This is a genomic window from Paraburkholderia elongata, from assembly GCF_013177735.1.
In the GTDB taxonomy this organism is placed as follows: domain Bacteria; phylum Pseudomonadota; class Gammaproteobacteria; order Burkholderiales; family Burkholderiaceae; genus Paraburkholderia; species Paraburkholderia elongata.
In genome coordinates this window covers 1-41619 of record NZ_WOEZ01000087.1, presented here as the reverse complement: position 1 = coordinate 41619, position 41619 = coordinate 1, and the positions used below count along the sequence as shown (strand labels likewise).

Below are 41619 nucleotides of genomic sequence, written 5' to 3'. Positions count from 1 at the left end.
CAATCAGACGTTGCTGGCGTGGGCGATGCGCAAGTTCAAGCGCTTCAAGGCTCACAAGATCCGGGCGAGCCAGTTTCTTCAGCAGCTTGCTGCTACGCGTCCGGACCTCTTCGTGCACTGGCGACGCGGTATGGTCGGTACGTTTGCCTGATAGGAGCGGTGTGAGTCGAGAGGCTCACGCACCGTTCTACGAGAGCCTGGGGGTGCGACTCCTCCGGGCTACTCTCCCCTTCTCGAACCGGGCACAGACCAAACGGCGCATCGCGCCCAAGGCTCTGGACCGTTTCAAGGATCGAATCCGGGAACTGACCCAACGCACACGAGGGATCAGCATCGAACAGTTAATGGAGCGGCTGAAACGCTACCTCACAGGGTGGCGCGGCTACTTCGGTTTCTGCGAGACGCCCAGCACACTACAGCGGCTGGATGAGTGGGTACGACGCCGTGTTCGCTGTGTCTTCTGGAAACAGTGGAAGAACAGCTCCACACGGTTCAGGGAGTTGGCAGCCCGCGGTGTTGCTCGGGATCTGGCCGCCCAAACGGTCGGGTCCCCGCATGATGCATGGCGTCTGAGTAACAGTCCCGCCCTGCAACGTGCGCTCACCATTCGCTATCTTGGCTCCCTCGGACTTCCATCGTTACGCAGCTAGCCGGTTAACCGATCCGAACCGCCGTGTACGGACCCGTACGCACGGTGGTGTGGGAGGGGTCGGGCCGTGAGGCCTGCCCCTATCCCGATTCTTCGGAGTGGGTATGCGCGGGCGTACAGTTTGTGCTTCAGGATTGACTTCTGGGGCCCTCAAGTCCGTTGAGGGATGAGGCGGCGACCGAGGCTGCGGTATAGTCGCGCGAACCGATTGCAGCCACGCCTTGGACCTTTGCAGCAGGCTCGGCAGGCTGAGGCTTTGATCATCCGGAGAACGTCGTGCAGGAAATCATCGAAGGATTCATCCGCTTTCAACGCGAAGTCTTCCCGCAGCAGAGCGCATTGTTCAAACGTTTGTCGATTGCGCAAAGTCCAAGCACGCTGTTCGTGACCTGCTCGGACAGCCGTGTCGTTCCCGAATTACTGACACAGGTGGAGCCCGGCGCGCTGTTCGTCATCCGCAACGCGGGCAACATCGTGCCGTCTTACGGCCCGGAGCCGGGTGGGGTGTCGGCCACCGTCGAATACGCGGTGGCGGTACTGGGCGTGCGGGATATCGTGATTTGCGGTCACTCCAATTGCGGGGCGATGACGGCGATCTGCACGTGCAAGAACCTCGACCATCTGCCGGCAGTGGCGGGTTGGCTCCGTCACGCTGACGCGGCGAAAGCGATCAACGCGTCGCGAACTTACGCATCGGATGCCGAGCGTCTCGACGCCCTCGTCAAAGATAACGTGATGGCTCAACTCGCGAACATTCGCACTCATCCATCGGTGGCCGTGGGTCTCGCGAACAAAACACTGCGACTGCACGGCTGGATTTTCAATATCGAAAGTGGCGCGATGCTTGCTCTTGATGGACGCACAGGGCAGTTTTTGCCATTGGTAGACAACCCTGAAATTTATGTTGTCTGAAGCGGCGTTTTGATGTGACCGGTGCGGCCGTCCGCCGAATCGTGTCGGTCGCGCACCTTTGCTAGTCGCGCGACGCGCTGCGGTGGCGGTAGGCTGCACGCCGCGAAAGGCGTGCGCAGCAAAACCGGAAAACCTCTTCTGCGTTCCGGATAGCCGCCTATACTGCCAGAACGCCTGAAGCCGGCGACGCCGCTCGACGGCTTGGCGCAACGCGAATTGAACTTGCTCGCGAGGTTTCCATGAAGATACTGGTGGTGCTGACTTCACATGACCAGCTCGGCAATACAGGCCGGAAAACCGGTTTCTGGCTCGAAGAGTTTGCCGCGCCCTATTACGTGTTCAAGGATGCCGGCGTCGAGATGACGCTCGCTTCGCCCAAAGGCGGCCAACCGCCGCTCGACCCGAAGAGCGACGATCCGGATGCGCAGACCGACGCGACCCGCCGATTCAGGAAGGACACCGACGCGCAAGCCGCGTTGGCGAATACCGTGAAGCTTTCCAACGTGTCGGCTGCGGACTATGACGCCGTGTTCTATCCTGGCGGTCACGGACCGCTGTGGGATCTCGCCGAAGACCCGCATTCAATTGCCCTTATCGAAGCGATCTACGCTGCAGGAAAGCCTGTTGCCGCGGTATGCCACGCGCCCGGTGTGCTACGCCATACGAAGGCGCCGGATAAAGCGCCGCTCGTGCGCGATAAACCGGTTACCGGCTTTGCCAATTCCGAGGAAGCAGCAGTCGGTCTTACCGAGGTGGTGCCTTTCCTCGTCGAAGATATGTTGAAGAAGAACGGCGGCAGGTATTCGAAGGGGCCGGATTGGCAGTCGCATGTCGTGATCGCGGGCAATCTGATTACGGGGCAGAATCCCGCTTCGTCGGAAGCAGCGGCCAAAGCGCTGCTCGCGAAACTCGGCGTTACGTGAGAGTTCAGTGAAGTAGATGGGCGATGTGAAAGTGAAATGACGTGAAGGTGACATAGGCGTGATCTGACCAACCCGGAGGACGACAATGGCAACCAGGATTCAGGTGGTGTTCTACAGCATGTACGGGCACATTTATCGAATGGCCGAGGCTGTGGTGGAGGGTGCGCGCGAGGTGGCCGATACGGACGTCTCGCTGTATCAGGTGGCGGAACTGACGCCCGACGAGGTACTGGAGAAGAGCGGCGCCAAAGCGGCGCGCGCGGCGTTTGCGCACGTGCCGGTGGCAACGGTCGAGCAACTGGGCAATGCGGACGCCATTATTTTCGGCACGCCCACACGCTTTGGCAACATGTGCGCGCAGATGCGCAATTTCCTCGATCAGACCGGCGGTTTGTGGATGAGCGGCGGGCTGATCGGCAAGGTTGGCAGCGTGTTCTCCAGCACCGCGAGCCAGCATGGCGGGCAGGAGACCACGATCACGAGCTTTCATAGCACGCTGCTGCATCAGGGCATGGTGATCGTCGGTGTGCCGTATTCCGAGCCGCGTTTGCTCAACATGGACGAAATCTCGGGCGGCACGCCGTATGGCGCGACCACGATCACCAAGGGAGACGGCTCACGCCTGCCAAGCGAGAACGAACTGGCCATTGCTCGCTTCCAGGGCCGGCACGTTGCCCAGATCGCCGCGAAACTCGCGGCAAAATAATCTGTTTGGTATCGGCGCTACCGCGCACACGCCACCCCCGGTGACGTGTGCGCCTCCTTGCATTGCTTTGCCCTGCGGATCACTCGCCCGGACTATACAGATCGAGTAGCTTGAGCGTCACTCCATTGGTCCATCCAAAGCCGTCCTGCAACGGATACTCGCCACCGCCACCACCACCGGTGCCCGCACCTTCCACCACGTACTTTTCGACCAGCTTCTTCTCCGTTGCATAAACGCCTTTCACGTCAGCCAGAAAGCGCGTGCCGATCTGCTGCGCCAGCGCGTCCTGGCCATAGCGTTTCAGGCCTTCGATCGCGACCCAGTGCAAGGGCGCCCAGCCGTTCGGTGCATCCCATTGCTGCGTGGTGGTGTAGGTGGTCGTCGCAAGGCCGCCGGGTTGCAGCAGGATGGACTGCACCTGCTGGGCCGTCTTTTGCGCGCGTTCCGGCCACGCCGCGCCGACCCACAACGGAAACACCATCGCCGCGGTCTTGTTGTCGCGCGGTTTCGCGAGCGTCCAGTCGTAATCGCCGTAGTAGCCTTTGGTATTCCACAAGTACCGGTTGATACCGAGCGCCCGTTTCGCGGCGCGCTCAGCGAACTCGCCGACACAGCGGAAATCGCGCGTCTCGCCGCAGCCTTTCGCGATAGTGATTTCCAGGTGAAACATGAGGCTGTTCAGATCAACCGGGATAATCGACGTGGTGCGCACCGTCGCTAGTGTCATGTTGTCGCCGAACCAGCGGGAGCTGAAATCCCAGCCGCTCTCGGCGGTCGCCCGCAATTCGCGGTAGACCTCATTCGGATCGCGGCCCGTCGCCTGTTTGGCGGTCTGGATGTCCTCCAGATACGACTCGTCACGCGGCGTATCGAGTTCGTCCCAGTAGCGGTTGAGCACCGTACGATCCGGCATCACGACGACGTTGCGCGTCGCCTGGCCCGGCTGCGTCGAGGCTTCCCCCTGCATCCAGTACGCATACTCCTTGCGCAGGGCCGGCAAATACTTCTGATAGACGCCGCGGCCTTCGACCTTCGCTGCCAGCGCCACCATGTACGAGAAGAACGGCGGTTGGGAACGGTCCAGATAGTAGGTGCGATTGCCGTTTGGGATGTGGCCGAACGTATCGATCTCGTACGCGAAGTTGTCGAGCATGTTGTTGACGAGATCTTCATGGCCCGATTCCTGCAAACCCAGCATCGTGAAGTACGTATCCCAGTAGTAGCCCTCACGGAAACGGCCCCCCGGCACCACATACGGCTTCGGTAACGGAATCAGCGAACTGTTCGCCGGCGCGCTCGTCGTGGTGCGGGTGAGGGCAGGCCACAGCCAGTTGATGTGCTCGCGCAGCGTCTGATTCGCGGGCGGCGTGATGACAGGCTCACTCGGCGGGGTGAAGTACTGGTTGACGAAATTCGCTAGCGAAAAGCCGGGATTGTTCTTCTGCTGTTCGTACAGTTGCACGATCGCGGCAGGATCGGCGTTCGGCGTAGCGTCGACGAAAGTCTTTTGATCCGGATAGATCTGCGCGGTTTGCACGGCCACGAATAGATCGCCATATAGCTTGTCGGGAGCGGGAGGAAGCGTGCCGCCGACCTGGGTGTCGGCGTGGCACACGCCGGCGAGACTAGTGAGGAAGACGAAGCTGGAAACGGTGGCTGCTTTTCTTAAACTGGAAGCGCTGACTGACGGGGGAAATGTCATACGACGGGCGATGCCGATGCTGCGTAGTTGCGATGACACAATCATGTCTCCTCCTGAGAAATGGACAACAGGATTGGTCTGCCTCACACCCTTGTTCTTCTCATGCTTGCTGGGGCGCGGGTAGCATCGCATAAAACGGAGGGCGGTTCAAACTATGCGCGGGGAATACGCCGAGGTGCGCGGCGCAAGCCGATGGGATGCGCCGCACCAGCCGGTCGACAGCATCCACGCTGCCAACCGGCTGACTAAGCACGCCTGCCGGCACGGTGCGCAATGGGTAAGCCCGGTTTTTCCAATCGATCGAGCGAGGAGCAGCAGGCATAATCCGTTTTCCGATTACGCCACCCTTTCACCGTGGCGCAACCAAAGCGACGCGCGGCTTCGCGCGTTCCCGGGAAAACTCATGCCGCCCATTACTGCAGTCCGGAATGCAGCCGTGCCGCTGCGCAGCGTTGCGCTGATTCTTGTTTCGATGTTCTGCTTCGCACTCGTCGATGCCTTGGCGAAATCCGTGACGCTCGCTTATCCGTCCAATGAAGTGACGTTCTTCCGGATGGTGTTCGGCTTGTTGCCTGCGATAGCGGTTTGCCTGCGCGGCAAACCGCTTGTCGAGCGTCTCAGGCATATGGATGTGCGTGGGCAGACTTTGCGCGCGCTGACGTTGCTCGGCGCCTCGGGGCTATTCTTTGCAGGGCTGCCCTATGTGCCGCTCAGCGAAGCGGTGGCGATCGTTTACTCGGAGACCTTGCTGGTCATCGTTCTTGCACCGCTGCTTCTGAAGGAAACGCTCAAGCCGCGCGATGCGCTTGCCGCCGCGATCGGTTTTGTCGGCGTACTTTTCGTGGTTCGACCGGACGGTTCGCATTCGAGTTGGCTCGGTCCGGTCCTGCTGATTTCGAGCGCACTTTTCGGCGCGTTATCGATCATTCAGATCAAGCGGATTCGCGCCACCGACGATTCGGGCACCACGGTGTTGTATTTCACGGTGATCGGCACGATCGTCGCCGGGGCATCGTTATTTTTCGCGTGGCGCACGCCTTCGATCCAGGCACTCGCGGTGATGGCGTTGCTCGGCGGATTCGCCACGGCAGGGCAGTTGCTGATGACGATGGCATTTCGACAGGCCGATGCCGGTGCGCTCGCGCCGTATAACTACACCAGCATCGTATGGGCTGCGTTATTCGGCTATATCGTGTGGGGCGAGACGATCGGCAGCATGTCGCTGTTCGGCATTGCGTTGATTGTCGGAAGCTCGATTGCGGTTGCCGTGCGCGGCAAGCAGACTGAGGGGCCGCTCGTGTAGACGTGCGCTGTATTCGCTGAATTCAAACGCCAGATTCAAACTCAATTTTCATTGCTTCGCAGTTCAAACAATCGTTCTAGGAAAGCAAGGTCAGTAAGCTGGCTCTTTCGGACAACACGCCCCACGCAAGCGGACAAATCGACGTTTGGCGACTATAAATAGTAGATAGCAGGCATCCAGCTTGCACTCTTATTCGTACATGACTGTACCGGCCCGAACTCGCGGTCGTTGCGGCGGCATCGATTGATTCGCTGCGAACCCTCTGATGAATTCGAGCACGTTTGCGATACCGCAAACGCGCATGTTCACGATTTGAGAGGGAGACGTCATGGTTAACGAACCCAGGAAGATCGTTCTCACGAGCCTATTTGTCGGCGCGGTTGCGATCGCAGCTTATATTTCGCAGTCGGACAAAAGCTGGTTGTCGACGGACGATTTTGGCCTGGAGCGCGACAATGCGTCGGCTCATTACACACGCGGCGACATGGTGACCGGTTCGGTGACTTCAGGACCGGTCGTTGCAGGTAGCGATTCAGCTGCGGCCATTGCCGGGAACCTCCAGGCGGTGCGCAATAGTCTGCAGCGCAACGATCTGATCGCCGCGCAAGCGCAACTGGACGCGGTACGGTCAGCACACCGGGACGACGATCAGGTTCTTGCGCTACAACGAGAAGTCGAGGCGCGCGCGAAGCAGGCGCAGCACACGCTGGCCGCTGTGCATGTGGAGAAGCCGACGCAGCAAGGGGCGAAATCGGCACGACCTTCGGCGCAGTTTTCCGGGAAAACCGGCCGCTCTCATGAAAGCCACTTCGCGACGCGCGCACACTCGAACCGTACGTCCTCCAGTGACGCGAAGACCCGCAGGGATCCCGAAACCGGAGTAGCTGCTGTTAGCGCGGGTAGCATGTCGAGCGGGACAGCGAATGGCGTTGGCGCACCCGCCGTTGCGAACTCGTCATCCTCTGTTTCGGCTGAGGTAAAGGGAGTCTCTGACGTAACCAGCGCGCCTGCTGTGTCATTGTCACCACGGCTGACATCAGCAGTGCCGCCAGGCCCGCAAGCCGAGCCAACCGCGCAAGCGGTACCGGTGCAACCGGCACAATCGGCACCTCAGCCTGCGCCCGCCGCCGCCACGGTGTTGAATTTGGAGGGCGGGCCGACAACACGCGCACAGGTGCGCGCGGAAATCGCCCGCGCCCGCGCCGATGGCAGTCTTCCCGCGTTCGGCAATCCGGACCCGGCCGGACCCGGCGGCGCACCGAGCATGAGTGGCGCGCCGCGCCCCTGAAGCTGCGCAGACCGCCGCTTAGCGCAACGCCTCAGCGAGCCGCGCAAAAGTGGGTTCGTCCGTGCGATCGAACGCAAGCGGCGTAACCGACACGCGTCCCGACGCCACCACGGCTGTTTCGCTATCGGGCTCGTTCGCACGCGTGCCGCGTTGAAACCGCAACCAGTGATACTCGATGCCGCGTGGATCGACTTGCGGCAGCACCTCGATATCTTCGACTAGTCCGACGCCTTGTTTGCTCGGCGTGAGCGGACCGGCGGACGCCGCATCGACGTCGGGGAAATTGATGTTCAGGCAGGTGGGGGTATCGTGCTCGATCGCGAGCAACTGGCGGATCACGCCTGGCGCGAGTGCGCGCGCGGTATCCCAGCGTACCTTGTTGCGGTCGCTGAACGTCTGGCTCAACGCGAAGGATGGCAGCCCAAGCAACAAGCCCGTCATCGCGGCGCCGACCGTGCCCGAGAACATCGTTTCCACACCGAGATTGCCGCCGCGATTGACGCCGGAAAGAATCAGCGTAGGCGGCGCGTCGCGCATCAGATGGCGCACGCCCATCACGACACAATCGCCCGGCGTGCCCACCACGCCAAAACGCCGCTCGCCCTGGCGGCTGACTCGCAGCGGCGAATGCAGGCTGATCGAATGCGATGTGCCGCTCTGATCGTGCTCAGGCGCGACCACCCAGACTTCGTGTGCGAGCTCGGCGGCAACCGCTTCGAGCACGGCGAGGCCGGGCGCGTCGATACCGTCGTCGTTCGTCAGCAGTACCCGCGGCACTTTGGATTCATAGACAGACATCGCAGCAAGCTCCTCTCGATGAGTAAGGTAAGGGAGGTCCCATTATCCGGCTATTGAGCATGAGGGTCTCCGGTACGCAAAACGGGAAATCTGCTCATTGTGTACCATGCAGATTGCTTCGTGCGCTCCGTGCCCGCTTTGTGCCTTCGCTCCCGCTGAATTGCCGTCGCCAGCGCTGCCGAATCCGAAGCGCCCATTATCCCCACACCCTGTGCCGGATGAACTGACATGCAGATAGAGCCGTTTCAGATTGCCGTGCCTGACGCAGACATAGACGATCTTCGCCGGCGTATTCGCGCGACACGTTGGGCACCGGCGACGCCGTCGCCCGCCTGGCAGCAAGGCATCGATTCCGCCTGGCTGCGCGAACTCGCGCAGTATTGGGTCGAGCATTTCGATTGGCGCGAGGCCGAGCGCAAGTTGAATCTGCAACCCCAATTTCTCGCCGAGGTCGAGGGTCAGCGCGTGCACTTCGTGCATCGGCGTGGTGTCGGCCCGACGCCTTATCCACTCATGATCACGCATGGCTGGCCGGGATCGTTTTTCGAGTTCCACGCACTGCTCGACCGGTTGTGCAATCCGGCTGCATTCGGCTGCGATCCAGCCGATGCGTTCGACGTCGTCGTTCCATCGCTGCCCGGCTTCGCGTTCTCGCAGGCTCCCGTGGAGCCTGGCACTTCCGCATTTCAGGTAGCGGATGTGTGGGCTTCGCTGATGCGCGGCCTCGGTTATGAGCGCTTTGGTGCCCAAGGCGGCGATCTAGGCGCGGGTGTCTCGATCGCGCTCGCGGCACGGCATCATGAGGTTGTCGACGGTATTCATCTCAACTTCTTGCCGAGCTCATACGAGCCCGCAAGCGGCGCCGCGCAGACACCGCTCACGCCCGCAGAGGAAGCCTATCTGCGGGAGAAGAACGAATGGGCCGCTCTCGAAGGCGGCTATGCCCATATGCACACCACGAAACCGCAGACCGTGGCGGCGTCGCTGAACGATTCGCCGGTGGGGCTCGCTGCGTGGATCGGCGAGAAGTTTCGCGCATGGAGCGATTGCGACGGCGACATCGAGCGGGTGTTTTCGAAAGACGAGTTGCTCACCAACATGTCGCTCTACTGGTACACGCAGAGTATTGGAACGGCGATGCAGATGTATTGGGAAAACCGGCTGCAGCCGATGCGCTTCGCCGAGGGGCAACGCGTCGTGCCGCCAGTGGGATTCGCCCATTTTCCCAACGAAATCAATCATCCGCCGCGCACGTGGCTCGAACGGACCTTCAACGTCGTGCAATGGACCGACATGCCGAGCGGCGGGCATTTCGCTGCGATGGAAAAGCCTGATTTGCTCGCTGCCGAGATTCGCAAGTTCTTCAGGAAGCTGAGGCACTAGGCGCGCCGACTCAATGGCCTGATCGGCTCGGCGGTAAATGTGTCTAGCCAACATGGCCGGCAGGGCTATTCCGAACTTAATCATCAAATATCGTCAGGGACAATCGCCGCGGTCCTTCAGCCACGTATGATCGAGGGGCATTACCGCATCCGAACAGCAACAACGCAGCGGCAAGAGACCTGAACGCAATGCGTCTCAGAGCAGGCTCTGCGGGAAAACAAAAACCAATGCAAAAAATGAAGGCCATTACGCGACGTGTCATCTACTTCACGCGCGATCCCTCGCCGGATCTATTGGCGAGCTTCGAGGAGCGCGACTGGGAGGTTGAAGTCATCGGCTCGGTTCGTGACGTACGGCAAGCCGTGGATGACGGCGCGCTGGCGGCCGGGCTGGCCGATCTGTCGAGCGTATTCGACTCCCGTGACATTGCCGCGCTGGAAGCTTGCCTCGCGATGCCGAACGTCGGCTGGGTGGCGATGACCGCCGCGCCGGAGCTCGATGACGCCGCGGTACGCCGGCTGGTGCGCGACTATTGCTTCGATTACGTAACGCTCCCCGTTGCGAACGCCAGGATTGTCGATACGGTAGGCCATGCCTGCGGCATGATCTCGCTCGGCGAGCCGGTATTCCTCGATGCGTCCACGGCAGAGGGCGAGATGATCGGCACCTGCGATGCCATGCTCGCGCTATTCCACTCGATCCGCAAAGTCGCGACAAACGACGCGCCCGTCTTCGTCTACGGTGAATCCGGTACGGGCAAGGAACTGACTGCGGCGGCGATTCACGCGCACTCGCCGCGCCGTGACGCGCCGTTTGTCGCCATCAACTGTGGTGCGATTCCGCCGCACCTGTTGCAGTCCGAATTGTTCGGCTATGAGCGCGGTGCGTTCACGGGCGCGAGTCAACGCAGAATAGGGCGCGTCGAAGCCGCTCACGGCGGCACAGTGTTTCTCGATGAAATCGGCGACCTGCCGTTCGAAAGTCAGGCGAGCCTGCTGCGTTTCCTGCAGGAACGCGCCATCAACCGCCTGGGCGGCAACAGTTCGATCGATGTCGACGTGCGCATCATCTCCGCCACCCACGTCGACATGGAAGCCGCGGTCGAAGACGGGCGCTTCCGCGCGGACCTGTACCACCGCTTGTGCGTACTGAGAATCGACGAGCCGCCGCTTCGCGCGCGCGGCAAGGACGTCGAACTGCTCGCGCTGTACACGCTGGATCGCTACAGGAAGGATGCGAGCCGCCGGCTGCACGGTTTTTCTCCGGACGCGATCGCAGCGATGCATCTATACGACTGGCCCGGCAACGTGCGGGAACTGATCAACCGGGTTCGTCGCGCCATTGTGATGTCGCAAGGGCGAACGATTAGCGCGGACGACCTCGAACTCTCCGGTTACGTCGCGGCAGCGTCCGTGAACCTCGCTCAGGCGCGCGAGACAGCGGAGCGGCAGGCCATCGAACTCGCGCTGCTGCGCCATCGCGGGCGGCTCGGCGACGCCGCGCGCGAGCTCAGCATTTCACGCACGACGCTGTACCGTTTGCTCAGCTCGCACGGCATGCGATACGGCGAAGACAGCGCTGCTGAGAGTTGATGCGCGTGGACAGTGCCGCAACATGACACGCGGCTCGTGCGCGGCGGCATCGTTCGCGCCATACCGCGTGCTAAACCACGCCAAGCAGTTCCTTCAACTGCGCGGTTTTCGATCGGCTCACGGGTACAGGAGTCTGTTCCGCGTCGTCCATCACGAGATTGACGCTTTCGTCTGACTTGACCAGTTCCACCGCGTACGGAAGGCTCACGATATGGCTGCGATGCACCCGTAGATAAATGCTGTTGTCGAGTCGCAGTTCCAGATCCGCTAAAGAGAGATTGGAGAGGTAGTGATCGTCTTTCGTGACGATCGTCGTGTAGTGACCGTCGCCCTGGAAGCGCACGATGTCCTTGAGGTCGATCAGGATCACGCGGTTCCTCCTGTAAACGGGAATCTTGAAGAGGCGGCGCGGTTGGGCGGCATGTTCGCCTGCATGCTGTTCAGAGGGCTCGGTGGTGAGGTCGGTCACGTCGTAGAAAATCATGCAGGTTCCACACGTCCCCGCCGCTCCGGTCATTCTCGAAACCTTCAGCATCAGGATCCGGTCGGGAATATTGATCATCATGGCGACCGGCGGCGGCGACTTGACAGGACAGCCGCCCGAATCTCGCGATTGCAGCAGAAAGCGCAGCTTGTCGCGGCTCTTTTCCGGGTGCAACTGCACCACGTCGATACCGAACAGTTTGTCCTGCGTGACGCCGAGGGATTGTTCGCCGGCCGGTCCGAGGATTTGCAGGGCAACGTCGTTGAATGCCGTCACACGGCCTTGTGCATCGAGCCACACCATGCCCGGATTGAACTGTTCCAGCTTGTGCTGAAACGTTTCATTACGAAGGCGCTCCGACGCCGAGGGTGGGGCGTGCTCAAGCGGTTTCATGCCGGGTCTCCTGGCCTCATGGGCCGTTTGCGCTCTCAGGCGCTTGTCTCCGTTGTGCTTTGTCTCCGTTGTATGTCGTTTGCCGATTTCACGCAAGTTATCGGAAGTTCACGCAGGTAAACCCGCCGTTCAGGAAGCGAAACCGCAATGCTGCGCCGCGTCGCGAAGGGCGCGTGATTGGCCCGCGGACGCCTCGCGATGTCCACTCATCCTGGCGCGCAAACATGCACGTTTGGCTTTCGCGGGCCTACTCGGCGCCGTACCGCTTTCATGTACGTTTTCCGCTAGTTGACGCTCTTGCGCCACCGTTCGGGAAATTGCATTGAAATGCTGCGTTGCATTGTGAAATGCTCGATCACATACCGGCGACGCCGCCCGACGTTACCTGACGTTACCCATTGGCAGCCGGATGACAATAAAGGAGGCCCATGTGATCCCTCGTCCATTCGAATATCACCTTCCACGCACCTTGCCCGAAGCCATCGCGTTGCTCAACCAGCACGGCGAGACAGCGAAGCTCCTGGCGGGCGGTCACAGCCTGTTGCCGATGATGAAGCTGCGTTTTGCCGAGCCGGACCATCTGATCGATCTGGGCAAGCTGACTGAGCTCAAGGGTATCCGCGAAGCGGGCAACGAGATTCGCATCGGCGCGATGACCACCGAAAGCGAATTGATCCGCTCCGACTTGCTGCAAAGCCGCTGTCCGTTAATTGTCGAAGGCGCACGGCAGATATCCGATCCGCAGGTGCGCTATCGCGGCACGCTAGGCGGCGATATCTCGCACGGCGACCCGGGCAACGATCATCCGGCGCTGATGATCGCGCTGGACGCCGCCTTCGTTTTGTTGAGCGATCACGGTGAACGCGTGGTGCCTGCTGACGGGTTTTTTCTCGGAACCTATATGACCTTGCTTGAACCCGGCGAGATCATGACGGAGATCCGCATTCCGATGCCTGAAGCCGGCACCGGTTGGTGCTACGCGAAACTGAAGCGCAAAACCGGCGACTTCGCGACAGCCGCGGCAGCCGTGACGTTGCGCATGAGCGGCGCGGTAGTTGCCGACGTGCGCATTGCACTGACGAACGTTGCGCAGACGGCTGTGCGCGCCGTCGACGCCGAACAGGCGCTACGTGGCAAGCCGTTCGGCGAGGCCGCCATCGCCGAGGCGGCACGTCTTGCGATGACGGTCTGCGAGCCGGTCGCCGATCTGCGCGGCGACGTGGAATACAAGACTGCGATGGCCGGCGAAATGACGCGACGGGCATTGGTTATTGCGTACTCGCGGGCAATACATTAAAGGCTGACTTCCGGAGACAAGGCATGAACAAAAAGATCATGGTGTCGTTCAAGCTGAACGGCAAGGAAACGGATGTGGTGGTCGAAGCGCGCGAATTGCTGATTCATACCTTGCGCGAAAAATGCCTGCACACCGGGCCGCATATCGGCTGTGAGACGTCGCACTGCGGCGCCTGCACGGTCGACTTCGACGGCATGTCGGTCAAGTCCTGCACGATATTGACGGTCCAGGCCGAAGGCGCCGAAGTACTGACAGTGGAAGGTCTCGCGCAAGGTGGCGAATTGCACGCGTTGCAGGAGGGCTTCATGCAGGAGCACGGCTTGCAGTGCGGCTTCTGTACGCCCGGCATGCTGATGCGTGCCTACCGTTTACTGCAGGAAAATCCGGATCCGAACGAGGAGGAAATCCGCTACTGGATGGCGGGCAACCTGTGCCGCTGCACGGGCTATCAGAACATCGTGAAGGCAGTGCAATACGCGGCACGCAAGCTGCGCGGCGAGACTGTGGAAACATCGCATCCGCTGATGACCGCGGACTCGCACTGACGAACGGGAGAAACGTGATGGGAAATCTCGACACCAATCTCGATCGTCTCGCCGCGCTGGAGGGCATGGGTTGCTCGCGCAAACGCCGCGAAGACCCGCGCTTCATTCAGGGCAAGGGCACTTATGTCGACGACATCAAGATGCCTGGCATGCTGTTCGGCGTGATGGTGCGCAGTCCGTATGCACACGCCCGCGTGAAGAAGATCGACAAGTCGCGCGCACTCGCGTATCCAGGCGTGCATGCCGTCTTGACCGCGGACGACCTGAAGCCGCTCAAGTTGCACTGGATGCCGACGCTCGCCGGCGACGTGCAAGCGGTGCTGGCCGACGAAAAAGTCTGCTTCCAGAATCAGGAAGTGGCGTTCGTGGTTGCCGACGATCGCTACGTGGCGGCGGATGCGGCCGAGCTCGTCGAAGTGGAATACGAGGAACTGCCGGCGGTGATCGATCCGCATGCGGCCCTCGCGGCCGATGCGCCGGTGGTGCGCGAAGACATTCAGGACAAGCAGGCAGGCGCACATGGCGCCCGCAGGCATCCTAATCATATCTTCACGTGGAATATCGGCGACAAGGACAAGACCGATCGCGTCTTCGACAATGCGGACGTCACGGTCAGGCAGGACATGCTGTATCAGCGTGTGCATCCGTGTCCGCTCGAAACCTGCGGCTGTGTCGCGTCGTTCGACAAGGCGCGTGGTGATCTGACGGTCTATATCACGTCGCAGGCGCCGCACGTGGTGCGTACCGTGGTCGGTATGCTGTCGGCGATACCCGAATCGAAAATTCGCATCATTTCGCCGGACATCGGCGGCGGCTTCGGAAACAAGGTCGGCGTGTACCCCGGCTACGTGACGGCGATCGTCGCATCGATCGTGCTGGGCAGACCCGTTAAATGGATCGAATCGCGCGCCGAGAATCTCAGCACCACGGCCTTTGCGCGCGACTATCACATGACTGGCGAACTGGCCGCCGATAGCGACGGCCGCATCAAGGCGCTGCGCGTACACGTCACCGCTGATCACGGCGCGTTCGATGCGTGCGCGGATCCGACCAAATGGCCCGCAGGCATGTTCCACGTCTGCACCGGATCCTATGCGATACCGAACGCGTTCGTCTCGGTCGACGGTGTGTACACCAACAAGTTTCCGGGCGGTGTCGCCTATCGTTGCTCGTTCAGGGTGACCGAAGCGGTGTATCTGATCGAGCGAATGGTCGACGTGCTCGCGCAGAAGCTCGGTATCGACAAGGCCGAGATACGTCTGCGCAATTTCATCCACAAGGATCAGTTTCCGTACACGACCCCGCTGGGCCTCGAATACGATTCGGGCGACTACGAGCCCGCGCTGAAGAAGGTGCTGGCCGCCGTCGACTATCCAGCGTTGCGCGCCGAGCAGGCAGCGCGGCGAGCGGACCCGGACGCCGAGTGGCTGATGGGCATCGGCGTGGTGAACTTCACGGAGATCGTCGGCGCGGGGCCGTCGAAGATGTGCGACATCCTCGGCATCGGCATGTTCGATTCGTGCGAAATCCGCGTCCACCCCGACGGTTCGGCGATTGCGCGGATGGGCACCATCACGCAAGGCCAGGGCCACCAGACCACCTACGCCCAGATCATCGCGTCGGAGGCGGGGATCCCGGCTTCGGCCATCACGGTTGAAGAGGGCGACACGTCCACTGCGCCGTATGGGCTCGGTACGTACGGCTCGCGTTCCACGCCGGTGGCGGGCGCAGCGGTCGCGCGCGCCGCGCGCAAGATCCGCGAGAAAGCCCGCCAGATCGCAGCACATTTGCTGGAGGCCAGCCCGAACGACGTCGAATTCGATCTCGACCGTTTCGTGCTGAAGGGCTCGCCCGAACAGTTCAAGACCATCAAGCAGGTCGCTTGGGCTGCCTATAACAATGTGCCCGAAGGCATGGAGATGGGACTCGAAGCAGTCGATTACTACGATCCGCCGAATTTCACTTTTCCGTTCGGCGCGTACGTCTGTGTACTCGAAGTGAACCGGTATACCGGCGAAACGCGCGTGCGCCGCTTTTACGCGCTCGACGATTGCGGCACGCGGATCAATCCGATGATTATCGAAGGGCAGATTCACGGCGGCTTGACGGAAGGCTTTGCTGTCGCCATGGGACAGGAAATGCCCTATGACGAAGCCGGCAATCTGCTGGGCGCGACGCTACTGGATTACTTCGTGCCAACGTCGGCTGAAACGCCTCATTGGGAGACCGACTTCACCGTCACACCCTCGCCGCATCATCCGATCGGCGCGAAAGGCGTGGCGGAATCGCCGCACGTCGGCTCGATTCCGTGTTTCACCGCGGCCATGGTCGATGCGTTCGCGCATCTGGGCGTGACGCATATGAACATGCCGCATAGCGCGTTTCGCGTGTGGCAGCAATGCCGCGCGCTTGGGTTGACGAGGCAATGAGCGAGGCGAACGCGGCGCGCTATCGAGCGTAGCTTGCACTCAGCCACACCGTATACGCTAAGGATGATTCAATGAAAGTCGTACTCGATAAAGTCTTTCCCCTCGCCGCTATGGTGGATAGCGCGTGGCAACTCATGCAGGACATCGAAGCCGTGGCGGGCTGCATGCCGGGCGCGAAAATCACCGAGCGCATCGACGCGACGCACTACAAGGGGACGATCACCGTACGGCTCGGCCCCGCCACGATGTCGTTCAAGGGCGATATCGAGGTGATCGATCTCGACGCCGCGACGCGCAGCTTGCATCTGGTGGGTAAAGGTGCGGATCAGACCGGGACCTCAGCTGCGTCGATGGATCTGACCGCTGCTGTGCGGGCCACCGGCGACACCTGCGAACTCGCCGGCAAAAGCGAAGTGACAATGAGCGGCAAGGCGGCCGCGCTTGGCGGCCGCTTGATGGGGCCGGTGGCGGATCAGATGCTCAAGCAATTCGTGGCGAACTTTGCCGCGCGCCTCGCGAGCGCTCAGAGCGCGCAGGCCGTGCAAGCGCAACAGACGGCGGCAATGCCATTCGCCAACCAAGCGGCGAACACGCCTCAGGCACCATCCGAGCTGAACGGCCTTGCGCTGGCATGGGCCGTGTTGCGCGACTGGGTGCGGGGCATTTTCTCCCGCAAGACAGTCTGAGCGTCAGGACACCGCTATGGCGACCGGTCGCATGAACGATGTCATTGGCTTGCAACAGCGATTGGAGCAGCACGGCTTCGTCGCCGAGCGCAGCTTTGCCGCGACGTTGCTGCTGACGATGGAAATGCGCCGCCCGCTATTGCTGGAAGGCGAGGCCGGGGTCGGCAAGACCGAAGTGGCCAAAGCACTGGCGCGGCTCCTGAATACGCGTCTGATCCGTCTGCAATGTTATGAAGGTCTCGATGCGCATTCGGCGCTGTACGAGTGGAATTACCAGCATCAACTGCTGGCGATCAAATTGCTGGAACAGGACGAACGTTCGATTCCCGACAAGGAGCAGGACATTTTCTCGGAGCGCTATCTGCTCAAGCGGCCGCTGCTCGAAGCGATTACGACCACACCGGCGCCGGTCTTGCTGATCGACGAGATCGACCGCACCGATGAAGCGTTTGAGGCCTACCTGCTGGAACTGCTCTCCGATTTTCAGTTGTCGATTCCGGAGTTGGGCGTGATACGCGCGCTCGAGCGACCCTTCGTGATCCTGACTTCGAACGGCACGCGCGAGATCTCCGACGCGCTGCGGCGCCGCTGCCTGTATCAGTACGTCGACTATCCGGGCTTCGAGAAGGAATTGCTGATCGTGCGCACCCAGATTCCCGAGGTGCCGGAGAAACTGGCGCGGCAGATCGTCGAATTCGTGCAGTCGGTGCGGCAGTTAGACTTGCAGAAGAAGCCGGGGCTCGCCGAAACGCTCGACTGGGTGGCCGCCTTGCTTCGTCTGGGCGTGAGCGCGATCGATGCGAACGGCGTCGAGCAGATCATGGATTCGCTCTCCGCGCTGATCAAAACGCGCGAAGACCAGGCCGGGATGACGCGGCCGGTCGTCGAGAAACTGGCGGCATCATGTTGACCGCCATCGACTGCGCGGCCGCAGAGCGGCACTCAGCGCCCAGCCTCGAGGCTGCCCTGGTGGCTCGCTACACCGGCTTTGCCGAATGGCTGCGCGCCAACGATTTTCGCGTGACCAGCAGCGATGTGGCCGCCGCGATGGAGGTCGCGCTGCGTGTGGGCCAACTGGATAGCGAACTATTGCGCTGGAGCCTGCGCGCCTTGCTGTGTTCGCGAGCGGAGGAATGGCGGCGTTTCGACCCGCTGTTCGATGCGTATTTCCTGCACCCGAACCGCCGCAAACTGGTCGAAACACGCGCGCGCGGCGCTGGCCGAATCGAGCGTGACAACGCAGGTGGACGACGTGCTGACAGCGAAGGCACTCCGCTCTCGCTGGCCGCGATGGGCGGCGGTGTGCCGGAACCGGCGAACGGCCAGACGGCGGAGCAGGGCGCGTCCAGTGAGGCGTCGCTCGCCCATGCGGACTTTCGCCACCTCAACCAGCCCGACGAGCTGCTTTCAATCGACGCGGCAATCCGCCGTTTCGCCTTGCGTTTGCAGGGCATCCAGATACGCCGCGAGCGCCGTGCGAACACAGGCCGCGTTATCGACATGGCGTGGACGATCCGGCGCAGCGTGTCGAGCGGCGGCCTGCCGCTTGAGCTTGCATGGCGGCGCAAGCGGCGACTGCGTCCGCGCATTGTCTTGCTGCTGGACGTCAGCCGCTCGATGAGCCTCTACAGCTTCTTCTACCTGCGCCTAGCACGCGTCCTGAGCGCGCGGGTGTCCGACGTGCACTGTTTTATCTTTCATACGCGGCTGGTGCGCGTCGATCAGGCCTTGCGCGACCCCGATCCGTGGCACTCGCAACAACGCCTGCAAATGCTGTCGGCAGGATGGGCCGGCGGGACGCGGATCGGCGACAGTCTCGACGAATTCAACCAGCAGCACGCAACGAGGCTGCTTCATTCGCGAACCGCTGTCGTGGTCGTGAGCGATGGTTACGATGCCGGCGAGCCCGCGCGCTTGCAGCAGGCGCTGGCGAAAATCCGGCGCCGCTGCCGGTGCCTCGTGTGGCTCAATCCGCTGGCGAGCCGTCCAGATTTCACGCCGGCAAGCATCGGCATGCAGGCGGCGATGCCCTATGTCGATCTGTTGGCCGGCGCGCGCGATCTGGCGAGTCTCGAGCGCGTGCTGCCTCAAGTGTTGTCTGTCCTGCAATGAATACCGATACCCTCCTGGAACTCGAACAGCGCCTGATTGAGCAGGCGCGGCCGTTCGCGGTGGTGACCGTGATTCGCGCAGCGCATCCCACCTCCGCATGGGTGGGGGCGCAGGCGCTGATCGACGACGAGGGCGTGCTGCACGGCTGGATCGGCGGCGGCTGTTCACGGGCGATCGTGATCCAGGCCGCCCAACAAGCGATTCGCTCCGGTCTGCCCAAGCGCGTTCGCATCAGCAACGAGCCGATGACGCCGGAGGCTGGCGTCGAGGCGCACGCCATGCCTTGCGCGAGCAACGGCGCGATGGAACTGTTCATTCAGCCGACCGTGCCCGCGCCGTGCGTGCTCGTGCTCGGATCGACGCCCACGGCGCTGGAAGCCTGCATGCTGGCGCAGCGCGTCGGCTTACGCGTTAGCGCCGCAGCCAGCGTTACCGCGCCTCTGGCTGCTCTCGGCTTGCAGCAGGTGATGCAAGGCTTCGACACCGGCGCGTTCAACGCCGTCTCGCCGCAACTGATTCTGGTGGCAACCCAAGGCGACAGCGACGAAGAGGCGCTCGAAGCGGCATTGCGCAGCAATGCGCAAGCCGTGCTGCTGGTAGCGAGCCGACGCAAGGCGGACACCCTGCGCGAAACGATGCTCACGCGCGGAATTTCACCTGAGCGGCTTGCGGCGTTGCATGCGCCCGCCGGCCCTGCGATTCACGCGCACACACCGCAGGAGATCGCATTGGGCGCCGTCGCGGGGCTGGTCACGCTACGGCGCGAACTGGAGCAGGCGGCGGCCGATCTTGCCCCGTCGTATCTCGTGGGCACCGAAGGGGTGCCGACTGTGGCGCCGTGCGAGTCGATGGCATCGATCGAAATGCCGGCGGCGCATTATCGCAATCCGGTGTGCGGAATGGTCGTCGATATTGCGTCGGCAAAGTACGTGATCGACTATGGCGGGCAGCGCCATTACTTCTGCTGCGATAGCTGCAAGATCGAGTTCGAACGGGAGCCCGAAAAATACCTTGCGATTGCCCGGGGTTCTACGCACAAGGAAAAAACATGAGCGATGTCTGGAAAGTCGCCGAGTCGCAGGGCGCGCCGACTTTTTCGGCCGTCGTGCTGGCTGCCGGCCTGTCGTCGCGAATGCAGGGCCGGCACAAGCTGCTGTTGCCGATCGGCGGACAACCGGCCGTCAGGCGCACCGTAAGCGCTCTGGCCGGCGCGGGACCTGAGCAAATCGTCATCGTGACCGGCTTCAAGGGACGCGCGGTCATGGAGGCGCTCGAAGGACTTGAGCTCACGTTCCAAAGCAATCCACGCTACGAAGAAGGGCAGATGACCTCGGTCGCCGCCGGTGTGGCCGCGCTCGTTGCGCCCTGCAATGTGGTGATGGTTTGCCTTGCCGATCAGGTGCTGCTCACGGCGGCCGACTACCGCGAACTGCAGGACGCCTTTGCCACGATGTCGCGCGGATCGATCCTGATCCCGTTTTTCAAAGGACAGCGCGGCAATCCGGTGGCTTTTTCCGCAAGCTACGCCGCCGAAGTCATCAGCGGACACATCAATCCAGGATGCCGCAGGCTGATTGCCGAGCATCCGGACGAGGTTTGCATTCATGAAGCGATGCATGACCGGTTCACGGTCGATATGGACACGCCTGACGACTACACGCGCATTGTGGAGCGCCTCGGACTGTCAGCGGATGCGACTGCTGACACCGATCGGATTGCGCCGAACCGGGCAGCGGTCGGGTAACTTGCTCACTCAAACGTTAAAACGCCCATTATTTTGCCGCGTACTTTCGACCGGCCGAAAGCCGAATGACGGCCCCGTGTTGCGTCTCGCTGACTTTGTGCCGGACCGTTTCTGGCGGCGGATGCGCCTCGCGCATCTGAGCGGCAGCGCTCACATCTTCACGTCGATGCGTCCGTAGACGCCGTCTGCTTCATTATTAGGCCCCGCAGCAAAAAACAGCGTGTTGACCGGCTGATTATCGAGCCCGTTGCCGAATGCGATACCCCACAGCCCCGGTTGCACGAACGTGGTTCCGTTCGACAGGTTGACGGTGCCGAGGGATTGCCCGCTTACCGGATCGAAGGCGTTGATCGTGCCGTCGCCGAAATTGCCGATCAATATGTCGCCGCTGAAGCGGCCGAAGTTGCCCGGCGCCTGTGCGACGCCCCACGGTGCGTTCAACGGACCGGCCGACACGAAGCGCTGCAGTAGCTTGCCGCCCGTATCGAATACGTCGACGAAGCCGAGCCCAGGGCCGTCGACGTTGTCATGCGCGACTGCGTTCTGTTTGGCGTAGGTCACGAAGAGTTTTCCGCCGATTGCCTGTATGCCGAACGGCGCAAAGCCTACCGGCAGCGCAGCGTCCTGAAAGTTGCCGGACATGGCGACCTTCGCGAAGTTCTTGTCGAACACGTCGATCTTGTTGTTGTGAAAGTCGGTGGCATAGAGAAAATTTGCCGTGCCATTGCTGGCGAGTGCGAGCCCCTTGTAGACCGCGCCACCACTGCCGTCGTCGAACATGACGATCGCGGTCGTGGGTGCGACCGCCGGCGCCCATGCGGTGATCGTGCCGCCTTCGCCGGAAAAGATAAAGGCGCCCACGCCGGTTTTGCCACCCTGAGTGACCGAGAAATCCGTCGTGCCGTTGAACACGATGCCGGTCGGATTCGCCGGGCCGCTAATTCCATTCGGAATGCTGACGACCAGGGATTGTGGCACGCCGTTGCCGTCGTAGAGCGTGGCGACGGAGGTCCCGTTATCGGCAACCCAGAAGAAGCCCTTTGGATTGAACGCGATGCCCCATGCGTTTTTCAGATTGGCGTCGGTGTGCGGCGCGGAAACCGCGCCGTCGGAAACCAGCGCGCTAGCAGTAAACGACTGAGTGCTGATCGACCCCGAACCGCCTCCGCACGCGACGAGACTCATCAACGCCACGCCGCCCACGGTGGCGCTCAACACTTTAAGCACAGACTTCATGACCGCACCTCTCTCGTGACCGATGGTTGTTGCGGTTATTGAACGTGCTGGGTGGCGGGTTTATTCCTTTGGCGGTTGAACAATTTGATTTGATCTGAGGCGACGGCCCGGGTGCCTGTCGATCAGATCGTGCCGAACAGTGCCCGAGGGCGATCCTTCAGCGTGCCCGTCAGCAGCCTTAACGCACTCACGAGTTGATCGCGGCTCGTCGCGCACGCGAGGTTGATCCGTACACCGTGTTCGATCTCCGACCTGTCCACGGCAAACGCCGACGACGGCATCACCACCACGCCACGCGCTTTCGCATTCGCCGCAAAGTCGTCGGCACGCCACGGCGGCGGCAGCTTGAGCCACACGAACATGCACGCCGGATCGGTCTGCAGCAGTTCCTGCGGCAACAACTCGCGAGCCAGATCCTGTCGCGCGCGAATTTCGGCAAGCTGTGCGTCCATGATGTGGCGCGCCGTGCCGTCCTCGATCCAGATCGAAGCGATCAGCATCGACATCGGCGCGGGCATCCATGCGGTGGTGCGCACCGCCTCCGCACAAAGCGCGGAACTGTCCGGCGGACTCAGCAGGTAGCCGAGCCGCAGGCCGGGCGCGAGAATCTTCGAGGTCGCGGTGAGGTGGAACGTGAGTTCCGGACACAGGCTCGCGATGGTCGGCAGCCGCTGCGAAACCAGTGGCCCATACACGTCGTCTTCGATGATCGCCACGCCATGCCGGCGTGCAATGTCGACGAGCGCCATGCGACGTTCGAGACTCATCGTCGTCACGGTCGGGTTTTGCAGATTCGGTACGGTGAAGATGGCCTTCACCGGCATGCGTCGGCAGGCACGCTCCACCTCGTCGGTCAGCAGGCCGTCGCGGTCGCTCGGAATGCCGACGATCTCGAACTGGAAGACCGGAGCCAGTGCTTTCAGCCCGTAGTAGGTGAGTTGATCGGCGAGGATCACGCCGTCCGTGCCGATCAGACTGTTCAGCACCGCATACAAGCCGTGCTGCGCACCGCTCGTGACCACCACGTGGTCGGGTGTCGGCGTGAAGCCAGGCGCGGCCATCCAGCGGGCGCCGGCGGCGCGCGCCCAAGCGGGTCCTTGCGGCGGTTGATATTCCTGCAATTGCGGGTAACGCGGATCGCGCGGCAATTCCGCCAGCGTGCGCGCGAGGCAGTTCAGGAATTCGCCGGTGGCCGGCCGGTTGACGGTCAGGTCGATCGCCGCGTTGCTGGCAGCCTGTGCGGGTTCGACGCTCGGCATGGCGCCGCCGGTGACGAGCGAGCCGCGCCGTTTGCTGCCGATCACCAGCCCGCGCAACTGCAATTCCTTGTATGCGCGGGACACTGTCGACACATTGATGCCCAGTTCGGTAGCCAGCTGCCGCTGCGGCGGCAGGCGGCTGCCCGGCGGATAGACGCCGCTGCGGATCTCGTTCTCGATCGAGCTGGACACCTCGACATACGTGGAGGAGCGCTTTGTCTGCGCCGGTGCCCCGTTAGCCCCACGCGCTGTGTCTTTGCCAGAAGCCATAAGAACTGGTGTCTCCATACAAAATCGACTTTGTCCGCGATTGTGCGGAATTTTGCCGATTCTATACCAGACAAGCGCCGCCGCGATGCCCAACAAGCTTAAAAAACGGTGCTCCAGAACGACGTGCTTCCGCTGTGCCAGTGTCCGCAAGGATTGCGCCACAGACCATCCAGGGAAAATGCCAGGGCCACACAATGTGAGTTTTAATTGCACACAAAAAAATATTGTGTGATTCTGATTGCATGGATTTGTCTGGTGGCGCTATGGGAGGGCGCAAGTGATGTCGGAGATTGCCATCATCGGTGCGGGATTCATCGGCCTCGCGAGCGCTGCGGCGCTGATGCGCGACGGCCATCGCGTCACGCTGTTCGATCCGGCCGGCGTGGGGCAGGGTGCGTCCTTCGGCAACGCGGGAACCTTCGCGCACTATGCGTGCATTCCGGTCAACAACCCGTCCGTGTTCCGCGATTTGCCGCGCTTTCTGTTATCGAACGACAGCCCGTTCAGATTGCGCTGGGGGTATCTGCCCCATCTTGCACCGTGGCTTGTGCGTTTCATGATGAGCTCGCTGCCGCGGCGCTACGAAGCGAGCGCCGGCGCACTCGCCGCGTTGCTGGATTGCGCGCATGATGGTTATGCGCCGCTGCTTGCAGACGCGGAACTGGCGCGCTTCGTCAGGCCGCGCGAATGTCTTTATCTCTATTCGAATGCTGCTTCGTTCGATGCCTCGCGTCCCGCACTCGACCTGCGTCAAAAGCTGGGCGTCGCCTTCGATGTGCTTAACGGTGGCGATATCCGTGCGCTCGAACCGTCGCTGGCGCCGATATTCGAGCGCGGCGTGCTGTTCAGCAACAGCTGGCACTTTTCCAATCCACAAAGCTTTCTGCAGACGCTTTATCAGCAGCTTGCCACGCAAGGATTGAAGCTGGAGCGTTCGACTGTCGACGCCGTGGAGCCAACCGCCGACGGCGCGGCCTTGACCGTCGACGGCGCCACGCGACGTTTTAGCCACGTGGTGATCGCCACAGGCGCGCGTTCCGCCCAGTTCGCCAAACAATGCGGCGACCCAGTTCCGCTCGATACGGAGCGGGGTTATCACGTCCGCTTTCCGGGCGCGCAGCAACTGGTGTCGCGGCCGGTCGGCTGGGCCGAGCGCGGCTTCTACATGACGCCGATGAGCGACGGCCTGCGCGTCGCCGGCACGGTCGAACTGGCGGGTTTCGGCGACACGCGCAACCGCTCGCTGATCGATCTGCTGACGTTTTCTTCGAAGCGCGCCTTACCCGCGCTCGATACGCCGGATAGCAGCTGGCTCGGCTTCCGTCCGACGCTGCCGGACGGCGTGCCGGTACTCGGACGCTCGAGCGCGAGCGAGCGGGTGATCTACGCATTCGGCCACCAGCATCTCGGCTTGACGCTAGCCGGGGTGAGCGGACGCATCGTCGCCGATCTGATCGCGCAGCGTGCGCCGCCGCTCGATCTCGCGCCTTACTCGGCAACGCGCTTTTGACTTTGATAGAGAGGCTTTGAGCGCACCGGTTTTCTCGCTTCACGACAGGCATCGCAGGACGGTTTCGACGCGTCGCGCATCGGATCGGCCAACTTACATATCGCGCGACGTTACATCTCGCAAGGAGCGCATCATGAATCGCCGCTATTGGCTGTTGAGTGCCACAGTTTGCGCACTCGTCACATATATACCGTCTGCGTGGGCGGCCGATCCTGAAGTCGTCAAGATCGGTTTCGTCGGGCCGTTGACCGGCCCGGTCGCACGAGTCGGCAAGGACCTGCAGTACGGCGCTCAATTGGCGCTCGATGAAGAGAACGCGAAGCATCCGGTGATTGGCGGAAAGCCGGTCAAGTTCGTGCTCGATGTGCAGGACGATCAGGCCGACCCCCGCGTGGCGATTCAGGTTGCGCAGAAACTGGTCGACGACGGCGTAGTCGGCGTGATCGGTCACTACAACTCGGGGTGCAGTATTCCGGCCTCGACGGTCTATCACCAGGCAAACGTTGCGATGATCACGCCGGGCTCGACCAATCCGCAACTCACCAAGCAAGGCTACAAAAACGTGTTCCGCACCATGGGGCATGACGGCATTGGCGGTGTCGTAGCCGGGCATTTCGTGGTGGAGCAGATGAAGGCGAAGCGCATCGGCATCATCGACGATCGTACGGCGTTCGGGCAAGGGCTCGCGGATGCGTTCGAAAAAGGCGCAAAGGAAGCGAACGGCAACATCGTCGATCGCGAGTTCACGAATGACAAAGCGGTGGATTTCCGCGCCATCCTCACGACGCTCAAGAGCAAGAACGTCGACCTGATTTTCTTCGGCGGTCTGGACGAGCAGGGTGCGATGCTGGTCAAGCAGATGCGCTCGGTGGGCATGCAAGCGCAACTGTTTGGCGCGGGCGCGCTGAAGAGCAATGCTTTCTTGCAGATTGCCGGCACCGCGGGTGACGGTACGCAGGATCTCGAACCCGGCCCGGCGCTCGACAAGCTGCCTGCCGCGCAGGAGTTCGGCAAGCGCTATAAGGCGCGCTTCAATCAGGATGTCGAACTGTACGCGCCGTTTGCATACGACGCCGCGCTCGCGATGATCAAGGCGATTCACGGCGCCGACTCGCTCGATCGCGCGAAGATCGTGGATGCGCTGTCGAAAGTGAAGGTCACTGGCGTGACCGGCAATATCACCTTTGACCCGTATGGCGATCTGATCAAGCCGCCGTACACTCTGTTCCAAGTCCAGCAGGGACAATGGAAGAGCATCAAGACCGTGGGCGGGAGCGGCGTCTAACTGTGTGCCAGAAGGCGCCGGTGGTTTGCGTTTATGAGGGTGGGAAAAAACCGTGATACCGGGAATTGCCGGCAGGGGTGGTCTCAGCTAGGTGACCGACTGCCCCCACCGAAAGGAGCGTTTCAACTGTCTCGGAGCGATTCGAAACGAATGTCCACTGCGCGGCGGCTTCTTGCGGTCTGGCGGTGGCGTGAATCTGGCGCAGGGCAGTCAACAGCGCTTCGCTATCCGGTGAGACCATGACAAAGCCTTCGTTTGCGAGCGCAGCATTGTTCAGTCCCAGCTCGAGGCATACCTGCATGCGCAGTGGCGCCTCGAGCTGATTCGCGCGACGCGACTGCTCGATCCGCTCGACGGTCGTCGCATCGACAAGGACTCCCTGCCTTTGCAGCGGCGTCTTCTGCCATGCATCAGAAGGGCACGCCTTGTTTTCCGGCGCCAGCACGACGAACGGATTGATTTCAGCGGGGTAGATCCGGCATACCAGCGGTCTTTGTTCATAGATACCGCAGCGCATGTCGGCGCCCAGATTGGGACATGCTCCGTCGAATGCCGCGGCGAGAACGATCGAAATGCGGACCGGCAAGCTTCCGCTCATTGCCGGTGAGGACCGCGCCCGTTTGTACTCAGCTTGCGCATTGCCGGGCTCCGGCTCAACGGGCCACGGTATGGCCTCGCAAATGAGTTCCATCTGCCCGCCGCGCTCCAGCCAGGCGATGGCCTCGGCAATCGTCAGCGCGAGGCGCAGGTCGTGGCAGCATTTGCCGCATGCAGTGCATTCGAAATTGATGTCATTCACCCTGATTCCCTGTTCAAAAATATTGGCGTTGTCGTTAGTCGAGGCAGATTCGAAATTCTTACAGGGATCCGTAAAAAATTTGGGGCGGCGGGCTTCAAGCCGCTGCATGCGAATGCTCGCGCAATTCGCCAGGAATGAAAGCGCGTTCAAGACCACCGTCATCGAGCCAGGCACGTGTTGTCCCGGCCGCAAGGTCAATCAGGCGATCACATTGCGTGTAATCGTAAGGTGATATGTCGAGCGGACAAAGCGGGGGCACCACAAAAATCTCCGCGCGGTTGGCGTAAAACTCCAGATCGCGAACGAGCTGGCGTGCAATGACGAGCGTGAGCGCGTGCGTGGCCTGAGCGATCGCGCTGGTCGGCGGCGCATCGAGCGCGCAGGCGAAACCCGCGGGCAGTACGACAATTCGGGTCGCGCCAAGCGCGACTGCAACCGATATCGGGGTGTTATTGGCGACACCGCCATCGACGAGATCCTTGCCGTCGATTCGTACGGGCGGAAACACCCCGGGAATCGCCGCGCTTGCCAACACTGCATCCACCACCGGGCCGGACGATATCACGATCTCGTTACCCGAAAGCACATCGGTCGCGACAATGTACAACGGCAACGCAGCTTGCTCCACGCGCGCAAATGTAAGGTTCTTTTCGAGCAGCCTGCGCAGTGCCGTAGCCTCCACGAGATGCGGACGGCGCCGTAGCACCATGTCGAGCAGCCCAAGCATCGAGAATGGCATGATGTCCTGTCGACGGATCCGGCACCACAACGCCTCGAGCATTGCCACACCGTCACGAGTCGGACTTCCCGCGAAATAGGCGGCATTGATCGCGCCCGCGGATGCGCCGACTACGAAATCCGCATGCGCGCCCCGATTGAGCAGTTCCCGTAACATGCCGACTTCTATCGCACCCAGACTGCCGCCGCCGGCAAACACGAAGGCGGTCAGCGGGGCGCGCGGCGGTGGATCGGACAGTGTGGATTCAATCGATGACATGTTGGCCTCCGCTTCTGCTGGTACCCGGATTGTTCTCGCGGTTTTCGGCGTTCGTTCGGTATCCCCTAAGTGTGGCACGACCGCAGGCAACCCGTGCGGATGGAGCTTAATATCCGAAGACAGCGGTCAGGGCTCCGGTCAAGACTGTGCTTAACTCCGGTTCCTCATTTCTAAAAGCTTTCGACGCGAGGACAACAGCATGACTGCACCCATCACGCTAGTCCTGTTCGACATGGAGGGCGTTCTGTCGTACTACGACCGCTCAGCGCGGGTCGATCGTCTGGCGACGATTTCTGGTCAGACGCCTGATGCAGTGCGTCACGCGATCTGGGGATCCGGGCTCGAAGCCCGTGCCGACGCGGGGCAGATCAGCGACGACGACTATCTGGGCGCGCTCGGCGAACTGCTGAACTATCCCGTGAGTCGGGAAGACTGGCTAAGCGCGCGCCACGCATCGATCACGCCGAACAAGGACGTGCTCGCGCTCGCCGAACGCGTCGCGCTGCGTCATCGGATCGCGGTGCTCACGAACAACTGCCGTCTGTTTACCGACCATATCGGCTATCTGAATCCGCCTGCCGCGCGCGTGTTCGGCCCTCACGTGTATGCATCCGCCGCGTTTGGCGCGGCGAAGCCGGCGGCCCAGCCCTATCTTCGTTGCCTTGAACAGCTTGGCGCGTCCGCGGCCGAAACGCTTTTCATCGACGACACGGACGCCAATGTGACCGGCGCGCTCGATGCCGGTCTGCAGGGGTACAAGTTCGTGAGCGCCGACGCATTGGCGGAAGAACTGGCGCGGCGCGGTTTGATCTAGCGGGTTCAAGCCGCGCGAGATGCGACTTCCCCGGACAATCCCTCGCCGTTGAGGTCCGGATTATTTTGCGCGAGTTCGTGAACCCACTCGCTGAATACCCGCACGCACATGCTCAGACGCCGGTGCGGATACAGCAAAGAAAGCGGCAGAGGCGGGCATGGGTAGGCGCGAAGGATTTCGCGCAATGCGCCGGCCTGGATCGCCTTCGCGACCATGAAGCGCGGAACCTGAATCATCCCCAATCCTTCAATCGCGGACATGACGTACACCAGTCCTTCGTTGACCGCGAGTATGCCGTCCAGTGGCTTTCTGATCCGCGCTCCGTCCACTTCAACCTCTAATGGATAGGTACGCCCCGTACGCGCGGAAAAATAATTGACGGCTCGATGGCGGTCGAGGTCGTCGGGCGTAGCGGGCTCGCCCATCTGCTCGAGATACGCCGGCGCGGCGCAGATGCTCATGCGGACACTGCCGATCGGTCGCGCGATGAGATTCGAATCGTCGAGAACGCCGATCCGGATCACGCAATCGACACCTTCCTGCACGAGATCGACGTTGCGGTCGGCCAGTCCCAGCTTCACGGTGATGTCCGGGAAGCGCGTATTGAAATCGCGCATGGCGGGCAGCAGCACGTTAGCGGCAAAAGTGGCGGACGTGTCGACGCGAATCGTGCCGCGCGGGTTCAGCCGCTTGTTCGACAACGCGGACTCGGCGTCGGAAACCTCGGCCAGAATGCGCGCGCAATATTCGTAGTAGAGCGCGCCGTCGTCGGTGACCTGCACGCTGCGCGTGGTGCGATTCAGCAGGCGTACCCCGAGATGGCTCTCCAGGTTTTGCACGAGGGTCGACACCGACGCGCGCGGCATCTCCAGCGAATCAGCCGCCTTCGAGAAGCTCGACGCATCGACGACACGTTTGAACACTGCCATCGCTTGAAGAATATCCATACCGGGTTGTCCTCTCGAATGCGGCCGATCCGCAGTCTAGAACGGACTGGCGATGGGCTGCAATCAAGACTACGCGCGATGTGAGCCGCCCACAAAAATCTTGACACCGCTTACTCTCCGTCTATAGTTCACCATATGGCAAAGTCTCCAGTCAGTCAACTCGATCGTACGTTTTCCGCCCTTGTGGATCCGACACGCCGGGCCATCCTCGCTCGCCTCGAACGGGAGCCCGGCCTGTCGATCACGGAGATCGCGCGGCCGCTGCCGCTCAAGCTCCCTGCGGTCATGAAGCACCTCGACGTGCTGAGCGACGCGGGTCTGGTGTCGCGTACAAAGAACGGGCGGACCGTTTCGGTCGATCTGGTCGCAGGGCCGATGGAGGAGGCAATGGCATGGTTGAGGCGCTATGAGCGTTTCTGGTCCGCGAGCCTCGACCGGCTTGCCGATTTTGTGGAGAGGCACGAGGAGTGACCGAGGCGCGCTCATGGCCAAACTGGCAGGCGAAGGAAACTGATGCGCATCGAATCGAATTCAACTCATACCGAGGTCGAAAATGAAGCTCTATTATGCTGAAACGCTGGCCCCACGGAAAACGTGCGCAGTTGCAAAATATTTAGGCATACCGATTGAATATGCCTTCGTTGATCTGAAAAAGGACGAACAAAGCAAACCGGATTATCTGGCGATCAATCCGAATGGCAAGGTTCCATGTCTCGTCGACGGCGACAGAAGCCTCTGGGAAGCCGACGCCATCATCTGCCATTTCGCGCAGCGCGCGGAATCCGACCTCTGGCCGCATGATGGCCGGCAGATCGATGTCGTGCGCTGGTTGAGCTGGAACAGCCAGCATTTTTACCGGCATACCGGCTCGCTTTACTTCGAGCACATCATCAAGCCGGCGTTCGGACTCGGCGAACCCGATCCGTCGAAAGTCGCTGAGGGGCAGGGCTGGTTTCGCAAGCTTGCCGGCGTGCTCGATCAGCACCTCAAAGGCCGCAAGTGGCTGCTCGGCGACGGCCTGACGATCGCGGACTTTTCCGTTGCCGTGACGCTGCCCTATGCGAAAAGCGCGGCGATGCCGCTCGACGAATTTCCGGAAGTACGGCGCTGGCACGATCAACTGAACGCGATCGAGGCATGGCGCAATCCGTTTCCGGCGCGCCCGGCGACCTCGGCTGCGAACGCTGCGCTCAACGCCTGAAGACACGGCGATGTGCTGCGCGGTCATTGCACTCGCCATGGCCTTACTCGCCCGTTGGCAAACGGTGCACACGCTCTAGCCAATTCCGCAACAGACCCGCCAGAAGCGCGCTAACGACTACGGCAAGATAAAGCGTGACAAGACTGTGACGCCATGTATCGAGCGCAAGCTGGTGCGCCAGCAGTTTCGAATCAGGCGCAGGGAGGAACACATGCATTGCTATGACAGCTCGCTTCATCCGCAGAAAACCCGCCGCGGATAGCAATGGCAAAACAACGAGCAGGGCAAGCAGTGCAGGTCTCGCGCGTTGCGCCGCTGGATAGTGACGCAATCGAAACCACACGCCGAGGCAGCCATGGATCCAGCCCGGCGCAAGCAGCGCAAGCTGCAGACCCTGCGTGCCGCTCGTGATCAGCGATATCACGATCCGCTCGTAGTTCGGCTCGAAACCATACAGCGACGCCGCGAGGCGCGTCGTAACCGCATGCCGGATGAGCAGCAGCGGCAGGCTCAATCCGGCCCACAGCCGGATCCATTCGGCGGGCGGGAGCGCCCAGTGACGACGCCCGTAAATCGTCCGCACAGCCAGCGCGAAATGGAGAAGGGCCGCACCGTACAGCAGGATCGTGCCGGGCACGCTATGCCAGATCCACAGAGCGAACGTGAGTCCGCGTCCGGCAAGATCGAGCGACCAGATTCCGAGCGCATGATTGACCAGGTGAAAAAATAGATAAATGAGCAGCACCACGCCCGATCCGAGTTGCAGGCGGCGGAGAACGGGCAGCAATTCCGGTCGCACATTACCCTCCTTTCAATTTGTATGCTCCGGAAACGGCTTGGGAGAGCGCGGTCGAGCCATGTCGAGCATGCCGCCGCGCCGGCCGTGTCATCCTCCTCATGCTTTGCGAGCGGGCGGGGTGGTGCGCTTCTGACGTCCGCTCTGTTGCACCGCACCCTGACGCACCGCGTCGGCAAATCGCTGCAACGCGGATAGCGAGCCGCACACGCTCTGGTATTCCTCGCGGCCAATCCTGCCGTCGAGGATGACCGCCATGCCCGAGGCGCGGGCCATGCCGATGATGTCCATGTTGGCTACTCCTTTCAGGTTCTCTCATCTGCATGACCGCCGCCACGGCGCGGCTATTCCCATTTGTTCCGGCGCCAGACATGAAAGCCTAAGCGGCTGGATTCGCCGGCCAACGCCATTTTTCTTTTTCTGGTTCCTTTTCCTGGAATAAAACCGGCGGCGCGGCAGTCTTCCTGATGAACCGAGTCGTATGGCCCGCCGGATGATCCCGCGGTTTGCCTGCGAATCCTTATCGTGAGGTCAACATGTCGTCAGATCATTCATCCGATTCTGCAATCAAACCCGCATTTAACCCATCCCGCCGCGGCGCGCTGAAATGTCTCGCTTTCGGCGGCGTAGGCACGGTGTTCGTTCTTGCAGGCGGCATTCTCACGCCAGTGGAGCTGGCCCTCGCGGCCGACGCGAAATCATCCTCGACGTCCATGGGCGTGCCGCTTTTCCTGCAGATCAGCGATTCGCACATCGGCTTCAATAAAGAAGCCAACCCGGACGTCGCCGGCACGCTCAAGCAGACGATCGACTACGTCAATGCCATGCCGGTCAAGCCTGCGCTGACCATCCACACAGGCGACATCACGCATCTTTCCAAGCCGGCGGAGTTCGATCTCGCGGCGCAATTAATGTCGGGTCTGAATATCACGGAACTCCACACCGTGCCCGGCGAACACGACGTGACGGACGGCCCCGGAACCGAATATTTCAGCCGCTTCGGCAAGGCTTCGGACAATAAAGGCTATTACAGCTTCGACCACAACGGCGTGCACTTCGTCGCGCTCGTCAACGTGATGCATTTCAAACCTAACGGCTTGGGTGGCCTTGGCGACGATCAACTCGCCTGGCTCGAAAATGACCTGAAGGGCCGCTCGTCCAGCACGCCGATCGTCGTCTTTGCCCACATGCCGATGTGGACGATCTACGAGCCGTGGGGGTGGGGCACGGGCGATGCCGGTCAGGCCATGAATTATCTGAAGCGCTTTGGCTCGGTGACCGTGCTGAACGGCCATATTCACCAGATCGTCTCGAAGGTCGAAGGCAATATCACGTTCCATACCGCCCGCTCGACAGCCTATCCGCAACCGACCGCCGGCGATGGTCCCGGCCCTGGGCCACTCACGGTAGCGAGCGATCAGCTCCCAAAGATGCTCGGCGTGACCAGCATCAAGATCGTGCGTCGTCCGCTCAAGGCGACGCTTGCCGACACGACACTCGGTTGATTTCGGAATTATTTCTCTCGCAGGAGATCAGTTATGCAAACTAGTGGTATCTACCGTGCGTTGTTCGTATTGCTCGGGAGTTCGGTGCTCATCGCGGCGTCGGCGGGACTTTCCGTTGCGCGAGCAGAGACGCCCAACGCCGTAGTCATCAAGAATTTCATGTTTTCGCCGATGGCGCTCACCGTCAAAGCCGGCTCGACAGTGACGTGGAAAAATCTCGACGGCGAGCCGCACACAGTGGTGAACGACGCGGGCATGTTTCGCTCCGCCGCACTCGATCAGAACGACACGTTCCAGTTCAAGTTCGACAAGCCGGGCGTGTACAAGGTGTTTTGCGGCATCCATCCGAATATGAAAGAAACGATCACGGTGCAATAGGTGCCGGATCCCATGTGGGGCGCCATGCGCCCCACCGGACATGCATAGCGTTTTAAGCGGTGCCTGCCGATTAGCACGTTCGATGTTGGCGTGCTTATTGCGTGGCAGAGAGCCGCGATGTATGCCCGCATCGCCGCTTCCAACCCAGCGTGGAAGCGGCCTGTCGGCGCTCGCGGCACAGCCCGCGGATTTGCACGGCGTTGAACCTTTTACCAGTTATTTCGATGCACAGCGGACTCGCAAAGCTGTCGTTTAAAGCGCAGCATTGCCGTATTGTCGCCGCCGCCCAAGCGGGATAAATTCTTCCAACAACTCCAGATCGACCACCGCTGAATCGTATGAGCAAAATCTGACGACATGTCAGACGTAAGGATTCCGGAGAGTAGTGCGATGTTCAACGATACCGACTTGCAAAAATCTGCTGTAGAGAACCCGGATACTGACTTCGACGCTGGCGCTGAGCCGTCGGCTGCAACACCGCCCGTGCGATTCGGACGTCTTGCACTATGTATTGCGACGGCAAGCGCGTTGGCCTTTGGCGTGGTGGGTACGGTCGCGTACGGCATCTGGTTCAACCACGACCAGCAAGCGTATGCCGACGCCATGACGGGCGCGCGGCAGGCGCTTGGCACGGCTGCGTCGGCGGGGGTAGGACAGGCGTTGGCGAGTTCGAATGCACCGCCGCGGCCCGCAACTCTTGCGGCAGGACCGCGATCGGCGGCGACAGCGACAGTGCAGGGGACTGCGGGTGGTATGCAAGGAGCGGCGGTGACATCGGCGGCAACGGGAACGCAGGCCACAACAGGTACACCGGCAACAGCACAAACGCAGGCCACAACAGGTACACCGGCAACGGCACAAACGCGGGCCACAGCAGGTACACCGGCAACGGCACAAACGCAGGCCACAGCAGGTGCTCCGGCAACAGCACAAACACAGGCCACAACAGGTACACCGGCAACAGCACAAACGCAGGCCACAGCGGCAACACCGGACGAAGACGAAAAAGGAGGAAAACTGGCCTCCTGGTCCGGCCCGGTTACGCGACTCCCGGCGCCTACGGGTAGCCAAACGAGCCTGGCCGACGCAGCACCCGCCGTGGCCGCGTCTTCTTCCTCTGCTGCTAACCGCGCGGCGTCCCCGTCCAATCCTGTTGCGCAGCATTGGGCGTCAGGCCGGCCCGGCAGAGATGCGCGTCTCGCGCAACAGGATCGTAGATATTCTTCGACGGCAAACGCCAGGCACAAGGGCAGTCTGTTCGCCCGGATAAGTTCGTTCTTTCGTCGCGTAAGCTATCGCCAGCATGGGACCGGAAGCAAGCAAGACACCTATTCCCATCCCTGAACGGACTCGTACCCAACGCGCCGCTCGTGGGCGCGCTCTCGCAATCCGCTTCGGGCCGGGCCCGACGGCGATCGCCGCCGCCGCGCTGGTTTGTCTGCTGATCGGTCTTCTGTATCTTGCGCTGCAGATCCGGACGATCTTTTCCGATCAGTTGAAGCAGGAATACGCGGGGCTCGTTCTCGAAGCGGTCGAACGGACGGAAAGCGCCCGGAGTCTGGTCGGCATCTGGCAGCAACTGCCCGACGCCACGCCAGCCAGAGCCGCCGGGTATCAGCACGCGCGAACCGAACTCGCCCATCGCCTCGCGTCACTCGCAGCGCTGGTGAATGCGAGTCCGTCGGCAGCACCGCGTCTGCCTCCAGCCTCGCTTATACCCGACGCCGATCTGCGCGACACGGATGCCGTGCTCACTTCCGTGTCGACCTGGTGGCGAGCGCAGCGCGACGCGGACAGCGCCGATCTGCGCGTGCGGATTGCCCGCGTTGCGTACACGCTGATCGCGTCGGCGGCGTTGCTGTTCTGCATGCTGATCACCGCGCTGGGGATGTATGCGAAACGGAATCGCCTGCTGGCAGGCCGGTCGCACGAATTCGAATGGGCGGCGCTGCACGACGCCATGACCGGCTTGCCGAACCGGCGCAAGCTGTTTGCCTCGCTCGAAGAGGCGGCGACGAAATTGCCAGCGCTCACGGCGTCTTCCAGAATTGCCGTGCTGTATGTCGATCTGGATGGATTTAAGCAGGTCAATGACTCGCGCGGCCACCGCGTCGGCGATGAATTTCTGATCGCGGTTTCGAGACGCTTTCGTGAGTCGGTGCGTAAAGTCGATGTCGTCGCTCGCATCGGCGGCGACGAATTCGCCGTTCTGGTCCGTGAGTTTTCGACGAATGCGGAGTTGGGCGAAATCGCTAGGCGGCTCATCGCCTGCGTGGTTCAAACGGACAAGGAGATGGGGGTCGGACGGGTTCGCGCCAGCGTCGGTATCGCCAGTTTTCCTGAACCTGTCGACGATTATCATCGCCTAGTGGCTGCGGCCGACGAGGCGATGTACCGGGTAAAGCGCAGCGGCAAGAACAGTTACGCGTTCGCTGAGCGGGCGAGTTGATCCATACGTTCGATGATGCCCGCCGCTTTACGGCCCGCTTTACGGCCTTTACGGCGTCTCCGCCTTCTCGGTCGCAAGCTTCGCCTTGCGCAGCGATAGCTCATCGATCAACTGGACGCGCAGCTCGTCGGGCATGTTTTTCCATCCGCGAATTTCGTCGCGTGTGCGCAGACAGCCGATGCACAAGCCCGTATTTCCGTCGATTTTGCAGATGTCAATGCAAGGCGAAGGAACCGTCATAATCGGAGCATCGGTTCCGCTGGATTGACTTTGTTGTTTATCGAATGCACCCGGAGAGGTAGGGTCGCATTCTGCGCCACACGCAGCGCTTTTTAAGTCACTCATTTTGAATCCGATCTACTTGAATTAGCTGTGAGCGACGTCGATAAGCTGTTCGATCGCGCTGTCCAGAATTGGCCCGCGGGAGTATAGCAAGCGACTGAACAACCATGCGCCTCGCGCGCAGGCTCACGCGCCGATCTGTTTCGTGTTAAAAAATCGGGGCTTGCCGCGGGGCTTGCCGATATGGGATGAAATGCGTCGGCACGGCCGAAGTCGTTCCGAAGTCATCCGCAACGGAAGGGTTAATGTCCAGATATTCGTTGATGCGCGCCGTGAAGCGCGAAAGCCGGCCTGAGTGGATCGTTGCTGTACTGATGGCAACACTGACGGCCTGTGCGCCGCTGCCACCGGCTGCAAATCAGGCCGCGGATCAAATCTCGCATCAAGATTCGCATCAGGCCCCTGCATCGGGCACGGCACGCCCAGCCGATGGGCCGCTGCCCGTTCCTCCGAACCTCATTGCGTTGACGCAACCGGCAGGCCAGCAGCGGTTGATGGCCACAGCCCATAAGCAGTCGTACTGGCCGCTCTCGCAGTACTTCGAAACCCAACGCAACGAAGCCTACTGTTCGGTCGCGACCTCGGTGATGGCGCTCAATGCATTGGGCATCCGCCGTCCCGAGTCGACGCAGTACCCGGATTTCCCATACTTCTCGCAAGAGGATTTCTTTCGCAGCGTCGATCCGCAGGTGGCTAACGCCGCGCGGGTATCGAAGGAGGGCATGACGCTCGACCAGCTCAGCGCGGCCCTGAACGCATTTCCTGTCGAGGTGAGGACATTCCATGCCAGCGATCTGAGGCTCGATCAGTTTCGCGATCTGATTCGTGACACGACGGGCCACAACGACCGCTTTGCGTTATTGAACTTCAGGCGGGTGGAGATAGGCGAAGCAGGTGGCGGCCACTGGTCGCCACTTGCCGCATACGACGCTGCAAGCGATAGCGCGCTGCTTCTCGATGTTGCGCGCTACAAGTATCCGGCGGTATGGGTGCCGGTCACGCAACTGTACGCAGGAGCCCTGGCGGTCGATAACGTGAGCGGACTTTCACGCGGCATTGTGATTATCGGTGCGCGAGCGAACTAACTTTCGAAGGTGGAGCAACGCAATGTGTGCACTCGACCGACGGACTTTGCTAAAGGGAGCGCTTGCCGCCCCGTTGCTGAGCGCAGCCTTGCGATCACCTGCGCACGCACAGAGTGCATCGAACGTTCCAGCTGAACCGGCGATGGGCCCGACGCAACGCCGCTGGCGGCCCGGCGACCCGTCATGGCCGTCGGCAGAAGTCTGGCAAGATCTGAATCAGGCAGTAGGCGGCCGCTTGAGCGCCGTTACATCGCCATTGGCGATCTGCGCAGAAACGCCTGCGAATGCCGCGTGCATGGAAGTCTTCGGGCGCCTGAAGAACCCGTACTACATTGGTGACACGCCTGCGCTGACGCAGACATCAGGATGGCTCGATGCGTGGACATCGGCGCCGAGCGCCTAAGTGGTGGCCGCGGCCAACGCGAAGGACGTCGCACGCACGGTCGACTTCGCCCGCGAGCATCGCCTGCGACTGGTGGTCAAGGGCGGTGGTCACAGCTACCAGGGCACATCGAACGCGGCCGACTCGCTGCTGATCTGGACGCGGTCCATGCGCGACATCACGTTACACGATGCGTTCGTGCCGGCAGGATGCGAAGGGCGGCTGAAGCCCGAACCCGCGGTGACGGTAGGCGCCGGCGCACTGTGGGGCCACGTGTATGACGCCGTGACTACGCGAGGCGGTCGCTACGTGCAAGGCGGCGGCTGCCTGACCGTGGGCGTTGCCGGGCTCGTGCAAGGCGGCGGCTTCGGCAATTTCTCGAAGAAGTTCGGCACCGCTGCCGCGAGTTTGCTGCAGGCCGAAGTCGTCACAGCCGACGGCGTGGTACGAATCGCGAATGCATGCTCGCACCCGGATCTTTTCTGGGGATTGAAGGGCGGCGGTGGCGGCAGTCTCGGTGTCGTCACGAGCCTGACGCTACGCACGCACGAGCTACCCGACCAGTTCGGCGTGATACGCGCGACGGTGACGGCATCATCGGACGCTGCGTTCAAGGCATTGATCGGCGAGTTCATCGCATTCAGCGCCGACCATCTGGTGAGCGAGCATTGGGGCGAAACGGTGGCCTTCCACGGCGACAACACGCTCACTATTTCGATGCTGTTTCAGGGCATGAACCGGGACGCCGCCGCACGAGCCTGGCAACCGTTTTTCGATTGGATCGCGGACACCGCCCACGGTTGCACGACAGCGCCGCCTCAAGTGCTGGGCGTACCGGCGCGACATTTCTGGGACGCCGGATTCATCATGCAGCACGCGCCCGGCGCACTGAAGGCAGACGATCGTCCGGGCGCCTCGACAGCGAACGTCTTCTGGGCGGACAACGTCGGCGAAGCGGGTCAATACCTGTACGGCTACACCTCGACATGGCTGCCTGTTGCGCTGCTGACGCAAGCACAGCGGGGCCGCCTGATCGATGCGTTATTCGGGGGCACCCGTCAATGGACGGTCTCATTGCACTTCAACAAAGGTCTGGCGGGCGCGCCAGCCGATGCATTGAACGCGACCAGAGACACACCAATGAACCCAGCTGTACTGGATGCTTTTGCGCTGGCGATCATTTCAGGCGAGGGCGCGCCGGCCTTCCCTGGCATGTCAGGCCACGAACCGGACGAAGCGAAGGGACGACGCTACGCAACCAGAATCGCCCAGGCCTCGCAGACACTACGCACGATCGTCCACGGCCCGGGCACCTACTTGTCCGAGAGCAATTTCTTCGAAGCCGACTGGCAGCATGCGAACGGGCTAGCCGCGCGTAGTTGCTTCCCCCCGAGCCCGGGCACGAGCGTGCTCTCGCCCTCGTCCAAACGATCCGCCCGTAGACAGAAAACAGAACCCCGATTTCCAGCCGAACCCTTGAATCACTAAGAAAACTCGTCTACCTCACCGCGGAACTTCGGGCTAGCCGGTTGGTGGTGATTTCGAAAGTGGGTGCGTCGGGCCCGGCGTTTGGCGTGCGGCAGGTATTGCGCACGAGGTTGGCGAGCTCGGCCATCAGGGTGGCGAAGCTGTGTGCTGGAGTGCCGTCGCTGAGGCAATGCGTAGCGGCCTTGGCTTGTGCCGACGCGGATCGCCTGGCTGGCGCCACGGGGTCGCGCGTGGCCTTGGCCTGCTGCTCGGTATCGGCGAACATCAACTCGCGCCAGGCCTCACGCAGATGCCACTCAACGTAGTAGGCGAGCATGCACAGGAAGATGTGCGTGCGCACCCGATCGGCCTTGCGGTGGTGGATTGGGCGCACCTTCAGGTCGATGGTCTTGAGCGAGCGGAAGGCCCGCTCGACGTTGGCCAGCGATTTGTAGTTGCGCACGCACTCGGGCGCATCCATCTGCGTGGCGGCCACTGAGGTGCGAACGATGTACAGGCCGTCGAGCGCCGCCTCGCTGGCGAGGCTGTCCTGCTTGCGCGCCCAGGACAGGGCTGCGTCGGCGATGCTCAGATCGAAGTGCTTGGCCACCTTGTACTGGTTGATGATCTTGCCCACCCGCACGCCGATCGCGTCCTGCCCACTGAGCTTGCCCGCGTCCACGCGGGCCTTGATCTTCTCGAGGTGGCGCTCGGTGGCCGCCAATAGCTCCTCACGCTTGTGCGCGCGCAGCCGGGCCAGCGCTTCATTGCGGCAGGCCACCAGGCGCTCACCGGGGTAGTCCGGCGAGCTCAGCTCGAGCCTTACATTCCGCACGTCGAGGACACAATTTGGCGCGAATTTCGTCGCTAGTCTGGCGGGCGAAAAGCGCCTTCAGGGACGCCGAGTAGCCCGAGAAGTTGCCGCTGCAAATCAGTGAGAGGAACGTCGAAGACCTGCACGGTGTGTGCGCCATCGATCAGGCGGTGACGTTCGGCGAGGCTGAACAGGCGCAGGATCTGTTCGGTCGTGGGGCGTGCGCACTGTCGCTGCTCGGGATAAAGAGGCAGTTCGTCGATATTCTCACGCTTCATGGCAAGGCGCAGCTCGCGTTCAATGAGCGCCTGCACGAGCAGTGCAAGGAAGTACAGCGTGAAGAACGCCTCGATACGGCCTTCATCCTTCAGGAACACCGGTGCGATCTCGTGTACGGTCTTGACCTGTTCGAAGCGCTTCTCGATCATCGGCTGACCCTTGTGGGCCTGCAGCACCTGGGCCGGTGACAGACTGCGATCGTTTGTAACCAGAGGGTACATCCCATCGCTGCAGTGGTCGTAAGCGATGACCTGTTCGTCGGTGCTCCACTCAATGTCAAAGCGCCGCTTTGTGATCTTTCGGTAAGCAGTCTCGGGACCCGGGCGACCCCGGCGCGTTTGCCTGTACTCGTATTCTTCGCGCACGGTACGATGGACCTTCAGATAGCGGGCAACGTGGTGCTTCTCGAGAATCGTCCTGATGTGCAGGTCAATCTCGGCAGCGCCACGCAGCCGCGTCTTCGAGCCGGCCAGCCGTGCGCGTAACTGCTGGAACTCCTCAGTGGCCGCGGCGATGTTCCTGCGTCGGCGTGCCTCCTGGCGCAGGGTCAACAACGGGCTCCACACCCATACTACGGGCCACGCTTCGGCCGACAGCAGCGGCGCGCGAAAGACGTACCAGCAGTCGCGCGGCCCGTCGCTGTGGCGCGGATTGGGACGGTCCCACACACAGGTCCAGTCAGGGGTGTTGGTCTGGATCCACTGGCGGAACTCGGCGTCTTCCAGGCGGGTGCGGGGCAACACGGTGACGAAGCGTCCACCCGCGCGATCGATATGGTCTAGCGATTCTCGAGAACAAAGTTTTGAATCGGCCACGTACAGGAAGTCGCTTCGACCGGCGAGAGCGCGCAGCGTATTC

At 61.7% G+C, this 41619-nt stretch carries 41 protein-coding genes; 27 read left to right on the top strand and 14 right to left on the bottom strand.

What is annotated here, in order from left to right; translation table 11 throughout:
• Positions 1-161: 161 nt before the first annotated feature.
• The 4 genes from GNZ13_RS17035 to wrbA all read left to right on the top strand — a co-directional run bounded on the left by GNZ13_RS17035 (position 162) and on the right by wrbA (position 3190).
• Positions 162-650 (top strand): group II intron maturase-specific domain-containing protein, encoded by a 489-nt coding sequence (locus GNZ13_RS17035; RefSeq protein WP_328807241.1) that lies wholly within the window; start codon positions 162-164, stop codon positions 648-650.
• Positions 651-925: 275 nt separating this feature from the next.
• Entirely contained in the window at positions 926-1561 is a 636-nt protein-coding gene (locus tag GNZ13_RS17030; protein ID WP_172166476.1) for a carbonic anhydrase, read from the top strand.
• A 239-nt stretch (positions 1562-1800) separates the two neighbouring features.
• The gene (locus tag GNZ13_RS17025) at positions 1801-2484 is read left to right on the top strand and encodes a type 1 glutamine amidotransferase domain-containing protein (protein ID WP_172166473.1); all 684 of its coding nucleotides are present in this window, start codon (positions 1801-1803) and stop codon (positions 2482-2484) included.
• 85 nt (positions 2485-2569) lie between these two features.
• Positions 2570-3190, top strand: a complete 621-nt coding sequence (wrbA, locus tag GNZ13_RS17020) for an NAD(P)H:quinone oxidoreductase (RefSeq protein WP_172166470.1) — start codon at positions 2570-2572, stop codon at positions 3188-3190.
• 79 nt (positions 3191-3269) lie between these two features.
• Here wrbA and treA read toward each other — a convergent pair whose 3' ends face one another.
• Positions 3270-4937, bottom strand: a complete 1668-nt coding sequence (treA, locus tag GNZ13_RS17015) for an alpha,alpha-trehalase TreA (protein WP_172166467.1) — start codon at positions 4935-4937, stop codon at positions 3270-3272.
• Between the two features lie 358 nt (positions 4938-5295).
• Between treA and GNZ13_RS17010 the strand changes: the two genes are divergently transcribed.
• The gene (locus tag GNZ13_RS17010; protein ID WP_172166464.1) at positions 5296-6195 is read left to right on the top strand and encodes a DMT family transporter; all 900 of its coding nucleotides are present in this window, start codon (positions 5296-5298) and stop codon (positions 6193-6195) included.
• A gap of 328 nt (positions 6196-6523) precedes the next feature.
• Complete coding sequence (locus GNZ13_RS17005) at positions 6524-7483, top strand: hypothetical protein (RefSeq protein ID WP_172166461.1); 960 nt, start codon at positions 6524-6526, stop codon at positions 7481-7483.
• A gap of 18 nt (positions 7484-7501) precedes the next feature.
• On the opposite strand, the gene surE is transcribed toward GNZ13_RS17005, so the two are convergent.
• Complete coding sequence (gene surE, locus GNZ13_RS17000) at positions 7502-8281, bottom strand: 5'/3'-nucleotidase SurE (protein ID WP_172166459.1); 780 nt, start codon at positions 8279-8281, stop codon at positions 7502-7504.
• 228 nt (positions 8282-8509) lie between these two features.
• On the opposite strand from surE, the gene GNZ13_RS16995 reads away from it, so the two are divergent.
• A complete protein-coding gene (locus GNZ13_RS16995) occupies positions 8510-9664 on the top strand; it encodes an epoxide hydrolase family protein (RefSeq protein ID WP_172166457.1) in 1155 nt (384 codons plus the stop codon).
• A gap of 236 nt (positions 9665-9900) precedes the next feature.
• Positions 9901-11256, top strand: a complete 1356-nt coding sequence (locus GNZ13_RS16990) for a sigma-54 dependent transcriptional regulator (RefSeq protein ID WP_172166484.1) — start codon at positions 9901-9903, stop codon at positions 11254-11256.
• A gap of 70 nt (positions 11257-11326) precedes the next feature.
• On the opposite strand, the gene GNZ13_RS16985 is transcribed toward GNZ13_RS16990, so the two are convergent.
• A complete protein-coding gene (locus tag GNZ13_RS16985; protein ID WP_172166455.1) occupies positions 11327-12133 on the bottom strand; it encodes a PAS domain-containing transcriptional regulator in 807 nt (268 codons plus the stop codon).
• 430 nt (positions 12134-12563) lie between these two features.
• Here GNZ13_RS16985 and GNZ13_RS16980 point away from each other — a divergent pair, with 430 nt between their 5' ends.
• From GNZ13_RS16980 to GNZ13_RS16945, 8 genes are all read left to right on the top strand, one after another.
• Entirely contained in the window at positions 12564-13430 is an 867-nt protein-coding gene (locus GNZ13_RS16980; RefSeq protein ID WP_172166453.1) for an FAD binding domain-containing protein, read from the top strand.
• A 23-nt stretch (positions 13431-13453) separates the two neighbouring features.
• Entirely contained in the window at positions 13454-13975 is a 522-nt protein-coding gene (locus GNZ13_RS16975) for a (2Fe-2S)-binding protein (RefSeq protein ID WP_172166451.1), read from the top strand.
• Between the two features lie 17 nt (positions 13976-13992).
• Positions 13993-16404, top strand: a complete 2412-nt coding sequence (locus GNZ13_RS16970) for an aerobic carbon-monoxide dehydrogenase large subunit (protein WP_172166449.1) — start codon at positions 13993-13995, stop codon at positions 16402-16404.
• Between the two features lie 71 nt (positions 16405-16475).
• A complete protein-coding gene (locus tag GNZ13_RS16965; protein ID WP_172166447.1) occupies positions 16476-17090 on the top strand; it encodes an SRPBCC family protein in 615 nt (204 codons plus the stop codon).
• A 16-nt stretch (positions 17091-17106) separates the two neighbouring features.
• Positions 17107-18000, top strand: coding sequence for an AAA family ATPase (locus tag GNZ13_RS16960; protein ID WP_172166445.1), 894 nt, complete (start codon positions 17107-17109; stop codon positions 17998-18000).
• Positions 17994-19202: a vWA domain-containing protein gene (locus GNZ13_RS16955; protein WP_172166443.1), complete on the top strand. Its 1209-nt coding sequence runs from the start codon at positions 17994-17996 to the stop codon at positions 19200-19202. The genes GNZ13_RS16960 and GNZ13_RS16955 overlap by 7 nt, the downstream gene beginning before the upstream one ends.
• Positions 19199-20254, top strand: a complete 1056-nt coding sequence (locus tag GNZ13_RS16950; protein ID WP_172166440.1) for an XdhC family protein — start codon at positions 19199-19201, stop codon at positions 20252-20254. The genes GNZ13_RS16955 and GNZ13_RS16950 overlap by 4 nt, the downstream gene beginning before the upstream one ends.
• Complete coding sequence (locus tag GNZ13_RS16945) at positions 20251-20946, top strand: nucleotidyltransferase family protein (protein ID WP_172166437.1); 696 nt, start codon at positions 20251-20253, stop codon at positions 20944-20946. Before GNZ13_RS16950 ends, GNZ13_RS16945 begins: the two co-directional genes overlap by 4 nt.
• 150 nt (positions 20947-21096) lie before the next feature.
• Here GNZ13_RS16945 and GNZ13_RS16940 read toward each other — a convergent pair whose 3' ends face one another.
• Both GNZ13_RS16940 and GNZ13_RS16935 read right to left on the bottom strand, forming a co-directional pair.
• Entirely contained in the window at positions 21097-22182 is a 1086-nt protein-coding gene (locus GNZ13_RS16940) for a TIGR03118 family protein (protein ID WP_172166434.1), read from the bottom strand.
• A gap of 122 nt (positions 22183-22304) precedes the next feature.
• Complete coding sequence (locus GNZ13_RS16935; RefSeq protein WP_172166431.1) at positions 22305-23711, bottom strand: aminotransferase-like domain-containing protein; 1407 nt, start codon at positions 23709-23711, stop codon at positions 22305-22307.
• Positions 23712-23991: 280 nt separating this feature from the next.
• On the opposite strand from GNZ13_RS16935, the gene GNZ13_RS16930 reads away from it, so the two are divergent.
• Positions 23992-25221: an NAD(P)/FAD-dependent oxidoreductase gene (locus tag GNZ13_RS16930; protein WP_172166429.1), complete on the top strand. Its 1230-nt coding sequence runs from the start codon at positions 23992-23994 to the stop codon at positions 25219-25221.
• Between the two features lie 133 nt (positions 25222-25354).
• Positions 25355-26506: a branched-chain amino acid ABC transporter substrate-binding protein gene (locus GNZ13_RS16925; RefSeq protein WP_172166427.1), complete on the top strand. Its 1152-nt coding sequence runs from the start codon at positions 25355-25357 to the stop codon at positions 26504-26506.
• Between the two features lie 31 nt (positions 26507-26537).
• Here GNZ13_RS16925 and GNZ13_RS16920 read toward each other — a convergent pair whose 3' ends face one another.
• Together GNZ13_RS16920 and GNZ13_RS16915 are read right to left on the bottom strand one after the other, a co-directional pair.
• Positions 26538-27413, bottom strand: coding sequence for a YkgJ family cysteine cluster protein (locus GNZ13_RS16920; RefSeq protein ID WP_216674885.1), 876 nt, complete (start codon positions 27411-27413; stop codon positions 26538-26540).
• Positions 27400-28302, bottom strand: a complete 903-nt coding sequence (locus GNZ13_RS16915; protein ID WP_172166425.1) for a patatin-like phospholipase family protein — start codon at positions 28300-28302, stop codon at positions 27400-27402. Before GNZ13_RS16915 ends, GNZ13_RS16920 begins: the two co-directional genes overlap by 14 nt.
• Positions 28303-28501: 199 nt before the next feature.
• On the opposite strand from GNZ13_RS16915, the gene GNZ13_RS16910 reads away from it, so the two are divergent.
• Entirely contained in the window at positions 28502-29116 is a 615-nt protein-coding gene (locus tag GNZ13_RS16910) for an HAD-IA family hydrolase (protein ID WP_172166423.1), read from the top strand.
• A 5-nt stretch (positions 29117-29121) separates the two neighbouring features.
• Here GNZ13_RS16910 and GNZ13_RS16905 read toward each other — a convergent pair whose 3' ends face one another.
• Positions 29122-30063 carry a LysR family transcriptional regulator gene (locus GNZ13_RS16905; RefSeq protein WP_172166421.1) on the bottom strand — a complete coding sequence of 314 codons (942 nt, stop codon included), beginning with the start codon at positions 30061-30063 and terminating at the stop codon, positions 29122-29124.
• 135 nt (positions 30064-30198) lie between these two features.
• On the opposite strand from GNZ13_RS16905, the gene GNZ13_RS16900 reads away from it, so the two are divergent.
• Both GNZ13_RS16900 and GNZ13_RS16895 read left to right on the top strand, forming a co-directional pair.
• Positions 30199-30534, top strand: coding sequence for an ArsR/SmtB family transcription factor (locus GNZ13_RS16900; protein WP_172166419.1), 336 nt, complete (start codon positions 30199-30201; stop codon positions 30532-30534).
• 82 nt (positions 30535-30616) lie between these two features.
• Entirely contained in the window at positions 30617-31264 is a 648-nt protein-coding gene (locus GNZ13_RS16895) for a glutathione S-transferase family protein (RefSeq protein ID WP_172166417.1), read from the top strand.
• Between the two features lie 43 nt (positions 31265-31307).
• Here the strand turns inward: GNZ13_RS16895 and GNZ13_RS16890 are convergent, their stop codons facing one another.
• Both GNZ13_RS16890 and GNZ13_RS16885 read right to left on the bottom strand, forming a co-directional pair.
• Positions 31308-32063, bottom strand: coding sequence for a hypothetical protein (locus GNZ13_RS16890; protein ID WP_407945643.1), 756 nt, complete (start codon positions 32061-32063; stop codon positions 31308-31310).
• A gap of 96 nt (positions 32064-32159) precedes the next feature.
• Entirely contained in the window at positions 32160-32351 is a 192-nt protein-coding gene (locus GNZ13_RS16885; RefSeq protein ID WP_172166414.1) for a hypothetical protein, read from the bottom strand.
• Positions 32352-32596: 245 nt separating this feature from the next.
• On the opposite strand from GNZ13_RS16885, the gene GNZ13_RS16880 reads away from it, so the two are divergent.
• Positions 32597-33565: a metallophosphoesterase family protein gene (locus tag GNZ13_RS16880; RefSeq protein WP_172166411.1), complete on the top strand. Its 969-nt coding sequence runs from the start codon at positions 32597-32599 to the stop codon at positions 33563-33565.
• A gap of 33 nt (positions 33566-33598) precedes the next feature.
• Entirely contained in the window at positions 33599-33943 is a 345-nt protein-coding gene (locus tag GNZ13_RS16875) for a cupredoxin domain-containing protein (RefSeq protein WP_172166408.1), read from the top strand.
• Between the two features lie 571 nt (positions 33944-34514).
• Here the strand turns inward: GNZ13_RS16875 and GNZ13_RS16870 are convergent.
• The gene (locus tag GNZ13_RS16870; RefSeq protein ID WP_172166405.1) at positions 34515-34889 is read right to left on the bottom strand and encodes a hypothetical protein; all 375 of its coding nucleotides are present in this window, start codon (positions 34887-34889) and stop codon (positions 34515-34517) included.
• Positions 34890-35246: 357 nt separating this feature from the next.
• Here GNZ13_RS16870 and GNZ13_RS16865 point away from each other — a divergent pair, with 357 nt between their 5' ends.
• Positions 35247-36392, top strand: a complete 1146-nt coding sequence (locus GNZ13_RS16865; RefSeq protein ID WP_172166402.1) for a GGDEF domain-containing protein — start codon at positions 35247-35249, stop codon at positions 36390-36392.
• A gap of 48 nt (positions 36393-36440) precedes the next feature.
• Here GNZ13_RS16865 and GNZ13_RS53830 read toward each other — a convergent pair whose 3' ends face one another.
• The gene (locus GNZ13_RS53830; RefSeq protein WP_328807240.1) at positions 36441-36737 is read right to left on the bottom strand and encodes a DUF1289 domain-containing protein; all 297 of its coding nucleotides are present in this window, start codon (positions 36735-36737) and stop codon (positions 36441-36443) included.
• Positions 36738-36979: 242 nt separating this feature from the next.
• Here GNZ13_RS53830 and GNZ13_RS16855 point away from each other — a divergent pair, with 242 nt between their 5' ends.
• From GNZ13_RS16855 to GNZ13_RS16845, 3 genes are all read left to right on the top strand, one after another.
• On the top strand, positions 36980-37819 hold the full coding sequence (locus GNZ13_RS16855; protein WP_172166400.1) for a phytochelatin synthase family protein: 840 nt from the start codon (positions 36980-36982) through the stop codon (positions 37817-37819).
• 142 nt (positions 37820-37961) lie between these two features.
• On the top strand, positions 37962-38222 hold the full coding sequence (locus tag GNZ13_RS16850; RefSeq protein WP_172166398.1) for a hypothetical protein: 261 nt from the start codon (positions 37962-37964) through the stop codon (positions 38220-38222).
• The gene (locus GNZ13_RS16845; protein WP_172166396.1) at positions 38223-39689 is read left to right on the top strand and encodes an FAD-binding oxidoreductase; all 1467 of its coding nucleotides are present in this window, start codon (positions 38223-38225) and stop codon (positions 39687-39689) included.
• A 10-nt stretch (positions 39690-39699) separates the two neighbouring features.
• Here GNZ13_RS16845 and GNZ13_RS16840 read toward each other — a convergent pair whose 3' ends face one another.
• A complete protein-coding gene (locus tag GNZ13_RS16840; RefSeq protein WP_456238727.1) occupies positions 39700-40503 on the bottom strand; it encodes an IS1634 family transposase in 804 nt (267 codons plus the stop codon).
• A 32-nt stretch (positions 40504-40535) separates the two neighbouring features.
• Positions 40536-41619 (bottom strand): IS1634 family transposase (locus GNZ13_RS16835; protein WP_456238726.1); only part of this gene is annotated, 1084 nt, incomplete at its 5' end.

What these genes read in the sequence shown, in the direction of transcription:
- GNZ13_RS17025 (WP_172166473.1), top strand. Translation starts at nt 1,801, where the DNA reads ATGAAGATACTGGTGGTGCTGACTTCACATGACCAGCTCGGCAATACA.
- wrbA (WP_172166470.1), top strand. Translation starts at nt 2,570, where the DNA reads ATGGCAACCAGGATTCAGGTGGTGTTCTACAGCATGTACGGGCACATT.
- treA (WP_172166467.1), bottom strand. Translation starts at nt 4,937, where the DNA reads ATGATTGTGTCATCGCAACTACGCAGCATCGGCATCGCCCGTCGTATG.
- GNZ13_RS17010 (WP_172166464.1), top strand. Translation starts at nt 5,296, where the DNA reads ATGCCGCCCATTACTGCAGTCCGGAATGCAGCCGTGCCGCTGCGCAGC.
- GNZ13_RS17005 (WP_172166461.1), top strand. Translation starts at nt 6,524, where the DNA reads ATGGTTAACGAACCCAGGAAGATCGTTCTCACGAGCCTATTTGTCGGC.
- surE (WP_172166459.1), bottom strand. Translation starts at nt 8,281, where the DNA reads ATGTCTGTCTATGAATCCAAAGTGCCGCGGGTACTGCTGACGAACGAC.
- GNZ13_RS16995 (WP_172166457.1), top strand. Translation starts at nt 8,510, where the DNA reads ATGCAGATAGAGCCGTTTCAGATTGCCGTGCCTGACGCAGACATAGAC.
- GNZ13_RS16990 (WP_172166484.1), top strand. Translation starts at nt 9,901, where the DNA reads ATGAAGGCCATTACGCGACGTGTCATCTACTTCACGCGCGATCCCTCG.
- GNZ13_RS16985 (WP_172166455.1), bottom strand. Translation starts at nt 12,133, where the DNA reads ATGAAACCGCTTGAGCACGCCCCACCCTCGGCGTCGGAGCGCCTTCGT.
- GNZ13_RS16975 (WP_172166451.1), top strand. Translation starts at nt 13,454, where the DNA reads ATGAACAAAAAGATCATGGTGTCGTTCAAGCTGAACGGCAAGGAAACG.
- GNZ13_RS16970 (WP_172166449.1), top strand. Translation starts at nt 13,993, where the DNA reads ATGGGAAATCTCGACACCAATCTCGATCGTCTCGCCGCGCTGGAGGGC.
- GNZ13_RS16965 (WP_172166447.1), top strand. Translation starts at nt 16,476, where the DNA reads ATGAAAGTCGTACTCGATAAAGTCTTTCCCCTCGCCGCTATGGTGGAT.
- GNZ13_RS16960 (WP_172166445.1), top strand. Translation starts at nt 17,107, where the DNA reads ATGGCGACCGGTCGCATGAACGATGTCATTGGCTTGCAACAGCGATTG.
- GNZ13_RS16955 (WP_172166443.1), top strand. Translation starts at nt 17,994, where the DNA reads ATGTTGACCGCCATCGACTGCGCGGCCGCAGAGCGGCACTCAGCGCCC.
- GNZ13_RS16950 (WP_172166440.1), top strand. Translation starts at nt 19,199, where the DNA reads ATGAATACCGATACCCTCCTGGAACTCGAACAGCGCCTGATTGAGCAG.
- GNZ13_RS16945 (WP_172166437.1), top strand. Translation starts at nt 20,251, where the DNA reads ATGAGCGATGTCTGGAAAGTCGCCGAGTCGCAGGGCGCGCCGACTTTT.
- GNZ13_RS16940 (WP_172166434.1), bottom strand. Translation starts at nt 22,182, where the DNA reads ATGAAGTCTGTGCTTAAAGTGTTGAGCGCCACCGTGGGCGGCGTGGCG.
- GNZ13_RS16935 (WP_172166431.1), bottom strand. Translation starts at nt 23,711, where the DNA reads ATGGCTTCTGGCAAAGACACAGCGCGTGGGGCTAACGGGGCACCGGCG.
- GNZ13_RS16930 (WP_172166429.1), top strand. Translation starts at nt 23,992, where the DNA reads ATGTCGGAGATTGCCATCATCGGTGCGGGATTCATCGGCCTCGCGAGC.
- GNZ13_RS16925 (WP_172166427.1), top strand. Translation starts at nt 25,355, where the DNA reads ATGAATCGCCGCTATTGGCTGTTGAGTGCCACAGTTTGCGCACTCGTC.
- GNZ13_RS16920 (WP_216674885.1), bottom strand. Translation starts at nt 27,413, where the DNA reads ATGCAGCGGCTTGAAGCCCGCCGCCCCAAATTTTTTACGGATCCCTGT.
- GNZ13_RS16915 (WP_172166425.1), bottom strand. Translation starts at nt 28,302, where the DNA reads ATGTCATCGATTGAATCCACACTGTCCGATCCACCGCCGCGCGCCCCG.
- GNZ13_RS16910 (WP_172166423.1), top strand. Translation starts at nt 28,502, where the DNA reads ATGACTGCACCCATCACGCTAGTCCTGTTCGACATGGAGGGCGTTCTG.
- GNZ13_RS16905 (WP_172166421.1), bottom strand. Translation starts at nt 30,063, where the DNA reads ATGGATATTCTTCAAGCGATGGCAGTGTTCAAACGTGTCGTCGATGCG.
- GNZ13_RS16900 (WP_172166419.1), top strand. Translation starts at nt 30,199, where the DNA reads ATGGCAAAGTCTCCAGTCAGTCAACTCGATCGTACGTTTTCCGCCCTT.
- GNZ13_RS16895 (WP_172166417.1), top strand. Translation starts at nt 30,617, where the DNA reads ATGAAGCTCTATTATGCTGAAACGCTGGCCCCACGGAAAACGTGCGCA.
- GNZ13_RS16885 (WP_172166414.1), bottom strand. Translation starts at nt 32,351, where the DNA reads ATGGACATCATCGGCATGGCCCGCGCCTCGGGCATGGCGGTCATCCTC.
- GNZ13_RS16880 (WP_172166411.1), top strand. Translation starts at nt 32,597, where the DNA reads ATGTCGTCAGATCATTCATCCGATTCTGCAATCAAACCCGCATTTAAC.
- GNZ13_RS16875 (WP_172166408.1), top strand. Translation starts at nt 33,599, where the DNA reads ATGCAAACTAGTGGTATCTACCGTGCGTTGTTCGTATTGCTCGGGAGT.
- GNZ13_RS16865 (WP_172166402.1), top strand. Translation starts at nt 35,247, where the DNA reads ATGGGACCGGAAGCAAGCAAGACACCTATTCCCATCCCTGAACGGACT.
- GNZ13_RS53830 (WP_328807240.1), bottom strand. Translation starts at nt 36,737, where the DNA reads ATGAGTGACTTAAAAAGCGCTGCGTGTGGCGCAGAATGCGACCCTACC.
- GNZ13_RS16855 (WP_172166400.1), top strand. Translation starts at nt 36,980, where the DNA reads ATGTCCAGATATTCGTTGATGCGCGCCGTGAAGCGCGAAAGCCGGCCT.
- GNZ13_RS16850 (WP_172166398.1), top strand. Translation starts at nt 37,962, where the DNA reads ATGGGCCCGACGCAACGCCGCTGGCGGCCCGGCGACCCGTCATGGCCG.